Annotated in this window: 53 protein-coding genes and 1 tRNA gene (2 of these 54 running past the window's edge); 35 read left to right on the top strand and 19 right to left on the bottom strand. The window is 63.0% G+C overall.

Annotated elements, in window-relative coordinates; translation table 11 throughout:
* The 5 genes from trbF to V7P99_RS05875 form a co-directional block, all read left to right on the top strand.
* A protein-coding gene (gene trbF / locus V7P99_RS05895; protein ID WP_333793860.1) for a conjugal transfer protein TrbF crosses the window boundary here: on the top strand, window positions 1-436 show its 3' portion. It extends 254 nt beyond the left edge of the window; only the last 436 of its 690 coding nucleotides appear in the window; its start codon lies beyond the left edge, outside the window; the stop codon is at window positions 434-436.
* Window positions 433-1386: a P-type conjugative transfer protein TrbG gene (gene trbG / locus V7P99_RS05890; RefSeq protein WP_333793859.1), complete on the top strand. Its 954-nt coding sequence runs from the start codon at window positions 433-435 to the stop codon at window positions 1384-1386. Before trbF ends, trbG begins: the two co-directional genes overlap by 4 nt.
* Entirely contained in the window at window positions 1386-2549 is a 1164-nt protein-coding gene (locus V7P99_RS05885) for a TrbI/VirB10 family protein (RefSeq protein ID WP_333793858.1), read from the top strand. Before trbG ends, V7P99_RS05885 begins: the two co-directional genes overlap by 1 nt.
* A gap of 2 nt (window positions 2550-2551) precedes the next feature.
* Window positions 2552-2770, top strand: coding sequence for a DUF2274 domain-containing protein (locus tag V7P99_RS05880; RefSeq protein ID WP_333793857.1), 219 nt, complete (start codon window positions 2552-2554; stop codon window positions 2768-2770).
* A gap of 146 nt (window positions 2771-2916) precedes the next feature.
* Window positions 2917-3195 (top strand): helix-turn-helix transcriptional regulator, encoded by a 279-nt coding sequence (locus tag V7P99_RS05875; RefSeq protein ID WP_442909876.1) that lies wholly within the window; start codon window positions 2917-2919, stop codon window positions 3193-3195.
* On the opposite strand, the gene V7P99_RS05870 is transcribed toward V7P99_RS05875, so the two are convergent.
* Window positions 3185-4441 carry a tyrosine-type recombinase/integrase gene (locus V7P99_RS05870; protein WP_333793855.1) on the bottom strand — a complete coding sequence of 419 codons (1257 nt, stop codon included), beginning with the start codon at window positions 4439-4441 and terminating at the stop codon, window positions 3185-3187. The genes V7P99_RS05875 and V7P99_RS05870 overlap by 11 nt on opposite strands.
* 319 nt (window positions 4442-4760) lie before the next feature.
* Window positions 4761-6308, bottom strand: a complete 1548-nt coding sequence (guaA, locus tag V7P99_RS05865) for a glutamine-hydrolyzing GMP synthase (RefSeq protein WP_333793854.1) — start codon at window positions 6306-6308, stop codon at window positions 4761-4763.
* Between the two features lie 266 nt (window positions 6309-6574).
* Between guaA and V7P99_RS05860 the strand changes: the two genes are divergently transcribed.
* Window positions 6575-7582, top strand: a complete 1008-nt coding sequence (locus V7P99_RS05860; RefSeq protein WP_333793853.1) for a leucyl/phenylalanyl-tRNA--protein transferase — start codon at window positions 6575-6577, stop codon at window positions 7580-7582.
* A 12-nt stretch (window positions 7583-7594) separates the two neighbouring features.
* Here V7P99_RS05860 and V7P99_RS05855 read toward each other — a convergent pair whose 3' ends face one another.
* The 4 genes from V7P99_RS05855 to guaB form a co-directional block, all read right to left on the bottom strand.
* Window positions 7595-8053 (bottom strand): TspO/MBR family protein, encoded by a 459-nt coding sequence (locus tag V7P99_RS05855; protein WP_333793852.1) that lies wholly within the window; start codon window positions 8051-8053, stop codon window positions 7595-7597.
* A 108-nt stretch (window positions 8054-8161) separates the two neighbouring features.
* Complete coding sequence (locus tag V7P99_RS05850) at window positions 8162-9457, bottom strand: RsmB/NOP family class I SAM-dependent RNA methyltransferase (protein WP_333793851.1); 1296 nt, start codon at window positions 9455-9457, stop codon at window positions 8162-8164.
* A gap of 28 nt (window positions 9458-9485) precedes the next feature.
* On the bottom strand, window positions 9486-9920 hold the full coding sequence (locus V7P99_RS05845) for an MAPEG family protein (RefSeq protein ID WP_333793850.1): 435 nt from the start codon (window positions 9918-9920) through the stop codon (window positions 9486-9488).
* 31 nt (window positions 9921-9951) lie between these two features.
* A complete protein-coding gene (gene guaB / locus V7P99_RS05840) occupies window positions 9952-11451 on the bottom strand; it encodes an IMP dehydrogenase (RefSeq protein ID WP_333793849.1) in 1500 nt (499 codons plus the stop codon).
* A gap of 319 nt (window positions 11452-11770) precedes the next feature.
* Here guaB and pqqA point away from each other — a divergent pair, with 319 nt between their 5' ends.
* The gene (gene pqqA, locus V7P99_RS05835; RefSeq protein ID WP_072395130.1) at window positions 11771-11860 is read left to right on the top strand and encodes a pyrroloquinoline quinone precursor peptide PqqA; all 90 of its coding nucleotides are present in this window, start codon (window positions 11771-11773) and stop codon (window positions 11858-11860) included.
* A 151-nt stretch (window positions 11861-12011) separates the two neighbouring features.
* Here pqqA and V7P99_RS05830 read toward each other — a convergent pair whose 3' ends face one another.
* Window positions 12012-12749 carry an RlmE family RNA methyltransferase gene (locus tag V7P99_RS05830; RefSeq protein ID WP_333793867.1) on the bottom strand — a complete coding sequence of 246 codons (738 nt, stop codon included), beginning with the start codon at window positions 12747-12749 and terminating at the stop codon, window positions 12012-12014.
* A 12-nt stretch (window positions 12750-12761) separates the two neighbouring features.
* Complete coding sequence (locus V7P99_RS05825; RefSeq protein ID WP_333793848.1) at window positions 12762-13889, bottom strand: Ppx/GppA phosphatase family protein; 1128 nt, start codon at window positions 13887-13889, stop codon at window positions 12762-12764.
* A 546-nt stretch (window positions 13890-14435) separates the two neighbouring features.
* On the opposite strand from V7P99_RS05825, the gene V7P99_RS05820 reads away from it, so the two are divergent.
* The 5 genes from V7P99_RS05820 to V7P99_RS05800 all read left to right on the top strand — a co-directional run bounded on the left by V7P99_RS05820 (window position 14436) and on the right by V7P99_RS05800 (window position 19922).
* Window positions 14436-14509, top strand: a tRNA-Gln gene (locus tag V7P99_RS05820).
* A gap of 385 nt (window positions 14510-14894) precedes the next feature.
* Window positions 14895-16706: an ABC transporter ATP-binding protein gene (locus V7P99_RS05815; protein WP_333793847.1), complete on the top strand. Its 1812-nt coding sequence runs from the start codon at window positions 14895-14897 to the stop codon at window positions 16704-16706.
* A 236-nt stretch (window positions 16707-16942) separates the two neighbouring features.
* Window positions 16943-17743 (top strand): glycosyltransferase family 2 protein, encoded by an 801-nt coding sequence (locus V7P99_RS05810; protein ID WP_333793846.1) that lies wholly within the window; start codon window positions 16943-16945, stop codon window positions 17741-17743.
* A 318-nt stretch (window positions 17744-18061) separates the two neighbouring features.
* Window positions 18062-18724, top strand: coding sequence for a phosphotransferase (locus V7P99_RS05805; RefSeq protein ID WP_333793845.1), 663 nt, complete (start codon window positions 18062-18064; stop codon window positions 18722-18724).
* 67 nt (window positions 18725-18791) lie between these two features.
* Entirely contained in the window at window positions 18792-19922 is a 1131-nt protein-coding gene (locus V7P99_RS05800; protein ID WP_333793844.1) for a glycosyltransferase family 4 protein, read from the top strand.
* Window positions 19923-19969: 47 nt separating this feature from the next.
* On the opposite strand, the gene V7P99_RS05795 is transcribed toward V7P99_RS05800, so the two are convergent.
* Window positions 19970-21118, bottom strand: coding sequence for a glycosyltransferase (locus V7P99_RS05795; protein ID WP_333793843.1), 1149 nt, complete (start codon window positions 21116-21118; stop codon window positions 19970-19972).
* A gap of 472 nt (window positions 21119-21590) precedes the next feature.
* Between V7P99_RS05795 and cobD the strand changes: the two genes are divergently transcribed.
* The gene (gene cobD / locus V7P99_RS05790) at window positions 21591-22643 is read left to right on the top strand and encodes a threonine-phosphate decarboxylase CobD (protein ID WP_333793842.1); all 1053 of its coding nucleotides are present in this window, start codon (window positions 21591-21593) and stop codon (window positions 22641-22643) included.
* A 57-nt stretch (window positions 22644-22700) separates the two neighbouring features.
* On the opposite strand, the gene V7P99_RS05785 is transcribed toward cobD, so the two are convergent.
* From V7P99_RS05785 to V7P99_RS05770, 4 genes are all read right to left on the bottom strand, one after another.
* Window positions 22701-23621 (bottom strand): metal ABC transporter permease, encoded by a 921-nt coding sequence (locus V7P99_RS05785; RefSeq protein WP_333793841.1) that lies wholly within the window; start codon window positions 23619-23621, stop codon window positions 22701-22703.
* Window positions 23618-24826, bottom strand: coding sequence for a metal ABC transporter permease (locus V7P99_RS05780; protein ID WP_333793840.1), 1209 nt, complete (start codon window positions 24824-24826; stop codon window positions 23618-23620). The genes V7P99_RS05785 and V7P99_RS05780 overlap by 4 nt, the downstream gene beginning before the upstream one ends.
* A gap of 68 nt (window positions 24827-24894) precedes the next feature.
* A complete protein-coding gene (locus V7P99_RS05775; protein WP_333793839.1) occupies window positions 24895-25719 on the bottom strand; it encodes a metal ABC transporter ATP-binding protein in 825 nt (274 codons plus the stop codon).
* Window positions 25720-25736: 17 nt separating this feature from the next.
* Window positions 25737-26732, bottom strand: a complete 996-nt coding sequence (locus V7P99_RS05770; protein ID WP_333793838.1) for a metal ABC transporter solute-binding protein, Zn/Mn family — start codon at window positions 26730-26732, stop codon at window positions 25737-25739.
* A gap of 366 nt (window positions 26733-27098) precedes the next feature.
* Between V7P99_RS05770 and V7P99_RS05765 the strand changes: the two genes are divergently transcribed.
* The 3 genes from V7P99_RS05765 (at window position 27099) to V7P99_RS05755 (ending at window position 30638) form a co-directional block, all read left to right on the top strand.
* Complete coding sequence (locus V7P99_RS05765; protein ID WP_333793837.1) at window positions 27099-27467, top strand: hypothetical protein; 369 nt, start codon at window positions 27099-27101, stop codon at window positions 27465-27467.
* Window positions 27468-27556: 89 nt separating this feature from the next.
* On the top strand, window positions 27557-30085 hold the full coding sequence (secD, locus tag V7P99_RS05760; RefSeq protein ID WP_333793836.1) for a protein translocase subunit SecD: 2529 nt from the start codon (window positions 27557-27559) through the stop codon (window positions 30083-30085).
* Window positions 30086-30161: 76 nt separating this feature from the next.
* Window positions 30162-30638 carry a DUF2171 domain-containing protein gene (locus V7P99_RS05755; RefSeq protein WP_333793835.1) on the top strand — a complete coding sequence of 159 codons (477 nt, stop codon included), beginning with the start codon at window positions 30162-30164 and terminating at the stop codon, window positions 30636-30638.
* A gap of 103 nt (window positions 30639-30741) precedes the next feature.
* Here V7P99_RS05755 and V7P99_RS05750 read toward each other — a convergent pair whose 3' ends face one another.
* On the bottom strand, window positions 30742-31089 hold the full coding sequence (locus tag V7P99_RS05750; protein ID WP_333793834.1) for a hypothetical protein: 348 nt from the start codon (window positions 31087-31089) through the stop codon (window positions 30742-30744).
* A 159-nt stretch (window positions 31090-31248) separates the two neighbouring features.
* On the opposite strand from V7P99_RS05750, the gene V7P99_RS05745 reads away from it, so the two are divergent.
* Both V7P99_RS05745 and V7P99_RS05740 read left to right on the top strand, forming a co-directional pair.
* A complete protein-coding gene (locus V7P99_RS05745) occupies window positions 31249-32238 on the top strand; it encodes an SDR family oxidoreductase (protein WP_333793833.1) in 990 nt (329 codons plus the stop codon).
* A gap of 66 nt (window positions 32239-32304) precedes the next feature.
* The gene (locus tag V7P99_RS05740) at window positions 32305-32511 is read left to right on the top strand and encodes a hypothetical protein (protein WP_333793832.1); all 207 of its coding nucleotides are present in this window, start codon (window positions 32305-32307) and stop codon (window positions 32509-32511) included.
* Between the two features lie 51 nt (window positions 32512-32562).
* On the opposite strand, the gene V7P99_RS05735 is transcribed toward V7P99_RS05740, so the two are convergent.
* Complete coding sequence (locus V7P99_RS05735; protein WP_333793831.1) at window positions 32563-34416, bottom strand: CHASE3 domain-containing protein; 1854 nt, start codon at window positions 34414-34416, stop codon at window positions 32563-32565.
* Window positions 34417-34626: 210 nt separating this feature from the next.
* Here V7P99_RS05735 and V7P99_RS05730 point away from each other — a divergent pair, with 210 nt between their 5' ends.
* The 5 genes from V7P99_RS05730 to V7P99_RS05710 all read left to right on the top strand — a co-directional run bounded on the left by V7P99_RS05730 (window position 34627) and on the right by V7P99_RS05710 (window position 39669).
* Window positions 34627-35901, top strand: coding sequence for a YcjF family protein (locus V7P99_RS05730; protein WP_333793830.1), 1275 nt, complete (start codon window positions 34627-34629; stop codon window positions 35899-35901).
* Entirely contained in the window at window positions 35898-37517 is a 1620-nt protein-coding gene (locus V7P99_RS05725; protein ID WP_333793829.1) for a GTPase, read from the top strand. Before V7P99_RS05730 ends, V7P99_RS05725 begins: the two co-directional genes overlap by 4 nt.
* A 15-nt stretch (window positions 37518-37532) precedes the next feature.
* Window positions 37533-38657, top strand: coding sequence for an AI-2E family transporter (locus tag V7P99_RS05720; protein ID WP_333793828.1), 1125 nt, complete (start codon window positions 37533-37535; stop codon window positions 38655-38657).
* Between the two features lie 96 nt (window positions 38658-38753).
* On the top strand, window positions 38754-39038 hold the full coding sequence (locus tag V7P99_RS05715; RefSeq protein WP_333793827.1) for a DUF883 family protein: 285 nt from the start codon (window positions 38754-38756) through the stop codon (window positions 39036-39038).
* Window positions 39039-39093: 55 nt separating this feature from the next.
* A complete protein-coding gene (locus V7P99_RS05710; protein ID WP_333793826.1) occupies window positions 39094-39669 on the top strand; it encodes a hypothetical protein in 576 nt (191 codons plus the stop codon).
* Window positions 39670-39727: 58 nt separating this feature from the next.
* Here V7P99_RS05710 and V7P99_RS05705 read toward each other — a convergent pair whose 3' ends face one another.
* The gene (locus V7P99_RS05705; RefSeq protein ID WP_333793825.1) at window positions 39728-40306 is read right to left on the bottom strand and encodes a hypothetical protein; all 579 of its coding nucleotides are present in this window, start codon (window positions 40304-40306) and stop codon (window positions 39728-39730) included.
* 528 nt (window positions 40307-40834) lie between these two features.
* On the opposite strand from V7P99_RS05705, the gene V7P99_RS05700 reads away from it, so the two are divergent.
* The 10 genes from V7P99_RS05700 to V7P99_RS05655 all read left to right on the top strand — a co-directional run bounded on the left by V7P99_RS05700 (window position 40835) and on the right by V7P99_RS05655 (window position 51640).
* The gene (locus V7P99_RS05700) at window positions 40835-41512 is read left to right on the top strand and encodes a response regulator transcription factor (protein WP_333793824.1); all 678 of its coding nucleotides are present in this window, start codon (window positions 40835-40837) and stop codon (window positions 41510-41512) included.
* Window positions 41499-42878, top strand: coding sequence for a HAMP domain-containing sensor histidine kinase (locus V7P99_RS05695; RefSeq protein WP_333793823.1), 1380 nt, complete (start codon window positions 41499-41501; stop codon window positions 42876-42878). The genes V7P99_RS05700 and V7P99_RS05695 overlap by 14 nt, the downstream gene beginning before the upstream one ends.
* A gap of 277 nt (window positions 42879-43155) precedes the next feature.
* On the top strand, window positions 43156-43731 hold the full coding sequence (locus V7P99_RS05690) for a L,D-transpeptidase (RefSeq protein WP_333793822.1): 576 nt from the start codon (window positions 43156-43158) through the stop codon (window positions 43729-43731).
* 465 nt (window positions 43732-44196) lie between these two features.
* Window positions 44197-45240, top strand: coding sequence for a flagellar motor switch protein FliG (locus V7P99_RS05685; protein ID WP_333793821.1), 1044 nt, complete (start codon window positions 44197-44199; stop codon window positions 45238-45240).
* Complete coding sequence (locus V7P99_RS05680) at window positions 45240-46196, top strand: flagellar motor switch protein FliM (protein WP_333793820.1); 957 nt, start codon at window positions 45240-45242, stop codon at window positions 46194-46196. The genes V7P99_RS05685 and V7P99_RS05680 overlap by 1 nt, the downstream gene beginning before the upstream one ends.
* 302 nt (window positions 46197-46498) lie before the next feature.
* Window positions 46499-47023 carry a hypothetical protein gene (locus tag V7P99_RS05675; protein WP_333793819.1) on the top strand — a complete coding sequence of 175 codons (525 nt, stop codon included), beginning with the start codon at window positions 46499-46501 and terminating at the stop codon, window positions 47021-47023.
* Window positions 47024-47065: 42 nt separating this feature from the next.
* Window positions 47066-49702 carry a chemotaxis protein CheA gene (locus V7P99_RS05670; protein ID WP_333793818.1) on the top strand — a complete coding sequence of 879 codons (2637 nt, stop codon included), beginning with the start codon at window positions 47066-47068 and terminating at the stop codon, window positions 49700-49702.
* Window positions 49699-50178 (top strand): chemotaxis protein CheW, encoded by a 480-nt coding sequence (locus V7P99_RS05665; protein WP_333793817.1) that lies wholly within the window; start codon window positions 49699-49701, stop codon window positions 50176-50178. Before V7P99_RS05670 ends, V7P99_RS05665 begins: the two co-directional genes overlap by 4 nt.
* 83 nt (window positions 50179-50261) lie before the next feature.
* Entirely contained in the window at window positions 50262-50627 is a 366-nt protein-coding gene (locus tag V7P99_RS05660) for a response regulator (RefSeq protein ID WP_333793816.1), read from the top strand.
* An 80-nt stretch (window positions 50628-50707) separates the two neighbouring features.
* Complete coding sequence (locus V7P99_RS05655) at window positions 50708-51640, top strand: CheR family methyltransferase (protein WP_333793815.1); 933 nt, start codon at window positions 50708-50710, stop codon at window positions 51638-51640.
* A gap of 328 nt (window positions 51641-51968) precedes the next feature.
* Here the strand turns inward: V7P99_RS05655 and V7P99_RS05650 are convergent, their stop codons facing one another.
* Window positions 51969-52745 (bottom strand): lysozyme, encoded by a 777-nt coding sequence (locus tag V7P99_RS05650; RefSeq protein ID WP_333793814.1) that lies wholly within the window; start codon window positions 52743-52745, stop codon window positions 51969-51971.
* A 187-nt stretch (window positions 52746-52932) separates the two neighbouring features.
* Here V7P99_RS05650 and V7P99_RS05645 point away from each other — a divergent pair, with 187 nt between their 5' ends.
* Both V7P99_RS05645 and V7P99_RS05640 read left to right on the top strand, forming a co-directional pair.
* Complete coding sequence (locus tag V7P99_RS05645) at window positions 52933-53145, top strand: hypothetical protein (protein WP_333793813.1); 213 nt, start codon at window positions 52933-52935, stop codon at window positions 53143-53145.
* A 283-nt stretch (window positions 53146-53428) separates the two neighbouring features.
* Complete coding sequence (locus tag V7P99_RS05640) at window positions 53429-53653, top strand: hypothetical protein (protein WP_333793812.1); 225 nt, start codon at window positions 53429-53431, stop codon at window positions 53651-53653.
* A 387-nt stretch (window positions 53654-54040) separates the two neighbouring features.
* Here the strand turns inward: V7P99_RS05640 and V7P99_RS05635 are convergent, their stop codons facing one another.
* Together V7P99_RS05635 and V7P99_RS05630 are read right to left on the bottom strand one after the other, a co-directional pair.
* Window positions 54041-55486, bottom strand: a complete 1446-nt coding sequence (locus tag V7P99_RS05635; RefSeq protein ID WP_333793811.1) for a flagellar hook-length control protein FliK — start codon at window positions 55484-55486, stop codon at window positions 54041-54043.
* Window positions 55483-56182, bottom strand: the 3' portion of a protein-coding gene (locus tag V7P99_RS05630; protein ID WP_333793810.1) for a hypothetical protein. It continues 599 nt past the right edge of the window; 700 of the gene's 1299 nt are visible here — the last part of the coding sequence; its start codon lies off the right edge, out of view; its stop codon occupies window positions 55483-55485. Before V7P99_RS05630 ends, V7P99_RS05635 begins: the two co-directional genes overlap by 4 nt.

The raw sequence follows: 56182 nt of genomic DNA, 5'->3' as shown, positions 1-56182 counted from the left end.
CGCGCCGGCAACGGCCGACTATCGCCCGACTGACCCGCAAGTGGCGTGGCATCTTGCGCGGTTCATCGAGCAGGTCAGGAGCATCCCGTTCGATCCCATCATCGTGCGTCAGAACTGGCTTCGCGCTTATGAGTGGACGACGGATCGCGGCGCGGCGGCGCTCAACGACTATGCCCGCGCGAACGACCCGTTCACGAAAGTCGGCAAGCAACAGGTTTCTGTCGAGGTATCGAGCGTAATTCGAGCCTCGCCGGATAGCTTCCGCGTCGCCTGGACCGAGCAGCACTATGAAGACGGCAAACGCGCCAGGACCGAGCGATGGACCGCGATCCTGACCATCGTGATTCAGCCGCCGCGCGATGCCGACCGGCTCAAATCCAATCCGCTCGGAATCTACGTCAACGCAATTTCGTGGTCGCGGGAGATGAACCAATGAGAGCGTCCATCCACGCGCCCGCCGTTGCGGCCGTTCTGCTATCGGCGACCATGCTGGCTGGCTGCGCGACCTACAAGCCGCCGCAGATCAGTTATGATGCCAGCGTGCCGCCGTTGCCAGCGATCCCCGCCGCCGTCACCGACGACCGGCCGCGGCCGATCCATACTCCGCCCGCCTGGACCGTTGCGCGCGGCGGCCAGACCGCCAGCACGGCGACGGGCCGCGTCGAGAACGCCAACGCCGCCGCTCGCGTGCAGCCGCGCCGTGAAGGCTATTACAACGCCATCCAGATTTATCCCTGGAGCGAAGGCGCGCTCTATCAGGTCTATGCCGCACCCGGCCAGATCACCGACATTGCCTTGGAGCCGGGCGAGAGCCTGACCGGCGCGGGGCCGATTGCGGCCGGCGACACGGCCCGCTGGATCATCGGCGACACGGAATCCGGTTCGGGCATCACGCGCCGCGTCCATATCCTTGTGAAGCCGTCCCGGCCGGACATCACGACCAATCTTGTCGTGACCACCGACCGGCGCGTTTACATGTTGGAGCTGCGATCCGGCGAGAAGCCCTATATGCCTTCCGTCGCCTGGGCGTATCCGCAGCCGCCCACCAGCCAGCGCCAGGCCGTGCCCGCGACTCCGATCATTCCGGCCGTCGCGGCGCGCAACTACCGCTATGACCTGACCGGCGACAATCCGCCGTGGAAGCCTATCGCGGTCTATGACGACGGCAGGCGCGTCTATGTCGAGTTTCCGCGCGGTATCGTGCAGGGCGAAATGCCGCCAATCTTCGTCATCGGTGCGGACGGCGAGGCACAGATCGTCAATAGCCGTATCCATCAAAACATCCTGATCGTGGACCGCCTGTTCGGCGCGGCCGAGCTGCGCCTTGGCGGCGGCAGACAGCAACAGACTGTCAGGATTGTCCGCACAGATGGGAGGGCATCCTAATGACCGACACTGAAACCAATGTCGCCGCACCGATGCGGCTTCGCGCGGAGCCGCCGCGCGTCACGCGCCTATCGCGCAAGGTGCTCGCCAGCACGGCCGCCGTCGCGCTTGTCGGGATCGGAGGAATATTGATCTATGCGCTCCAGACGCGCACGGCCGGCGATGGCGGGAAGGAGCTTTATTCGACTTCCAACCGCCAGCCTGCCGATGGGCTTGCCGGCCTACCGCGCGACTATACCGGCCCGGTCCTGGGGCCGCCGCTGCCGGGCGACCTGGGCCGCCCGATCCTTGACGCGCAGAACCGGGGCCAGCCCGTCGTGCCGCCGACGATCGCGACGCCGACCGTCGATCGCGCCGAGGAACGCCGGCTTGCCGAGGAAGAAGCCGCGCGCACCAGCCGCGTCTTTTTCCAGACCGAGGCTCGCACGGGCAGTCCGGCTGCGACGCCGGGCGGATCGGCGACGGCGGGACTTTCGGGCCTCGACCTTGCCGGCCTGACAGGACAGCCCGGCCAGCAGAGCGCGCAGGACAGGCAGCTTGCTTTCCTTAATGCGCCCGTGGACCGCCGCACCACGTCGTCGGATCGCGTCATGGCTCCGGCATCGCCATTCGTGCTCCAGGCCGGGGCCGTGATCCCGGCCGCGCTCATCACCGGCATCCGTTCCGATCTTCCGGGCCAGATCACGGCGCAAGTGACGGAGCCGATCTATGACAGCCCGACCGGGCGCATTCTGCTCGTCCCGCAGGGCACGCGCATCATCGGCCAGTATGACAACGCCGTGCAATTCGGCCAGCGCCGCGTGCTGCTCGTCTGGAATCGCCTCATCCTGCCGAACGGCCGCTCGCTCGTTCTGGAGCGCCAGCCCGGCGCGGACAGCCAAGGCTACGCCGGCCTTGAGGATGGCGTCGATTATCATTGGTGGGATTTGGCGAAGGCCGCCGGCCTTTCGACGCTGCTTTCGGTCGGAGCCGAGCTTGCCGTTGATGACGACGACCGGCTGTTGCGCGCCATCCGCAACGGCGGCCAGGACACCATCAACGACGCCGGCCAGCAGATCATCCGCCGTCAGCTCAACGTCGCCCCGACGCTGACCATCCGGCCGGGTTTCCCCGTCCGCGTCATCGTCACCCGCGATTTAGTGCTCGAACCCTATAGAGGTTGACCATGACCAAACTGAAACTCGGCGCGCTCGCCGACGATAAGCCCGTAAAGGTGACGCGCGATTTGCCCGCGACACTCTTTCGGGACTTGCAACTCTATGGCCGCTTGCTGGCACAGCCAGGGCAGCCGCCGATAGAGCCAGATAAGCTGATTGTGCCGATGCTAGAACGCTTCCTCGCCACGGATCGAGAGTTTCAGAAAGCCCGGCGCTCGGCTGGCTAACGCACTGGCGGCACCCGATAGCAGGGGTGCCGTCAGCGCGGCAGCGCGAATGCGGCACGCTACAGGCCGCCGATCTCCCTTCATGGTTCGCCTAGTTTCGGGGGCCACCAATCGCCCGGAATCCCGGTTGGACATGAACAGAGGTTATGAAGATGAGCGATCCGACATCTGCACTGGGTAAACGGACCATTCGCAGGCACCAGCTTCGGGAACTCGTTCCCCTTGCCGACACCACTATCTATGACATGGAGCAGCGAGGCGAATTTCCCCAACGCTTCTATCTAACGGCTCGGTGCGTGGTTTGGGACTTGGCCGAAGTGGAGGCATGGCTAGACGAACGCCGCCAAGCCTCTAGGGAGAGGACCATTAAGCGCGCGCCCTCTCCCGACGTAACACTTAGAAAAACGCGGCCCGTCAGACGCTAGGTTCAGGCACCAGAAGGTCCATAGACGGCGGATACAGCGTCGGAACGTATTTCTGGCCGGCTACCCAGGCGTCCACAAGGTTCGCCCATTCCTGCATCATATGGCGGCGTTGGTGCTCGTATTCCGCCTTGTTGTAGATACCGCGCGACGAGCGCCCATCCTCATGCGCCAAGCACTTTTCGATCCAGTCGCTATTGAAGCCCAACTCATTCAAGAGCGTGGAGCCTGTCCTGCGCAGATCGTGAACCGTGAAAGGTTCGAGCGGCAAGCCTTCCTTCTTCGCCCGCACCACGACGGCGGCAGTGATGCGGTTGAAGGTCGCTCGCGACATAGGCGCATCCGCGTCGTAACGTGATGGCAGTAGATATTTGGAATTGCCGGCGCAGGTCTTGAGCGCAACCAGAATGTCTATTGCCTGCTGCGCAAGATAGACGTTGTGCGCCTTGGATCGCTTCATGCGCTCTTTGGGAATCGACCAGACCGCATTCTCGAAATCGACTTCATCCCAGGTCGCATCCTGTAGCTCGCTCTTTCTGACCATCGTGAGCAGGAACAGCTTCATTCCGAGCCGGATCGTCGGCAGCGTCGGAACATGCTCAAGCTGGCCTAGCATCACCCGGATTTCGGCAGGCGATAGCGAGCGGTCTTTCGGAACGAAGGTTGCAATAGAGGCAGGCCCGACCTCATCAGCCGGGTTCGTCACCTTTTCCCCGTGCAGGATCGCGAAGGCATAAACGAGCTTCACAATATCGCGGACGTGAACCGCCGTGGCCGGCGCTCCCCGCTCCTTCACTTTCTTGCACATAGCACGAAGATCATCAGGGCTGATTTCGGTCAGCAGCCGGTTCCGAAAGGTCGGCAGAATGTCCCGTTCAAAGATTGAACGGCGCATCGCGCGGGTGCTGTCCGCCATCCGCGCTTCCTGCAACCAGCGTTCGCCAAACTCGCCGAAGCTTTTTGCTTCCTTGATGCGGCGCTTCTCGCGCTGCTTCTCCTGGGCCGGCGACCGCCCTTCCAGTATGGCGCGCTTGGCGTCGATCAGCTTCTCACGCGCACGCGCCAGGGACAGGTCGGAAGCACCGTATCGGCCCAGCGTCAAAGTCTCCCGTCTCCCGTTGAGGCGGTAGTCATACCGGAAGACGACCGACCCCGATGGTTGCACCACGACATACATACCGTCACGGTCAGCAACCTTGTAGAATTTATCCTTTGGTTTCAGTGCCTTGATGCCTGCATCAGTTAGCATGACGGCTCTCCTAGATGCTCAAAAAACGCTGGAGAGCCGGCAATTATACCGTCAGGCCAAAATCGGCCTCTCTGAACGGAAAATTTCCTATTATTATCAATCTGATAACTTCGAAAAAAATACCGTCAGAAGCTCTCTTGCCCCTGACGGTATATCTGATCCAGCAATGATACAAGAGTCGCCATACCGTCAACTATACCGTCTATCGCGAGGCTTTCCCTCCGATAGACGACGATAGACGGCGGTAAGTTTGTTGTGTTATTTCAATTAGTTAAGTAGGGCTATAGAGGGTTATCGACGGCGTTCGGATAGGCCCGAATTATTCCCACTCGATCGTGCCGGGTGGCTTCGAGGTGACGTCGTACACCACGCGGTTGATGCCGCGCACCTCGTTGATGATGCGTGTCGCAGCGCGCCCAAGGAAGCCCATGTCGAACGGATAGAAGTCCGCCGTCATGCCATCCACCGAGGTGACGGCGCGCAGCGCGAGCACGTGGTCGTACGTCCGCCCGTCCCCCATGACGCCAACCGTACGCACCGGAAGCAGAACCGCGAACGCCTGCCAGATCGCGTCGTAAAGGCCTGCATTGCGGATCTCATCGAGATAGATCGCATCCGCCTTGCGCAGGATGTCGAGTTTCTCGGTCGTGATCTCACCCGGAATGCGGATCGCAAGGCCCGGCCCCGGGAACGGATGCCGCCCGACGAACGCCTCCGGCAGTCCGAGCTCGCGGCCCAGTGCGCGCACCTCGTCCTTGAAGAGCTCCCTCAGCGGCTCGACGAGCTTCATGTTCATGCGCTCAGGCAGGCCGCCGACATTGTGATGCGACTTGATGGTAACCGAGGGTCCGCCGCTGAACGACACGCTCTCGATGACGTCCGGATAGAGTGTGCCCTGCCCCAGGAACTCGGCGCCGCCAATCTTCTCCGCCTCAGCTTCGAACACTTCGATGAAGTGGCGGCCGATGGCCTTGCGCTTGGCCTCGGGGTCGGTGACGCCCTGGAGCGCATCGAGGAACCGCTTCGAAGCGTCCACATGCACGAGCGGAATGTTGTAGTGATCGCGGAACAGCCCGACGACCTGCTCCGCCTCGCCGAGGCGCATGAGCCCGTGATCGACGAACACGCATGTGAGCTGATCGCCGATCGCCTCATGAATCAGGACCGCCGCCACCGCACTATCGACACCGCCCGAGAGCCCGCAGATCACGCGTCCCTTGCCCACCTGGCGGCGAATGCGCTCCACCATCTCGCGCCGGTAGGCGGCCATGGTCCAGTCCGGCGCGAGGCCTGCGATGCGGTGCACGAAGTTGGCGATCAGCTTGCCGCCATCCGGCGTATGCACGACCTCGGGATGGAACTGCACGGCATAGTAGCGCCGCGCCTCGTCGGCCACCGCAGCGAACGGCGCATTCTCGCTCGTCGCGATGACGCGGAAGCCAGCCGGCAGCTCCGTCACGCGGTCGCCATGGCTCATCCACACCTGATGGCGCTCGCCCTCCGCCCAGACGCCGTCGAACAGCGGGCTGGCATGCGCGATCGACAGCAGCGCGCGGCCGAACTCGCGATGATGGCCGCCCTCGACATTACCGCCGAGTTGCGCCGCCATCGTCTGCTGACCATAGCAGATGCCGAGCACCGGGATCCCGGCCGTGAACACCTCCTGCGGCGCGCGCGGGCTTCCCGCTTCCGACACCGACGACGGCCCGCCGGAGAGAATGACCGCGCCTGGCTTCAGCTTAGCGAATGCGGCCTCAGCATTCTGGAATGGATGGATCTCGCAATAGACGCCCGCCTCTCGCACCCGCCGGGCGATGAGCTGCGTGACCTGGCTGCCGAAATCGATGATGAGGACGGTGGCGGACATGGAGATGGCATAGCTCCCGAAGGCGCGGGGTTCGCCCCGGCCGGCAAAAGGCGGGTAGACCATTCCGCGGCGCGAGCGTCAAGCGCGCCGCCAACGGCCTTCGCCAACCGCGACGATGGGCGCGCTTGAGAGCCATTTACCTGCAATTAAGCGCAATCTTCAGCCGGACCGGCAAAGTCTATCCCCTGTTAACGGCTGAGGCCTAGAGCATGTCGGGATGACAGGCGCGCTTCATCTCACACGTGGCGCTTTGCAGAGGGTTTTCGATGATACCGGCACTTTGGACGATAGGCGCACTTACCTTGGCCATGGGCGTAGGCTTAGCGGCGATGCTCGCGCGCGCGAGACGGCGCGATGGCATGTTCGCCGAGGGCCCCGCCTTCACGCTCCAGCGCTGGTTCCTGGGCACGCTCTACGCGCTCCGTCCCGGACGCATCGGTGACTTGCCCTATCTGCTTTGGCATTCCGCGGCTGATATGATGCGCGGCGGCACCCGCGTGCCGGAGCAAGCCCGCACGAAGCCGCGGCCCGACACCTTCGGCGGCGTCTGCCGCGCCATCTCGCCCGACACCGTTCGTGCGGCTGCACACCGGGGCTTCTACCCATGGTGCCACGTGGGCCCGCTGAAATGGTGGACGCGAAGCGCGCGCATGGTGCTCATCACGCCGGATTTCCGCATGACCAAGAACCTTCGCCGCATCATGCGCAAGGCGCCTCACCGCGTAACCTTTGACCAAGCCTTCGACGACGTCATCCGCGCATGCGCAGGGCGGCGCAAGAACCGGCTCTATGGGCTGACCTGGATCACCCCCACGATCATGCGTCTTTATTCAGAGCTGCATCGCCAGGGCCATGCCCATTCCTTCGAGGTGTGGAACAAGGACGGCGTTCTCGTAGGCGGCGGTTATGGCCTTTCGGTCGGCCGCGTGTTCTTCACCGAGTCTCAGTTCAGCCACGAGTCCAACGCGTCGAAGATGGGCTTTGCGGCGCTCATGTACCATCTGGCGCAATGGGGCTACGTCGCCAACGACGGCAAGGATCCCACGCCGACGCTCGAGGAAGCCGGCTTCAAGCTGATCTCACGAGCCGCTTTTGAAACCATACTTGCCGAGCACGGCTCAACGCCGGCCCACACAGGCCCATGGACGGTCTCGGCGGCGCTCGGCGACATCGCAGAATGGGACGCGAGCGGTGCCTCTCCGAAGGCCTCCGCCCAGAAGCCGGCCGGCCCCGTGAAGTCCAAGAGGCCGCCGAAGATCAAGTCCGCGGCGTGATGCGGCTGCCGCTCACACCTGCGCGTTGAGCTGCCAAATGGCAAAGTTCAGCGCCGCCGCATAGCTGACCCAGGCCAGATAGGGCACGAACAAGAGGCTCGCGATCCTGTTCGTGTCCCACGTCAGCGATATGAAGGCGAAGATGGAAATCCAGAGCGCCGATATGTTCACGGCCGCCATGCCGATCTCATGCTCCTTGAACATGATGACGGACCAGGCCGCGTTGAGCTGCAACGAGATCGCCCAGATGATCAGCGACTGGCGCAAGCCCTCTTTCTCGAACACCCGCCAGCCAGCGACGGCGATCATCACGTAGATCACAGTCCATACGGGCGGAAACACCCAGTTCGGCGCCGTCCACTCCGGCTTGGCCAGCGCTTCGTACCAAGCGCCGGGAAGATAGGTCATGCCGGTCAGCGCCGCCGCGGCGACGAGCGCGACAAAGACGAGTAGCGAAAAAAGAGATTTCATGGCCCCTGCGACGCGCGCCCCCATGCTGCCTTGCCGGCAGTGCACATCCACGCCGCCGCAACGCGCGGCAACTTAGTCGAACCCTGCCGGCGCCGCAATTGCTCTACGCTATGAGGTCCGCTTGAGGCTCGCGATGAAAAAGCCATCCGTGCCGTGCGAGGCCGGCGTGAGCAGCAGTGCGGTCTCCGATCCATCCGCCGAGGCGGGAGGCGGACCGCCAATCGCATCCTCCCAGGCCTCTGCGACGGGAATGGGCGCGAACCCGGGAAACGCCTCGCAGAACCATGCCACCTGATCGCTATTCTCCGCCGGAAGCACGGAGCAGGTGACATACGTCAGACGCCCGCCCGGCTTGACCAGGCCAGCCGCCGTCGAGAGCGCGTTCCGCTGCTCCGCCTGACGGGCCGCAAGCGCTTCGGGCTTGAGCCGCCACTTCGCGTCGGGCTTGCGCCGCCAGGTGCCGGAGCCCGTGCACGGCGCATCGACAAGCACCGTATCGAAGCGCGCACCCAGGGCTTCAAGCGCCGCCTGGTCGCCGGCATCCAGCACCTGGACGTTGCGCGCGCCTGCCCGTTGCAAGCGCTCGAAGATCGGTCTCAGCTGTGTCTTGTCGCTGTCATAAGCGTAGATCTGGCCGCTGTTCTGCATGAGAGCGGAAAGCGCCAGCGTCTTGCCCCCGGCCCCCGCACACAAGTCGAGCACCTGCTGGCGGGGCTTCGCGCCGGATAGCAAAGCCGCAATCTGGCTGCCCTCGTCTTGCACCTCGAACCAGCCCTTGCCGTGCGCCGCCTCAGCCTCGACGTGCGGGCTTTTCGCCGGCCCTTCGGGAGCCGGAATGCGGAGACCCGAAGGCGAAAGCCATGTCGGCGCCGCATCGTATCTCGCAAGAGCGGACAGCACCTTCTCGCGCGTTCCCTTGAGCGTATTCACACGCAGGTCGATCGGTGCCCGCTCGGCCATGGCTTGGCCCTCGGCAGCTGCCCGATCACCGAACGCGCGCGCAAAAGCCTCCATCAGCCATTCGGGAATGTCCGCGGCCACATGCGGCGGTGCATCCGAAAGCGTGTCGCTCGCAAGACGTGTCCGCTCGTCCTCGTCGAGCGGCGCCGGCGCATGGGCGCTGCCATCGCATACGGTAATGACGTCCGCGACCGTGAGCCCGAGCGCCCGCGGCGCCGCCGCAATGGCAAGCGCACGCGGCGCGCCGCTTCCCATCCGCCATGCGAAGGAGCTGCGCCGCCTTAACGCGTCATAGACGATCGTTCCGATCGCCGCCCGATCGCCCGAGCCTGCGAAGCGATGGCGCCGGCCCCAATCCTGCAGCGCGTTGGCCGCAGGCTGATGGCGCGAGAGAACATCCTCGAGCACCTCGGCCGCGGCTTGGATGCGCCCACCCGGTTTCACGTTTCAGGTCCTTGCTGGATGCGGCGCCTCAGACTCCAGCAGCCGTAAAGAAAAGGATGCGGATGGCGAACAGAAGCCACATGATCAGGAGCGTGATCGAGCCCGCGATAAAAATGTTGGAGCGATAGGGTTGCCGGTTGATCGTCAGGTGGACGTACGCATGAGCCAGCCGGGCCGCGACGTACACCCACGCCAGGACCACGAAAACGAGATTGACTTGCCCCGTGATCATGAGAAACGCCACCAGCGCATAGAAGAGCGGCGGCGTCTCGAGCTGGTTGTGGAACGCGTTGGCGATCTTCTGCACCTCGGGCGGCCAGTTCGACTGCCGCAGCGCGATATCCGCAAACGCAACCTCTCCGCGCTTAATGGCCCCGCGCCGCGCCTGGCGCATCCAGCCCTGCAGGAAGAACGTCAGCGCCACCTGAACGAACACCGGATAGAGGATGGCGGTCTGGTTCATGGATAGCTCTCCCGCTCGGCCGCGTTACGCCTCAGGAAATGCCTGGATAGTTCGGGCTTTCGCGGGTGATCAGCACGCCGTGGGCATGGCTCTCGCGCATGCTCGCAGGGGAGATGCGGAGGAACTTGGCCCTCTGGCGCAGCTCCGCGAGCGTCTTGGCGCCGGTGTAGCCCATTCCGGCGCGTAGACCGCCCACGAGCTGATTGAGCACCGCGTCCACGGGCCCTTTGTAGGGCACCTGCCCCTCGATGCCCTCTGGTACGAGCTTCAGCATATCCTTGACTTCTTGCTGGAAGTACCGGTCGGCCGAACCGCGCGCCATGGCCCCCACGGAGCCCATGCCGCGATAAGCCTTGTAGGTGCGTCCCTGATAGAGATACGTCTCGCCCGGTGCTTCATCGGTGCCGGCGAGCAACGATCCGATCATCACGCAGTCGGCACCCGCCGCCAGCGCCTTGACGATGTCTCCCGAGAACCGGATACCGCCGTCTGCGATGACCGGCACGTCGTGCTTATGGGCCTCCTCGGCGCAATCCATGACCGCGGTGAGCTGCGGCACGCCCACGCCGGCGACAATGCGCGTCGTGCAGATCGACCCCGGCCCGATCCCGACCTTGATGGAATCGGCACCGGCTTCGATCAAAGCGCGCGTGGCATCCGCCGTGGCCACGTTGCCGGCCACCACCTGCGCCGAGTTCGACAGCTTCTTGATGCGCGTCACGGCCTCGAGCACGCTCCTCGAATGGCCATGCGCCGTATCGACGACGATCAGATCGCAACCCGCTTCGAGCAGCTTTTCCGTGCGTGTCCAGCCGTCGGTTCCGACGGTGGTCGCCGCCGCCACGCGGAGCCGTCCCTCAGGGTCCTTGCAGGCGTTCGGATGCTTGAGAGACTTCTCGATGTCCTTGACGGTGATGAGCCCGACCAGATGATATTCGTCGTCGACAACGAGCAGCTTCTCGATGCGATTCTGGTGGAGAAGGCGCTTCGCCTCATCACGGGTGACATCGCGCTTCACCGTGATCAACCGCTCTTTCGTCATCAGCTCGGCGACGGGCGTGTTTTGGTTGGTCGCAAACCGGACGTCGCGGTTGGTGAGGATGCCGACGAGCCTGCCCCGGCTCTCCCCCGGCTCCGGCGCTTCGACCACCGGGATGCCCGAGATCGAATGCGACGCCATGAGGCCCAGGGCTTCGCTCAGGGTTGCCGTCGGCTCGATGGTAACCGGATTGAGCACGATGCCGGATTCGTACTTCTTCACCGTAGCGGCATGGCGCGCCTGCTCCTCGGGAGCGAGGTTACGGTGCAGCACTCCGATGCCGCCTTCCTGTGCCACCGCGATGGCGAGCCGCCCTTCCGTCACCGTATCCATGGCCGAGGAGAGGATCGGAATGTTGAGCGAGATCGACCGCGTGACGCGGCTCGCCACATTCACCTGGCTCGGCAGGACTTCAGAAGCGGCCGGCACCAGGAGCACATCGTCGAATGTCAATGCCAGACCCAAATCGCTATCGATTGGGCGGTAAGCCATGGTTCTCTCCTTGGGCGCGGATGTGACAAAGGTGGCCCGAGGCATGCAGCCCGGCCCGAATGTCGGATGGGCTATAGCATCGCGCGGGAACGAGGGGAAGAGACTGGCCCTGCGGCGAGCCGCCCGCGTCAAGCGCGAGCCAGAGGCCGCTGGCCGGAACCTCCAGGCCCGGCTCCCGCTGTTTGCACCATCGATCAGCGCGCATCAGAGGGGCTGATGATGTGCACTGAAAATTCAATTAGACCTCTAGCCCTTATCGCGTTAGGAAGGCACGTTTGAAAATGCCCTGTTCTAGGGGTATCGAAGGAGGAAACGGATCATGAAGATTTGGGTAAAGCCCGCCGTGCGCGAGCAGGAAGTCGGCCTCGAGGTGACGAGCTACCTGCCGGCAGAAATCGACATCATCTAACGGATGATGAAGAAGGCTCGTGCACTGACGAGCCGATAAGGCACGGCGGTCGGGCAAGCGGCCGCCGTTGCTGTTTTTAGGGCCACTCCATCACAGTCCCGAGTTCACAATTCTCGAACTCGCAACACTCGGCCAGCCCGCCGTGAGGGGCTCACCTGCCGCCTTTGAAGCCGGTGGCCAGCACGTAGAGCTCGGCGCTATCGGCGCGGCTCGCCGGCGGCTTCACGTGGCGCACGATCGAGAAGCGCTGTCTCAGGAAGTCGAGAAGATCGCGCTCGGTGCCTCCCTGGAACACCTTGCAGAGGAACGCGCCGCCCGGCGCCAGCACGTCGGCGGCGAAGTGCGCGGCAGCTTCCGCCAGGTTCATGATCCGGAGATGATCCGTCTTAGCATGCCCGACCGTCGGAGCTGCCATATCCGACAGAACGACGTCGGCCGCTCCACCCTCGAGCTTTGATTTCAGCCAGTCCTCGGCGCCGTCGTCCATGAAGTCGAGCTGCGCCAGCTCGACGCCCGCCACCGGCTCCATCTCGAGTATGTCGATCGCGACCACCTGGCCGCGCCCCGCCACGGCCTGCACACGCTCGGCGGCGATCTGGCTCCAGCCGCCTGGCGCCGCACCGAGATCGACCACACGGCCGCCAGGCTTGAGGAGCCGGTACTTGTCGTCGATCTCGATCAGCTTGTAGGCGGCCCGCGACCGGTATCCCGCGCGCTTGGCGGCGGCGACATAGGGATCGTTGAGTTGTCGCTCGAGCCAGCGCTGCGAGGAAGCCGTACGTTTGCGCGCCGTTTTGAGGCGGACGTTGAGATCACGCTGGCCGCCCGATGGTCCGATAGCGCTGCTCGAGCCCTTCGCCCGGGGGCCGCGTCCCGATTTTCCCTTCATACGCATGACGGTCTATCCTGGCCGCTGCCAGCGGCGGCGCCGCCCGACTCGATAAACGCCATCCTCGCTCATGAGCGTGGTGAGAATGCCTTCCCGCAAGCCCCTGTCCGCGACCCGCAGCCGCTCGGCCGGCCAGATCCTGAGGATGGCCTCGAGAATGGCGCAGCCAGCCAGCACGAGATCCGCTCTCTCCTGCCCGATGCAGGGCTGCGCCACCCGCTCGCCATACGAGCAGGCAAGCAGATCCTCGGTGACGCCCCGGATTTCCTCGATCGAAAGCCAGCACCCATCGACGCGCGAGCGGTCGTAGCGCCTTAGTCCAAGATGAATGCCGGCCATCGTGGTCACGGTGCCCGATGTCCCCAGCAGATGCATGTTGCCACCGTGGGCACGGCCGCGAAAACCGTGCTCCGCCTCGAACGGCATGAGCAGGCTGGAGACATGAGCGATCATGGCTTCGAAGCTGTCGTCCGTAACGTCATGCCCGCCAAAGCGCTCGGCCAGCGTGACCACGCCGACCGGCAGTGACGTCCAGGCTCGGATCTTTGGCCTGACGCGCAGCGCGCCGTTGCCGTTAGCGTTGGAGCGGTCGCGGCCTCCTCCCTCGGAAAGGTCGAGCCAGATCAACTCCGAAGATCCCCCTCCGATATCGAAGACCAGCACGTAATCAGCATGATAGTCGATCAGCGATGCACAGCCCGAGACGGCGAGGCTTGCCTCCGTCTCCTGGTCGAGCACCTCGAGCTTGAGGCCAACTTCCCTCTCGACGCGATGCAGGAAGTCACGTCCGTTAGCCGCAACCCGGCAAGCGGCCGTCGCCACGCAGCGCGCGCGCACCACCTCGTTCCGGGCCATTTTCGTGGCGCAGACCCTAAGCGCGTCTATGGTTCGGCGCATGGCTTCATCCGAGAGGCACCCGGATTGCGAGACGCCTTCTCCGAGCCGGATGATGCGCGAAAAGGCGTCGACCACCCGAAACCCTCGCCGCGAGGGGCGCGCGAGCAGAAGCCGGCAATTGTTCGTGCCCAGATCCAGCGCCCCATAGACCTGGCTGCGGCCGTTACTCTCGGAATGCTCTCTGATGTCGCCCGCGAAGACATGCGGCCCGCCGGACTGGGGCCGCGCCGGCGGCTGGCTCATATTGCCCCGAGCGCGAATGCCCTGTTCGCTCGGAACACGGGCTGCCTGTCGCGGATCGTTTACAGGAGCGCGGGCACGCTCATCGTCCGTCAGTTCCGACACGTTTCTTCCCCAGCACCTGGGTCCGGGGAGGCGGCGAAACGGACCGGCTCACCCTCTCTTCAGGCAAAGTCTGGCTTCATCTGGATGCACTCTAGCAGGTGGCCGCGCCCCGTAAAGAAAAAGCACGGACATCGGTTAGCCATCGTCTACCTGCCGCGGCCGAGGGCTTGGACCGGTCTCTGCTTGCCTCCGCATTCGCTTTTCCTACTCGGCCGAAGCGCGCCCGTCCTTGCGACACGCGGACATTGGAGGCTCAAATCGAAAGCCTACCGTCACCCTAAGCCCTTGCGCCGCTGCGACAACATCCTTTCCCGCGGCCGCAAGCCATCGAAAGGCCGGTCCTGACGGAAAGTGTCCGACTGTTCTTGCGCGGCTTAAGCCGAGCTGTTATAGGGCCCGTTCGGCAGCGCCGGGGCCTCCTCGACGCGCGCCGCGATCCGGCTTTGGGGGATCGTCTAATGGTAGGACTGCAGACTCTGACTCTGCCTGTCTAGGTTCGAATCCTAGTCCCCCAGCCACTTTCCGCAAAACTGCCTCTGAATACTCAACGAGTTGGCCCATCCGGGCCGAACGCCGGATTGCTACACGGTCCGCCATGGCGTCGTCTCGATGGCCTGAGTCCTGAGAGCGGCAGGCTCCCAGCGATCAGCGCGGCCCTCGCTTGCCTCATGGTCGGCCCCCCACACACCTCTGTCCGCTCTCGGCAATGTTCGCTCCTTGCCGCCCCGGCAACGGCCGTACGTCGGTGCCCAGCGTCTGCGGATCCGTTCGAACACGCCTGCATCGCATTTTCCAGGGATGCTCCTCGTGGCTGCGCACTCCTGCCACGCCACAGGTGAATAAGAACGAACTGCGCTATCTTCCGCATCGCTCGATCGAGCCCAACCTGATAATGCCCGGACCATGATCCAAATCTTTCGTAAGATTCATGGGATTCTCGATGCCAGGGAGCGCCGCAACGCGCTTATGCTGCTTGGCCTGATGCTCGTGGCTGCGTTCGTCGAAGTCGTCGGCGTCGCATCGGTCATGCCATTCGTCGCGATTTTAGCCGACCCCTCCATCGTAAGTGCCAATCGTCATCTCAGCTGGGCCTTTACGACCATGGGTTTCACCGATCCCGGGTCGTTCATGGTGCTCTTGGGACTTGCGACCGTCCTCATTTTTCTAGGCGCACTAACGATCAAGGCGGTAACGACCTACTCTATTCTGCGCTTCTCAAACATGAGAGCGCACAGCATCGCTACGCGCTTACTCACCGGCTATCTGAGCCAGCCGTATGTCTTTTACTTGGGCCGCAACACCGCCGAGTTGAGTAAGACCTTGTTTTCCGAGGTCAGCGAAGTCACCAACGGCGCTCTCATTCCGGCGCTCAAGCTGATCTCCAATGCAATTGTCGCCTTGTGCATCACCATACTGTTGCTCTTGGTCGACCCCTCGCTCACGGTCGTCATCGGCGCCCTGCTGGGCGGAAGCTTCTCCCTCATCTACTTTCTGGTCCGCAAGGTCCTAAATCGCTTTGGCGAGCAGCGCGCAGTAGATAACGCCGCGCGCTTCATCCTCGCAAACGAAGCTATGAACGGCATCAAGGATCTGCGTCTTTTAGGTCGAGAGCGGTACTACATCGATCGCTTCAAAAAAGTTTCCCATCGCTTCTGCCGTCAGGTGGCGATCACCAAGACCATCGGCGACGTTCCGCATCTTGCTGTCCAAGGCGTTGCGTTTGGCGGCGTGCTTCTCCTGGTGCTTTATCTCACCACGCGCCACAACGGGTTGAGCGGGGCGATGCCTATCATCGTTCTTTATGCCTTTGCGGGCTATCGCATGCTTCCGGCGTTTCAAGAAATCTTCAAGAACGCTACCCAGATGCGCTATTTCAATCCCGCGCTTGACCGCTTGCACGCCGACCTCGCGCTTACAGACGCGGGCGCACTGGAGCATTCACAAAACATCACTGAGCATCTGGAAGGCGATATCGAGATCAAAGACGTTCGTTTCTCTTATCCCGCCACAAACCAGCCCACGATCGACAGTGTCAGCCTCACCATTCCCAAGGGCAGCAGCGTCGCGTTCATCGGTAAAACAGGCTCAGGTAAAAGCACAATCATCGATCTCATTACAGGTTTACTTGAGCCTCAGAACGGCTCCATCACCATCGGTGGCGTGCCCCTCTCCCGCGAGAACTTATGTAGCTGGCAGCGCACGATAGGCTATGTTCCGCAGACGATCTTCCTCACCGACGCGTCGATAGCGGAAAACATCGCCTTCGGCATTCCGCCGCACGACATCGATATCGAGGCGGTTCAAAGGGCCGCCAAGTCGGCCCATATTCACGACTTCATCGTTTCGGGATTGCCAGATGGATATCAGACGCTCGTCGGCGAGCGGGGCATTCGCCTTTCCGGAGGCCAGCGCCAACGTATCGGCATCGCGCGCGCGCTCTATCACAACCCCCGCGTCGTAGTATTCGATGAGGCCACAAGCGCCCTCGACAACTCTACGGAACGATCCGTGATCGAGGCGATCAACGATCTTGTTGGGGAGAAAACCGTTATTTTGATTGCGCACCGCCTTACGACCATACAGCGGTGTGATACTATTTATCTAATGGCCGAGGGGCGCATCCGAGCTGCCGGCACCTATGAATATCTTTTAGATAACGAAGATATCGAGGGCTTGTTGCCATGGGGAGAAACCAACCTCAGCACTCACACTTGAAAACGAAATAGAAATCGATACTGGTTAACCCCATGGCATAAGGCCATGGATATACGGATATTAGAGCGAGAAACGGCACGAACAATACAATTAATGCCTGGCCGCGGGGTTAAAGCGTAGAACTTTTAAAAAAAATCAAACGAAAACGGATTAAAACTCCTTGGCGCCAAGCAGCCAAGAACTACAAAACCAGCTACGATTTACACTCGGTCACGCCTTTCTGGAGCAGCCGCAATATGGACTTCTCCGTTATAATACCGACCTGCGATCGTCCTGAGCTGCTTCGACACGCCGTCGAAAGCGTTCTTTCTCAATCCCTTTCCCCTAGAGAGATCATTATCGTCGACAACGGATTAACTCCTGTCAAGTCTGCGGTCTTACCAGCTTGTCCCCTTATCAAGATCATTCGCGCACTTCCACGCTTTGGAGTGTCACAAGCAAGAAACCTCGGCGCCATCCTATCGACGGGAGAATACCTGGCATTCTTGGATGACGACGACGCTTGGGATGTGAACTATCTCCAGAGCATTCGCGGCTGCCTAGATGGGGATCGCGTTTCAATCGTGCTTGGCCGTCGCCGATATATGGTTAGCAAGGTCCCCAGGCCGGGCAAACAAGTAGAATTCAGCACGCCACGAGAGTTGATAGATATGATAATGGTCCGAAATCCTGGCGTATCAGGGAGCAACACCGTCGTACTACGCTCCGCTTTCTCACGCTCGCGCGGCTATGATCCTTATCTCACAACCGGCCAGGATAAAGCATTGGTTCTTGATCTTCTTCTAAGGGGAGAATCTGTCGCCAGAGCGGAATCCGCATGGGTCGACTATCGCGACGATCGCTCTATTCCGCGGCAAACTGATTTAGCCAATCTGCTCGAAGGCAAGAGTCGCTTCGCCGAGAAGTATTGGAAACACATGACAACTCGGCAGAAGATCCAGAACATTAATCAGCTGTATAGAATGCGAGCTCTGCTACTTGCAAAACGGTTCAAACACAGCTCCATGGGCAACAGATCAACACCTGCCCGCACGTAAGGACAGCTTGAGGAGGAACAGCGCACGTGTTCAGGGGTGACCTCAGCTGAGTAAACTTCAACTTACTGCTTCCGCCGGCTAAGAAGACTACGGGTTTGGCTAAGAATGCTCCTCAGAATCGCACGCAAAATTGCTGCGAAAGCATCGGCCGCGGAGCGTCGCCTCGCTTTCCCAACCGACTTCGGCACGATATCGATCGGCAATCATAGGATTTCACATCTCGCGCCACTCGGCCGCGCGCGCCATCCCGGTATCACGAAGGCGGGCCGGTTATCGTTTTCGGGCCAATGCGACGGCAGCAAAGTCAAGGTATTTAGCGTGTTCTCGCCGCAGCAGGCAGCGCTCCGTGTCGCCTTGCAGCGTAAAACCTTCGCGGGGTGCGCGTTTCCCGATATCGTCGCAGCCGATGATGCTTTGATCGCGGAGGCCTGGGTTCCCGGCACGACCGTTTCTGAGCTCGCCCCCACTGAGCGGCAGAACGCGTATGTGGCAGTGGCAGCCTTCCTTGAGGATCTTCGCACACGGTGTGATCTGGCCGATACGGCGCGCACATTTCCCACGGCATTCGACTATATCGGCCATTATTTGGTGCCGCGCCTCGAACCGTGGACCGCGCTCGATGACATCAGAGATGCCCTGTCGGACTGGCGTGAGGTTTACGCTCGGATCGCAGACGCTGTGCCCTCGCACGTGAGCCATCCCGACCTTTCGGCCAACAACATCATTCGGGAGGACGAAACAGGTCGCTTCGTCATCATTGACAACGAATTGCTCGGAGTGGGACACGGCTGGATCCTCGACCAACGCAATTCCTGCCTTAGCACTGAGAGCGGGTTTGAAGAGACATGGCCTGACGTAACGCTGCTTGCCGAAAAAGCTTGGCAGTTGCGCTGCATCGGGAGCGCGCTCGACGCAGGCGATCTCTCAGGCGCGCTTGCGATCGCGAGGAGAGAGACTTTCCGGAAAGCTTCGAGCATTTGACAGCTTGCATATTGGAAGGGTGAGCGCCTTCATCTGCGTCATCCACCATCGAGTCCCGCTTCCGCCCATGAAGATCGTCTACATCTCCAATTCGATCATCCCGTCGCGATCGGCGAACAGCATTCATGTCATGAAGGTCTGCCAGGCATTTGCAGACAATGGGCATGAGGTCGATCTGTTCGCGCCAGACTTCGGCAGCCTCCAGGATCGCAAGCCCGATCCCTTTCCGTTTTATGGCGTCAAGCAGAACTTCAGGGTCATCTCGCTGCCCGCCACAACGGGGCGCATCGGCACACACCTTTACGAAATCCACGCTGCACGTGAGGCGAGGCGGATCTCACCGAATCTCATCTATAGTCGCAGCGCGTTGGCTTCTCTGTTCACTGACCGTCGCGTTCCGACCATTTTCGAATGCCATGCGCCGATAAATCGAAATTGGATCACATCCCGCCTCGTGGCCACACTGATCCGGCGCAAAAATCTCGTCCGGTTCGTCGTCATCACGCAGACTTTGCGGGATCATTACCTTGCGAGCTACCCCCAGCTCGAATCCAAAATTCTGGTTGCACCGGATGCGGCTGACCCGCCGCAGGAGAATTGCACGCCAGCCATGCTGGACTCTCGGTCTTCCAGCCTCAACGTCGGCTATGTCGGCCACCTGTATCCCGGTAAAGGCATGGAAGTCGTCGTGCCGCTGGCAGAGCGCTATCCCCGCGCCACGTTCCACGTCGTGGGGGGTACGGAAGGCGATCTCGCCGCTTGGCGCAAAACAGCGGCGCACCTCGGAAACATCGTCTTTTACGGCCATCAGCCGCCCGCCGTGGCCGCCAGCTATATCGCCGCGTGCGACGTGGCGTTGCTCCCGAACCAACACACCGTTCGAGCCTTCGGCGTGACAGGAAGGACATCCGGCCTCGACATCGGACAGTGGACATCACCGCTGAAAATGTTCGAGTACATGGCGCACGGCAAAGCCATTATCGCGTCCGATCTGCCGGTTCTAAAAGAAATTCTGGCGCATGAAGACAACGCCCTTCTGGCTCGCCCAGATGATATCGACGCTTGGCTCGTCAATCTGAAGCGTCTCGACGATGACCCGCAGCTTCGCACAACTTTGGGCGAGAACGCCAAGCGAGACTTTTTAAACAATCATACTTGGCGGAAACGAAGCGCGCTCACCATCGCCGGGCTTCCTTGATCGACACGTCACCCACGGCAGCCGGAAATTGCTGCCGAGAGTGCTCGTTACTTTGGGCGCGGCGATATCAAACCATGGCTCTCGCATCGCTCACCGCCCGACATCCAAAGCGCTTCATACTCTCTGAAACTCGCGTCGATGGAAAAACGGGCGACGACCGATGCTCGGTTCTTCTCTCTGTCCCCTTTGCCGTCCCTCGCCGATGAGCTCAGCGTTTCGTTGATAGCTTCCGCTAATGCGGCCGGATCGCGCGCCCGAATCACGCGGCCGCGATCGCCCACGATAAGGGCCGCATCACCGACGTCCGTGACAACGCACGATGTTCCGCAGGCAAGCGCCTCAGCCACCACGTTGGGAAAAGCTTCTCCATGCGATGAAGAGAGGACAAACAAATCCAGGCCGTTCAGAATGCGCGGGATGTCGGATCTTTCTCCGAGACAGCTTAATGGCATACGCACGCCGCTCGCGCCGATCATCGATCGGAGCTCGCTGTTTTCCAGCGTGCAGCCGGTGCCGGCCAGAACGCCGTGCATCGAAACTCCTGCTTCCTGCTCAACCTGACGGAGCGCGTCCAGGAGCGTCGCACGGTCCTTTTGCGGCGCCCATCGTCCAACGGATCCGATGACAAGCGTCGCATCATTCACGCCGAGCTCAGATCGGAAACTCGCACGAGCCTCGGCATCGATGGCATAGAATTCGAAATCGTAGCCGTTCGGTATGATTACGAACTTCTCGGGTTTGTATCCCGCCGCAACATGAACCTCTTTTGCGCTTTGCGCACAGCAAACGATACGGTCCGGCACACTGGACGAAAGCCACGCACAAGCCTTCGTGATCACGCGCGTCATCAGCTTGGTGGTTTTCCTGTCGTGATCCGTATGGCGGATGTTCCAAAGAACATGCGGCACACCGATTGCCTTGGCCGCCAGCCCTCCCAGCAGATCGGCATGGTACATCCACGTCTGCACGACATCCGGCCTCATGCGCTTCAGTGTGCGATAGAGCCGTGGAAGTCCGGCCAGTGCGGAGGGGCCTTTACTCATTCCGAGCGTTACGACGTCGATCCCGGCAGCTTGTAAAGGCGCCAAGTGCGGGCCTCCGTCCATGAAGGCGATGACGCTTTGACGAACACGGTCGGATTGTATTTCGCAAAGGCGCCTCATCATCGCCTGAGCGCCGCCTTGCTCCAGGCTCACGATGATATGGCAGATCGTTAGCGGCCGCGGGGTCATTCGCTCGCCAAAACGCAGTATCCGCCGAGGCGATCCAAGCCGGGCGGCAGCATGTCAACCAGACGTCGATGATCGATCAGACGCTGGCCAGGAAAAGGCATGGATCGATCAAATTTCGAGGCGTTCAAATAATCTCTCCGAGCTTTTCGTCGTACATCCCGCAAGATCCAACGGTTCGCAATCGCCGACCAGTATGGCATCCGGCCAAGCACAAGGCACTCCATCTCGTGTCTTCCGCCCATCGCTGTGGAATATTTGGGCGCCGCCGCACGAACACGAGCGTGGCGCCGTCTCATTGAGCTTTTTCGATCGGAAGCTTATGAGCTAGGCTGCGCACCGCTGAGGCGGCATGCATTCGCTTATCTCCCGCCCCGCACCGCAGACGGACCGTCCCGCGGATCCTTGCGAATATTTTCGACGATTAGGCAGAACGGCGATGATCTCGGTGGACCAGGAGCCGATCGGCCACGGCGGCGATCTCGACGCCGCGCGAGCACGGTTTCCCGCGGCGCCGGAACCCTGGATTGATCTCTCGACCGGCATCAATCCGCACCCTTATCCGCTGCCCGCGCTCGATACCGATACCTGGGCGAGACTGCCGCAGATGGGCGAGGAGGAGCATCTGCGGACCGTAGCAGCCCGCCGCTATGGGGCCGCGCACCCGGAAATGGTCGTAAGCGCCCCCGGCACGCAAGCCCTTATTCAAATCCTGCCACGCCTCGCTCCGCCGCAATCCCGCGTCGCTATCGTCAGCCCCACCTATGCCGAGCACGCTGTCGCATGGCACAGCGGCGGCCACGACGTGGTGGAGGTTCCCGATATCGCCTCGGTGGGAGCCGCGAACGTTGTCGTCATCGTCAATCCGAACAATCCCACGGGGCACATAACGTCCGAGGCTCGGCTCCGAGAGCTGGCGCGCACCCTGGAAGCCGGCCAACGCGAAGGCCTCCTCGTCGTCGATGAAGCCTTCGCCGATGCCTTGCCTGCTGGTACGAGCGTCGTTCCGAGCCTCCCCCCGGCAACCGTCGTCCTGCGCTCGTTCGGAAAGATGTACGGCCTTGCCGGCGTCCGCCTGGGCTTCGCAATCACACACGCGAGATTGGCCGCGAACCTTCGTAAAGCTTTGGGACCGTGGGCCGTGGCCGGCCCTGCTCTAGCGATCGGAGCCGCTGCGCTCGCCGATGAGCACTGGCTCACCGATATGCTGCAGCGGCTCGCGGCAGACAGCCGACGGCTCGATTCGCTTCTCATCCGGACCGGCTGCGACCTCGTCGGCGGCACGCCCCTGTTCCGGCTCGCGGCTCACCCCGCCGCACCGGCGATGGCCGACACGCTTGGCCGAAATGGCATCCTTGTGCGGCGATTTTCGTACGCGCCCACATGGCTGCGCTTCGGCCTTCCTGGCCCAGAGGAGGCTTGGCAACGTCTCGATCGCGCCCTTTGCGAGTGGACCGCCATGGATGCTGCCGAAGCCCGCATCGCCCGCTGATGTGCACACGATGGAGCGGTGCGAGCCGTCCGCCGGCAATCCGCCGCCGCGGGTCCGTCAGCCCGCCCTCTTGGCGCCCACCCGCTTGGGTCCGAACGCGCATGCAAGAAGCAGAAGCACTCCCGCAACCGTTGCGATCATGCCGGCCGCGCTGACACTCGATCGTGCGCCGAGCCAAAGCGGCCCGTAGCCGGCGAGCACATAGCCCCCCACGGCGGCGACGGCCGCGAACAGCACGCTCCAGGCGATCTGCGCCCCCATGCGGTCCGTCATCAGGCGTGCCGCCGCGGGCGGACAGATGAACATCGCGATGACGATGATCGATCCAACCGCGTCGAAAGCCGCAACGGCTGCCACTGCCACCATGGCGACGAGCGCGAAGCTGACGAGTGTCGGCCGCGCGCCGATGGCCGCTGCGAACTCTGGATCGAACGTCCCGATCACGAGCTCCTTCCAGAACGCCGCGATGAGGAGCGCGACGACGACGAGTACGAGCACAAGGCGCGGCAGCTGCACCGGAAGCTCGGCCAGCGCCGCAGGGTCCAGCAACGAGCTCCAGCCGTCTCCCGCTAACCAGATCAGGCTCTCGAGGTTGCCGTAGAGCGCATGCTCGACATCAAGATGCACGTTGCTGGTATCCGTGCGCTCGAGGACCAGCACGCCCGCCGCGAACATGGCCGTGAAGACAACGCCCATGGCCGCGCCCGGCTCGACGTTTCCGATCTTGCGCACGAGTTCGATCAGGAGCACTGCGACGATTGCCGCCAGCCCCGCGCCAATGAGCATGGGGCCCGCTTCGATGGTGCCCGTTACGAGAAATGCGCCCACGATACCCGGCAGCGCCACATGCGCTACGGCGTCACCGATCAGACTCTGCCGCCGCAGCACGAGAAAGTTTCCGACGAGCGCGCACGTCACGGAAGAAAGTATTCCGATAAGCATCGGCACAAGCGAAAGCTGCACGAATTCATTGCTCACACCGGCTCTCCCCTCAGGCTGAGGCGTCGGTCCAGATCCGCAACCACATCAGGCGACAGCACGCTTGCAACCGAGGTTACGCCATGGTGCGGCATGCTCGCCGCGTCCTCAGGGTTGAGCTTGCGATAGAGGTCCCAGCGCGCTTCATCCCGCACCGCGTCCGCAGCCGCTCCCCGCCCTGCGAGAGTGGCCACGCTGTCGCTCCGCACAAAACCCTTCCGCCTGAGCACGCGCAACGTCAGTGAATCGTAGATTGGTTCGCCGCGTGCCAGCGCAAGCAAGCCTTGCCGCTCGTGAACATGGACTTGGAATCTCCGCTGCTCCAGAGCGCGGGCGAGGAGCCCCCGCCGTGGCGATAGCAGCATCGAGATCACGAACAGCGCAAAGGCGACGAGGACGATCAGCGCCCCAGTCGGCAACCCGCGATCCAACGACGAGATGACAGCACCGAGATAGGCGGATAGCGCACCCAATCCAGCCGCAGCGAGAACCATGGGCCCCGGCCGATCTGTCCAGAAGCGCGCCGCAACTGGCGGGATGATCGTAAGCGCGACGATGAGAACCAGCCCCGCCACCTTGAGCCCGATCACCGTGACGGCGAGCAGGAGTGTCATCATCGCCAGATCCGTCGCACGCACGTTGATGCCGCGGACGGCGGCATAGGCTTCGTCGAAGCAGACGAGCGTAAACGGGCGGCGCAGAAAAAAGATCGCTGCGCCCGAAAGGAGTGCCCCTATGGCAATCGTCTCCGCCTCGCTCCGCAGCATCCCCGCCGTCGAGCCGACGAGATAGCTGGCGATCCCCGCTTGGCCGCCCGTCTCGAGCGTCTGGATGACGGTCAGCAGCACGATCCCCAGTCCGAAGAAGACGGAGAGGACCGCGCCGATCGCCGCATCCTCGGGCAAGCGTGTGCGCCGGCTGATCCATTCAACGATGAGGAGGCCGAGCGCCGCACTGCCGGCGGCGCCAATCATGAGCCCCCCAATCCAGCGTCCGTCGCCAGTGAAGAGGGCCAGCACGATGAAGGCGAGGCATAGCCCGGGAAGCGTCGCGTGGCTGATCGCATCGCTGACGAGGGAGCGCTTGCGCAAGAGGACGAAGGCGCCGATCGCTCCTGCGCTGGCCCCGAGGATGGCCGCACCCACGGTGACGAGTGCCGTGTTGTATCCGGCTTGGAGGAGCAGAGCCGAAAGAAGCGCGTGCATGCGATCAGCTCCTCACGGACCGCCGCCGGCTGTCATCCTGCCGGCGCCGCAATGCGCTCACCCTCGCTTCAGCTCGCATCTGCCGCGCCGCCGCTTCCGGAAATGGATTCGATCTGGGCCGCTGCGAGCTTGCCTCCGTAAGTCGCTTGCAGGTTTTCCGCGGTGAACGCGGAGGCCACGGGGCCGCTCGCGATCTTGCGTACGTTGAGGAGCAGCACGTGGTCGAAGTAGTCCGCCACAGTCGCCAGGTCGTGATGAACGCACAAGATCGTCTTGCCGGCGGCGTTGAGTTCCTTCAGGACGGCCACGATGGCCCGCTCGGTTGCGGCATCAACGCCCGCGAACGGTTCGTCCATGACGTAAAGATCCGCCTCCTGCGCCAACGCCCGCGCCAGGAACACGCGCTGGCGCTGTCCGCCAGAAAGCTGACCGATCTGCCGGTCTGCAAATCCCGACATGCCGACACGCTCGAGGCACGTGAGCGCCTTCAGGCGGTGGTCCCGTCCGGCAAAGCGGAAGAGCCCGATCTCCCGATAGAGCCCCATCATGACCACATCGAGCACCGTCGCCGGAAAGTCCCAGTCGACGCTGGCTCGCTGGGGCACATACGCGATGCGATCGCGAACCCGGACATACGGCCTACCGTACCACGTCACATCGCCGCTGATGCGACCCACGATGCCGAGCGCGGCCTTGATGAGCGTGGACTTGCCGGCTCCGTTCGGACCCACGATCGCCACCATGGCGCCGGGCGGCACCACGAAATCGATCGAGAAAAGCACCGGCTTCTCGCCATAGGAGACGGTGAGTCCCGCGATCGCCAGCGGACTGTCGGGATGGGCGCTGCCCAATACACGGCCATTCTTGCTGACGAGCGTTACCGCAGGATCCATGGCGGCCTATTCTTTCCTCAGAGCTTGGAGCGCGATTGCAGCGAGGCGAGCTTGTCGTTGAGCCCCTTTTCGGGCGCGTCGCCGCCAAGTGCCCGCGCGATGGCGGTGACGTTATGATCGATCATGCCGATATAGGTGCCCTCGTAAGTGCCCGGTGCCCCCATGGCGTCGGAGTAGAGCTCGCCTCCGATGATCACGGTGTGCCCCTTTGCTGCCGCACCCTCGATCAGCGCCTTGACGTTCCGGTCCGAGACGGAGGTTTCGACGAAGATGGCACCAATCTTCCTCTCGACGATTGTCCGGACGAGACTTTCAATGCGGCTGAGCCCAGCTTCGCTTTCGGTCGAGATCCCCTGGATACCGAGCACCTCGTAGCCGAACGCGCGACCGAAGTAGTTGAACGCATCGTGAGCCGTCAGCAGCACCCGCACACCCTCTGGAACGCTCTTCAAGGTAGCGTCGGCATAAGTGGCAAGCGTGTCGATATCCGCCAGATGCCGCTCAGCGCCCGCTTTGAACGTCTCCGCTCCGGCGGGATCGAGCGCCGTCAGCGCATCACGGGCCGCGAGGACCACGCTCTTCCATAAGCGCGGGTCCATCCACACGTGGGGATCATAGCGGCCTTTGTATTCCGGGTGCGACAGGAGCTGATCCTTCGGTATGTGCTCGGCCAGCGCGACGACCGTCTTCCGCTTCGACAGATCTTTGAGAAAATCCTCGAGCTGCGCCTCAAGATAGAGGCCGTGCCAGAATACCGCCTTGGCTTTTGTCATGGCCGCAATGTCGGATCGCGTCTGGCGATAGGTGTGCGGATCCACACCGGGACCCATGAGCGCGGTGACGGATACACGGTCGCCGCCAACCTGCTTGAGGGCATCTGCGATCATGCCGGTGGTCGCGACGATATCGAATCGCTGTTCCTTCCCATCGGCGGCGGCCGAGCTCAGGACGCTTCCGTGGAGCACCAAGGCGGTCAGTGCCGCCGCCAAGAGAGACCTCAGCGGGTTCGCCATTCTTATCCCGTGCACGCGATCCCTCCGTCGCCAAGCTGCACCCCTGCTGCGCAAAGTAATGCAATTGCAAACCATTTGCAATATCGAGAAGATGCCTGTTGCTGGCGCGGCAGCATCATGAGCCATTTTGCTGGGGCGCTGAAGCACCAAGACGGCAGCGCAGCGTGGGAGAACCCACATGCGATGCCCTCATTTTCTCGTCTCAGTCCTTTTATTTCAAAGGTTTGCTGACCGGGGCGACAGGCGGTGTTCTTCCCCGGCAGCGTTGCGGTTCCATCCTCAAAGCATCCAGCGCGGACGCCGATAAGCTCTGGCTATTTTCGAGGCGCTCCCTATTTTGTGGGGACTCGAAGCGAGGCCATCGCCGTGACATATCGCCAGCGCCGCCACATTGGAGGCCGAGACTCCTGGTCCGCCCTGCTGGCCGTTCTCTTGAGCGCGCTTGCGAGTGCCGCCGCGCTTGGGCCGGACGCCGGGTTCGCGCGCAGCCTGTCGATTGCCGGCCACGGCGCCGACGCGCACCCCGCCGATCGGGCCATCCTTCTCCGCATCGACGTTTCCGAACCCTCCTTAAGGCTCGGCGGCAATGCCGGCGGCGATGCCCTGCTCCCCAAGGGAAGCGGCGACCTCCATTGGCCCGACGTTTCCTCTATCGCCTCGGCGGCCGATTTCGGCCTTGTCACAGATGTGGCGCGTACGCGCGATGGTCTGACGCGCGCGCCGCCCGGCGCCTGATTCCCCCGGTCTGCATTCCATCACTCGGCATCCTGTCGAGCCGCCCGCCGGAAGGTCCGGGGCGGCCTTGACCCCATGGGAATTTGATCATGCTTCATTTCTCGCGCTTCAAGACCGCGCTGATCCTCGGTATTTGCCTTATCGGATCGCTGCTCTCGCTCCCGAACTTCTTCGCGCCCGGCACGCTGCCGCAGTGGCTGCCCCAGCCCCGCGTTAATCTCGGCCTCGACCTGCAAGGCGGCTCCTATCTCCTCCTCGAAGTCGATATGTCCTCCGTCATCCGGGAGCGGATCGCGAGCACCCGCGCGGCAATGGCGGAGGCGCTTCGCAAGGCTCACGTACCCTTCACATCCATCACCGCCGGAAAAGAAAGCGTGGCCGTGAGCTTCGCCGACGCCGGCCAGATGGACGCCGGCCGGCAGGCTCTGAGCGAAATCTTGAATGAGCGTCTGGACAGCCAGAGCCGGGCGTTGGTCTACGCTCCCTCCGCCGCCGGCAGCGTCCTCACCGTGACGCTCAATCCGCAAGCCGTGACGGACCTTTCGACAAAGGCGGTCGAGCAATCGATTTCCATCGTCCGCCGCCGCATCGACGAGACCGGGGTCAACGAGCCTTACGTCGCCCGCCAGGGCCAGGCGCGCGCTCTCGTGGAGCTGCCCGGCGTCTCCGATCCAGATCGCATCAAGCGTCTTCTCGGCTCTACGGCGAAGATGACGTTCCGCCTTGTCGCGCCGGAGGGATCGACGACCAGTCCGGATATCGAGCTGCTGCCCATGGCCGATCGCAGCGAAGGCCAGGACAAGATCCCAGTCTATCGCCATGTCGAGATCGACGGGATGAACCTCACACGCGCGACCGCAGCGATGGACCAACGAGCCGGCGGCTGGGTGGTCGACTTCGCCCTCGATTCCATCGGCACCCGGCGCTTTGCCAACGTCAGCACCAAAAACGTCGGCAAGCCCTTCGCCATCGTGCTCGATAACAAGGTGATCAGTGCCCCGGTGATCCGCGAGCCCATTCTCGGCGGACAGGGCCAGATCAGCGGCCACTTCACGGTCGAGGAGGCGAACGACCTCGCCGTGCTGCTACGCGCCGGCGCCCTTCCCGCGCCATTGACCGTCGTCGAGGAGCGCAGCATCGGCCCGAGCCTCGGCGCGGACGCGATCCAGGCCGGTCTCTACTCGATCGTGGCCGGCTTCATCCTCGTCGTCGCCTTCATGCTGGTGACGTACGGCCGCTTCGGCCTCTTCGCGACCGCCGCTTTGCTCATCAACCTGGCCTTGACCATCTCCTGCCTCTCCATGCTCGGCGCCTCGCTCACCTTGCCGGGCATGGCGGGCATCCTGCTCGCGCTCGGCATGGCGGTGGACGCGAACATCCTCATCAACGAGCGAACGCGCGAGGAGCTCGCGAAACGCACGGGCGTCGTTACATCCATCGAGACCGGGTTCCGCCGCGCCTATACGACCATCATGGACGCGAATCTCACGACTCTGATCAAGATGCTGATCCTGTTCGTCGTCGGTGTCGGCGCCATCCGTGGGTTCGCCGTCACCATCAGTCTCGGCATCGTCATCTCGATCTTCACCGCCATCCTGCTGGTCCGCCTGCTCACCGCCTTGTGGTTCAGATGGCAGCGGCCGAAGACGCTCACCATCGGCACGCGCTTTCACTTCTTCCCCGAACATACGTCCATCCCATTCATGCGCGCGCGCTATTCGGGCCTCGTCGTCTCTGCCATCATCAGCCTGGCTTCGATCGGCCTCGCCATCCATCCCGGTCTCCGCATGGGCGTCGACTTCGACGGCGGCGTCGTGATCGAGGCGAAGACGCCCTACGCCGCCGATGCGCCCGCCCTGCAAAATGCGCTGAAGGATGCGGGCCTCGGGCCCGTACAGATCCAGCGCTTCGGCGGAGCCGACGATGTCCTGCTGCGCTTCGAGCACCCGCACGGCACGCCCGAAGAGCAGCAGGTCGCGCTGCGCACCGCTCGCGAAGCCGTCGAGAAGAGCATTCCCGGCACGGAGATCCGTCGCGTCGAGGTCGTGGGACCATCGGTTGGCGCGGAGCTCTTGAACGACGGCTTATGGGCGCTCGGCCTCGCCGCCGTCGCCATGTTCGCCTACATCACGTTCCGCTTCGAATGGCCCTTCGCCGTCGGTGCCATCACGACGATGTTCCTCGATCTCACGAAGACAGTCGGCTTCCTCGCGCTCACGGGATTCGAGTTCAACATGACCTCGATCGCGGCCGTTCTCACCATCATGGGCTTCTCGATCAACGATAAGATCGTGGTCTATGACCGCGTGCGCGAGAACCTGGTGCGCTTCAAGAAGACGCCGTTGCGCGACGTCATCGACCTCAGCATCAACGAGACGCTCTCGCGCACCATCGGGACATCGATTGCATTGTTCCTTGCCATCGCACCCCTTGCCTTATTCGGCGGTCCGGCGCTCCGGGAATTCGCACTGACGCTGCTTTTCGGTCTCGTTCTCGGAACGAGCTCGTCGATATTCATCGCAGCACCAATCCTGCTCAATATCGGCGAGCATTACCTGCGGCGCGGCAAGCGGGCCCCCGAAGCCGTCCCGGCAAAGGAGGGAGCGCTGAAAGCCTGAGCCACCGGAAATACGGAACTCCCGGAAAGAGGCGCGCGTTGGATCCCTGCCGCCACGCAGCACGGGAGATCGTGCCATGAGCACAGCCAAGACAGGCAGCAACAAAGGAAAGGCGCGCGAGAGCGCGCACGAGGCCGGCGACATGCCGGAAAGCGCAACGGCTCTTGAGAAGTCGTCTGATCAGGATGAAGCGGTGAAAAGCGCCGTGACGGCTGACACCGGGGAGAAATCAGTTCTCCCCGGTCCTCCGATCCCTCCGGAGGTTCAAGACGAGATCAAGGAGCAAAAGCGTGTCAGCGCGCGAGAAAAGACAAAAGGAGTTTCGAAAATGATAGATCCATCCCAAATTCGGGAACATATGGAAGTCGTCGGCTCGGATGGCGAGCACGTCGGCACGGTTGACCGTTGTGAGGGCGACAACCTCAAGCTCACCAAGAACGATCCGGCAGCCGGTGGCGAGCACCACTACATCCCCCTCGCCTGGGTCAATAAAGTGGACCAGCGTGTCCGCCTTTCCCATCCGGGCGGTTCAGCGCGCGCCAACTGGCATTGAGGCTGAGCGGCCCCTCCATGAAGCAAAGCTGCGGCGCGAATTATACGCCGCAGCTTTTTTTTTTATCGCTCAAGCCTGAGCATTTGAGACTGGAAAGCGGTATTTATTTCGGCTGGACGTTGGGATCCCCGCCGTGCTCGCCCGGTGGCGGGATGACGGGTGTCTTGCCTTCGAAGTCTTTGGGCGGCTCCTTCTCGATCTGCGGATCGATGCCGCGCGGAGGCTCAAGCACGCCTTCCCCTTCATTGAGTTGGCGGGTCAGCGGCTCCTTGGGGCGGTCCCCTCCGGTGCTGGGATCAGCGGGAGGCGCCGGATTTTCGCTTGGCGGCTCCATCACCTCCGGAGGCGCCGACGGCAACGGCTTCGGAGGCGTCTGCGCCAGCGCCGCCGCCGGCATCAAGAGCAACGTCATCAGTGCGCCGCGCGCGCTCCAACGTCGAGGATAGTGCATAGGATGCACCTCCTTTTCTGCGTCTATTCTCGTCTTCTCATGGAGAGAACGGCGAGAGCCCGTCTCCGTTCCTCACCTCGCCCATGCGCTGCAACAACCGGGAGGCTATCGCGTTTCAATATCTCCGCACGAGCAAGAGACTGGACAAGGAGAAATCGCATGACCGCCCACGAGCCATCGCAAAGCGCCAAGCAGGCCGCCGAGGAAGGGCGGCGCATCCAAGCCCGCGTCGACAAGACGGACGCGAAAAAAGGAACAACCTCCAAGAAGCAGAAAAAAAGCCCCGTTCAGGTCGGCCAGCGCGAATATCCGGAAACCCTCGACGACGTGCACCTTGAGAAGCCGGGCCTCGAGAAAGATCTGGAAACCGCCCCGATGTTCGAGGCGCCCGCGTACAAGGGATCCGAGAAGCTCAAGGATAAGGTGGCCCTCATCTCAGGAGGAGACTCCGGCATCGGGCGGGCCGTCGCGGTCCTGTTCGCTCGCGAAGGCGCGGACGTTGCGATCTCATATCTGGAAGAAGAGGAGGACGCACGCGAGACAAAGCGGGCGGTGGAAGCAGAAGGACGCCGTTGCATTCTCCTTCCCGGAGACGTGGCCGATCCCGCTTATTGCGAGCGCGCGGTGCAAGAAACCATCGATAAGCTTGGCGGGCTCGACATCCTGGTCAACAACGCCGCGTTCCAGGAACATGCAAACGATATTCTGGATATCACCAACGAGCACTTCGACCGCACTCTGAAGACGAATCTCTACGGCTATTTCTATCTCGCGCGCGCCGCGGTTCCACATATGAAATCAGGAAGCTCGATCATCATGACCGGCTCGGTCACCGGCTTCCAGGGCAGCAGCAGGCTTCTCGACTATTCGATGACGAAGGGCGGCATTCACGCCTTTGCGCGCTCGCTCGCGGCCAGCCTCCTGCCACGGGGAATACGAGTCAACGCAGTAGCTCCCGGCCCGGTTTGGACACCACTCAATCCTGCAGATCAGCCGGCCGACAAACTTCCCTCGTTCGGATCATCGACACCGATGAAGCGCGCAGCACAGCCAGAGGAAATTGCCCCCGCGTATGTCTTTCTGGCGGCACCCACCTGCTCGAGCTACATCACCGGCGAATTGCTCCCCATCATCGGCGGGTATCCCTAAGGCCGGAACCAACGGCACGACGCAGCGTTGGTTGGGTCGGGATCAACGCTTACGGCAGGAGGCACCGTGTACGAGCTCATTCTCACCGTATGTTCGGTGGTCATCGGGGCCTCATGCCACGAGGAGAATCCGATCCAGCTTCAGGAACATGTCGGGCTTACCGGCTGCCTGATCGCCTCGCAGGTCGAAGGAGCGAAGTGGAGCGAAGCGCATCCGAACTTCTACGTCTCGCGCTACACGTGCCAACCCGCCAGGACCTTTGCCAAGACCTGACGTTTGCCAAGACCTAAAAGCCAATTGCACAAAGCTTTCCGCATTTACCGATCAGGAACCAGCCGCGCGCGGCCTTGCGCGAATGACTTCGCGCACCTTGATCGAAAGCTCTTCGAGCGAGAAAGGCTTGGCGATGAAATGCACGCCAGGATCGAGCACCCCGTTGTGAACGACGGCGTTCCGCGTAAAGCCGGTCATAAAGAGCACCTTCAGGTCTGGCCTGAGTTCGCAAGCCGCGTCCGCGAGTTGCCGTCCGTTCATCTCCGGCATCACGATATCCGTAAGCAGCAAGTCGACGCTCTCATCTTTCGCGAGCACCTCGAGCGCCTCCTTCCCGCTTCGGGCCTCCAGCACGGTGTAGCCGAGCTCACGTAGGCTGGCCGCAGTGAGATCCAGCACCCGCACCTCGTCTTCGACCAGGAGCACCGTCCCAGTCCCAGGGGCCTCGTGCGGTATCTGCTCAGGCTCCAGACGATCGGCATCCGTTGCATAATGGCGGGGCAGATAGATCTTGGCCGTGGTTCCCTCGCCCAGCTCCGAATAGACCTTCACATGCCCGCCGCTCTGCTTGACGAACCCGTACACCTGTGAAAGGCCAAGGCCCGTTCCCTTGCTCGGATCCTTTGTGGTGTAGAAGGGATCGAACGCCTTCGCCAGAACCTCCTCCGTCATGCCGGTTCCCGTATCGCTAACGGCAAGCAGCACGTAATGGCCCGCCGGCACATCCGGATGCAGGCGCGAATAGCGATCATCGAGATGGCAGTTTGCGGTTTCGATGGTGAGCCGGCCCCCCTCAGGCATGGCGTCCCGTGCGTTGACGCACAGATTGAGGATGGAGTTCTCGAGCTGAACCGGATCGGCATGGGTCAGCCACAGCCCGCCCCCGAGGATCGTCTCGACGCTGATCGACTCCCCGATGGTACGCGAGATGAGCTCCGAGATGCTAGCAACGAACCGGTTGGCATCGATCGGCTTCGGCGCCAACGGCTGCTGGCGCGAAAACGCCAGAAGCCTCTTTACGAGCGTCGCGGCGCGGCTCGCCCCATCGAGGGCGTCGCGCAGCAGCTCCTCCGCTCCCTGCGCGCCATTCGCGAGGCGCTTTTGAGCAAGGCCGATCCCGCTCATGATCACAGCCAGCATGTTGTTGAAGTCGTGTGCGATGCCTCCCGTGAGCTGGCCGATGGCTTCGATCTTCTGCATTTGGCGGATCTGCTGCTCGGCGGCATCCCGTTCCGCCAGCGAAGTCTTGAGCAGCTGGTGCGCTTCGGAGAGCTCGGCCGTCGCCCGGCGCGCGTTCACGATCCAGGCAGCCAGCGCCGCGAGGATCACGACCAGGGCAAGACCGGCAGCGACGGCCATTGCCGAGATGGCCTGCAGAGCGGCCGCTTGCCTCGCAACCAGAACCATCGCCTCGCCCGCCCGCATTTCACGGAAGCGCGCATGAATATCTTCCATCAGTCGGCGGCCTTCGCCTTCCAGCACTTTCTCCCTGGCCGCCTCAAAGCTCTCCGTTTGCCGCAGCGAGATGGTCTCAGCCGCAATGGCAAGGCGCCGATCGATGATGCCGCGCACGGCCTCGACCTGTTCGAGCCTCTCCCGATTGTCCGAAACCAGCGCCTGCAATGTGTTTATTGCGTCCGGCAGCGCCTGCCGCGCGTCGAGATACGGCTTCAGGAAGCTTTTCTCGCCCGTCAGGACGAAGCTGCGCTGGCCAATTTCTGCGTCCTGTAACAGCGACCAGGTATCCGACATCGCAGTCTCGACCTGGAGCGCATGGCGGATCCAGCTCGCCTGATCGAGATATCGCAGTCCGATCCAGCCTGTAATGGCGATAAGGACGAGGAGAGCTACGCCGGAAACCTCTGGTACGCGGCTTCCGGCCGCCTTGGACAGCATGTTGAGCATCGATCGAAATTCCAGGTGGGCATCTTGCGGCGCGGATCATACACGAGCGCCATCTCCACGCCATGCGGAGCAGAAATACCGAAGCCTGGAAATGAGGTAGACTGAAGCTCACGGGGAACCGTTGGCACGCGCCGGGGGTTTTCCATGAGCCGGATGCGGTGGGGAGGAAGCCGAGTCTCTTCGGATTCCGTGACCAGTGAGAGGCTTTACATGGCGAGATGGGCTGCGGCGCTGAAGAGCGTGCTGCCTGGCCGGTCGGGTGGCAAAGGGACGCGGGCCCGCTCCGATAGCGACCGAAACGATACGCGCACGGCATCCGGCACATCCGATGAAGACGTGAGCCATAGCTACGCTCCCGTGGTGTGGCTCCTCGGAAAGGTGCAGAGCGGCAAAACCTCCATCATCCGCACCATCACCGCGAGCACGGACGCGGAGATCGGTGACGGCTTCCGGCCCTGCACCCGCACGGCACGGCTCTACGCTTTCCCATCCGAGATGCCGGTGCTGCGCTTCCTCGATACCCGCGGACTTGGCGAGACCGGCTACGACCCCGCCGAGGATCTCGCCTTCGCCGAGGGCTCGTCTCACCTGATCGTGGCCACGATGCGCGCCATGGATCCCGATCAGGACGCCGTGCTCGACGCCCTTCATCAGGTACGCCGCCGCCATCTCGAATGGCCGATCGTCGTCGCCCAGACGAGCCTCCACGAGGGATACCCGCCAGGGCACGGGCACACGCGGCCTTATCCGTTCGAGCCCCACGCTCCGCCGGACGCCATCGCTCGCATTCCGATCGATCTCATGCGCGCCCTGGCTCATCAGCGTAGCGTTCTCGACAAGCTGCCGGGACGCGGCGCGCTCCTCTTCGTCCCCGTGGACCTCACGAGACCCGACGATGGCCTGCCGCCGGCCGATTACGGGCTCGACGCACTGGCCGAAGCTCTTGCAACGGTCGCCCCCGCACGCATGCTGGCCGCGCTCGCGTCGCTGCCCGGGTTCACGTCCGATCCCCTGTCGCGCTCCGCCGATCCGATCGTCATGGGCCATGCCATGGCGGCGGCCGGCGGCGATCTCGTGCCGTTGCCTGTAGCCGGAGCGATCGCGGCTTCGACCATCCAGGCCCGCATGCTGAGCCGGCTCGGACGCCTCTACGGCGTTACATGGGACAAGCGTGCCTATGCGGAGCTCACGGCCGCGCTCGGCGCCGGAACCGTAGCGAAGGTCGCTGCCGGCGTCGGCATTCGCCAGCTTGCAAAGTTTCTGCCTGTCTACGGCCAGACCGCCGGCGCAGCCGCGTCTGCCGCCGCGAGCTTCGCTGTCACCTACGCGCTCGGCAAGGCCGCGGTCTATTATCTCCATGGCCGCCGCCTCGGCACCGCAGATCGCGGTGGCATCGCCCAGGTCTACGAGCAGGCGCTGCGGGACGCGTTCCGCATGGCGCGAGAGCGCACGGCGGGCGAAGAAAGGAAAACGACGCAGCCATGACTGAAGGTGCAAGCCCCCCGCCGCGGGCGCGACGCGCAGCCTCTCTCATCCTCCTCGCCTTCGGCCTGCTCGTTCCGACGCTCTCTCTCCTTCCGCTCGGAAGCCTGTGGCTGTGGCAGAACGGTTATCTCCTGCATTGGACCGGCTTCGCGCTCGCTGCCGTAGCCGCCGTATACGCCGTGCAGCGCCGTCTTCTTCCCGTGTCAGCTTTGGCCCCGGAAGCGGCGCCAGAGAAGCCGGAAAGCGTCGCGGCCAACGGCGACAACGCCTTGCGTCTCGGCTGGTCGCCGGCGGAAGAGCAGGCGTGGCAAGACGTGCAAGCCTTCGCCGAGAACACGGATCCCGAACGCATCACCAATGGCCAGAAGCTGCTCGAACTCGCGCAGGAGACAATCGAGGTCGTGGCCCGCAGGCTGCATGGCGGCCGGACCGATCCGCTATGGCAGTTCACCGCTCCCGAGGCGCTTGCCATCATCGAGCGGGTGAGCCGCCGGCTGCGCGTGTTCGTGATCGAGAACGTACCCTTCGGCGAGCGCCTGACGGTCGCGCAAGGGCTTGCCCTGTACCGCTGGCGCGGCGCCATCGACTGGGCCGAGCGCGCCTACGATGTCTGGCGCGTCGTCCGCCTCGCCAATCCGGCGACGGCCGCGGCCAGCGAGGCGCGAGAGCAGCTTTCGAAAGCCATGATGCAATGGGGCCGCGACGCCATCTCGCGCAAGCTCACCGACGCATACGTGCTCGAGGTCGGCCGCGCGGCCATCGATCTCTACGGCGGCCGGCTGCGCGTCTCCTCGGGAACGCTCTCCGGCCACGTCTCGGGAGAAACCGCTGCCGATCACGAGGCCCTCGGCAAAGCCCGCACCGAGCCGCTGCGTCTCCTCGTTGCCGGCCAGACCGGAGCCGGCAAGTCCGCGCTCGTCAATGCGCTCGCCAACGAAGCACGCGCGGCGACAGATACACTTCCAGCCACCGCCGCCTATACGCCCTATCGGCTCGAGCGGGAGGGCCTCCCGGCGACGCTCGTCATCGACAGCCCCGGCCTTTCCGCCGATCCCGATCAGCTCGCACAGCTCGTTGCGAAGGCGGCGGATAGCGACCTCATCCTCTGGGTGTCTGCCGTCCACCGCGCCGATCGCGCTCTCGACCGCAAAGCCCTCGATGCGCTGCGGCAGCATTTCGGCGCGCGCCTGGATCGCCGCCGTCCGCCCATCATCCTCGTCGCCACGCATATCGACCGTCTGCGGCCCTTCGGCGAATGGGCGCCCCCCTACGATCTCGCCTCCGACACGCGCCCGAAGGCGGAGACCATCCGCGCCGCCATCGCCGCCGCATCCGCGGACCTCGGTTTCGCGGCGGGCGAAGCCGTTCCCGTGAGCCTCGCAGAGACGAGCGAGCCCTATAACGTCGAGCACCTTTGGCAGCGCATTGCAGAGGCCCTGCCTGAAGCCAAGCGCGCCCAGCTCCTCCGCCTGCTGCACGACCTCAAGGGAGGCTGGAACTGGAAGCTGCTGCTGTCGCAAGCGGCCGGCGCGAGCCGCACCATCGCCCGTACACTGAAAACACGAGACGGGGAAACGCGGCCAGGGAAACGCGAGCGGGACAAGAAGCCCATGTAACTGGAGTAACGGCCCATGACGATAGCCGCGGAAGCAGCGTCTGAAGCACACCGGCGAACGCCGGAAGCGGAAGCGCCTGACGATGTAAAAACGGAATCCTCCTCCGCGGAGACCTGGCGGATCGTTGCCGATGTGTCCGTCACTGGGCTGTTTGCGCTTGCCGTTCTTGCCGCGCTCTACCTCATGAAGGAGGTAGCCGTCCCGATCATCCTGGCTTGGGTGGTGGCGAACATCCTGCTCCCCGTCGTGTTATGGATGGAGGAGCGCGGAGTGCCTCGCGTGCCGGCCGTCGCCGCGGTCACTCTGGCCATGATCGCGGTGCTGCTGACCGTGGTGGCGCTGCTCTCGCTTCCTCTCACCTATTGGCTGGGACGGGCAACCGAACTCGGCGTCATGGTCCGCGAGAAGCTGCAATCCATTTCCGGGCCTCTCGATGTCTTGAAGGAGCTTGGCGGCGTCATCGGCCAGGTCACCGGATCTCCCGGCACAGGGCTGCATGTCGAGGAAGGCACCAACATCGTGAGCGGCATCATCGCCGTCCTGACGCCGGCGGTGACGCAGGGCATTCTGTTTCTCGGCGCCCTGATTTTCTACATGATCTACCATAAGCAGATCAAAAGCCGCTCGGTGCTCGTTCTGCCGAGCCGCGAAGCGCGCCTCACGGCGATGCACATCTATGCCGACATCGAGCACAACACCACCGTCTATTTCGGGACGTTCACGATCGTCAATCTCGGTTTGGGCGTGCTCACGACCGTTCTCGCCTACGTCATAGGCCTACCCAATCCCATGCTCTGGGGTGTTCTGGCGGCGGTGCTGAACTACATTCCCTATATCGGGCCCGTGATCACCACGTCTGTCCTGTTTTTCGTCGGCCTCTTTACCTTCCCCACCGTTTCCGCGGCCCTTGTCGCGCCGCTCATCTACATCGCCATGACCACCGTCGAGGGCCAGTTCATCACGCCGGCTCTGATGGGCCGTCGCATGACCCTGAACCCGTTTGCCGTGTTTCTGGCCATCGGCTTCTGGACGTGGATGTGGGGTCCCATCGGCGCCTTCGTGGCGGTTCCGATCCTCATGTCGGCCATGGTCATTTTCCGCCATCTCTTTCCGGACGATACGCCCGAGCTGCCGGGATGAATGGCCGCTGTTCATGAAACCAAGAGGCGCGGACGGCGTTTAGCTCCCTGACGGCGGTCCCGCCGTTTCATCGACAGAATATAGGAGCTCCGTTCCATGGCACAGTCACCTTCGAGCACGAGTACGCGCGCCCCCGGCGGCCGGACGACGGGCGACGATCTTGCAGACAAGGCCGCCAGCCTCGCCGAGCGGACTGGCGAGCAGATCGACCGGACAGTGCAAAACGTCACCGAGCAGGGCCGGCAGGCAAGCGAGCACGTCCAGGCTGTCGCCGACAATCTAAAGACAGCCGTCGACAAATCGGTGAAGGATCAGCCGCTCACCACGCTCGCGGTGGCCGCTGGCATCGGCTTCATCATCGGCGCGCTCTGGAGGTCTTAAGCGGAAGAGCCTTGTGTAACTTGGCGGCTCGCGGCCTCCGGAGGGAGATTGTTCTATGTTCCAAGGTCTCTTGAAACGTGCCGAGCGCTCGATCGATCATGTCATCGCGAGGTTTCTCTCTCGCGCGCTCGTAGCCGTGCCGCTCATCGTCGCCGCCGGCTTTGCAACAGCGGCCATGGCCGTGAAGCTCGTCGAGCTGTACGGACCGTTTGCTGCGTACGTCTGCATGGCGGTGCTCTTTGCCGTGATCGGTCTCGTGACGATGGCCGTCGTCAGCTCCGGTTCGCATACCGACACTGAGCCGGAAACCAGCGAGGCGGTATCGGCGGCATCCGAGAGTGGCGAGGGAGACGATGAAGGCTCCGGTGGCGCCGCCGACTTCCTCACCCCGGAGATAAGATCGCTTCTCACCTCCATTGGCCCGGCCGCCCTGCCCCCCGTCGCGCGCGGTGTGGGCCGCAATCTTCCGCTGATCCTTTTCCTTGCCGTTGTCGCCTACATCATCTCGCGCTTTGCGAGCACCGCCGGGCACCCGGCTTCGCAAGCGGAGCAGGAGGAGAGCGAAGCCGGCGACGAGGGCGGCGGCCCAGCCGCTGCGGCACCCGAAGCGCCGCCCGCGGCCGCCGCCTGACCCGCGGCTTATCGCAGTTTCGATCCTTCCCACGCCATTCCGTCACGCCGCCCGGAGGCTATTTCTCCTTGCATGGAGTGGCCACGCCCACGCATTGGAACTTGCCGCTGATCTTGCGGCAGTCACTATCAGCGCCGGTGGCGTTGTCCCACATCGCCCATGAGGCATCGAACTTCTTTCTCACATCGATGCGCCATGCCCACTTGGCCTGTTCGAGCGCCTCCGCCTCGGTCTTCTCCCGTCGTCCGTAAGCCGAGACAGGCTCGCTTTGACAGGCGAACTTCTCGAGCTTCTCGCCTTTAAGCACTGTCGACAGCGTGTCCTTGCACGGGAGGGCCGATCGCTTACACACCCAGCGCGTGCCCTTCTCCGTGCCGATCTGCTTGCAATCCACGGAGCGCGCATCGGCATAGCGCCACGAATTGAATTCGGGGCCGAGCTTCTCCGCCACGACGCGCCGCCAAGCGAACAGTGAGCTTTGATAGGCTCCGAGATCGCGCGACATCGCCGGCTGGCCCTCGGCGACGATCGGCTCCGTCCGGCATTCTCGCGCCTGCCCGAGCGTGGACAACGACACAGCCGCCAGCAATGCGAGCGCCGTGCGTCCCATAGCCCGCACCATCATTTGAGAGATCATTGTTTGCTCCCGTTTTGAAATTTCATTTTCAATCATGGAAAAAAGAATTTTCAGATGGCCGGCGCCGGCATATCCCGCCGCCTGCGCGCGCAGCCTAAATCCAGATCATCCGTGAGGCGAGCGGTCCCCCCCGCAAGGAAATGTGGACGAACGCACGGGCATCGCCGGATCGCCAAAAGCGCACGCACAGCACGCCGTCATCGTGGATCTCGAAATTGGCATTCGATCCCGAAGCTTACGATAAATGTAAGCTGACGGACATCACGTGGTAAGCTTGCATGCCTAATGTTGGCTTTGGCAGCTCATGAGAGTGAGCGTCCCCTGCGGCGCCCACAGCCAGCTCCTGAACAATTGGTCCCCCTCGGATGCTGCCGTTCGATACCTGGTCCTTGCAGGGTATCTGGAGCCCGAATGCACTCAGCGTTCGGGCTCTTTTCATCTCCGACGACACCTCCTCGCTTGGACAGCCCACGAGAGGTGGTATAGAGCCGGGGGACGAGGAAGGACGTGGCCAGATGGGAGCCGACCATGCGCCTGCTTCTGGTGGAGGACGATAGGGAGACGGCGCGATACGTGGCCAAGGGCCTCGTCCAAGCGGGTCACACCATCGATGTGGTCTCCGACGGCAAGGATGGCCTCGCCCTCGCCATTCGTGAGAACTACGATATCGTCATTCTCGACCGCATGCTGCCGGGCCTCGATGGCCTGTCGCTCGCGCGCACGCTGAGAACGGCTGGCAGCCGCGTTTCAATCCTGTTTCTGACCTCGCTCGGCGGCGTCAATGATCGGGTGCAAGGCCTCGATGTCGGCGGCGACGACTACCTCGTAAAGCCATTCGCCTTCGCCGAGCTGCTCGCCCGCCTCAACGCCCTCGGCCGGCGGGCTCCGATGCGCACCGAAAGCGACATCCTCCGCGCCGGAGATCTCGAGCTCGACGTCACCAGCCGCAAAGTCATGCGCGGGCACGAGCGCATCGAGCTGCAGCCCAAGGAGTTCGTGCTCCTCGAGACATTGATGCGCAACAAGGGGCGCGTGGTGACGCGCACCATGCTGCTCGAGCGCGTATGGGGCTTTCATTTCGATCCGCGCACGAGCGTCGTTGAAACGCATATCTCCCGCCTGCGCGCCAAGATTGACCGCCCATTCGCAACTCCGCTGATCCATACGATCCGCGGCAGCGGCTATTCCATCAATGACAGTCCGTGACCTGTTCCGGCGCACGCAGGTTCGCTCTGCCGTCGCGTTCACCCTCATCATTACGCTATCCGTTTCCGCGCTCTTTACGGTCATGATCGCGTATCTGGCGGACGGCATCGAGGACAGCGTGCGCGCCCGCATCATCCACACGCGCGACGCGCTGCTCGCCATCGACCGCCGCTACGGTTTCGACGAGCTGGTCAGCGTCGTGACCGACGAAGCCGAATCCGTTCGCGACGCCGACAGCATCTTCGCCCTCGAGAATGCCAACGGCGAGATCGTCGCCGGCAACATCCGGACCGAGCACCCCTTTAAAGGCTGGCGCAAGCTCGCCCGTTCGCGTCTGCCCGAAGTGGCGGGCGATGGCACTGGCCACGATGACGGATTTTTCGCCATCTGGACGCCCGTTTCCAAGGGCATGCTCCTCATCGGCCGCTCGGATCGAGAGGTGCATCAGGCGCGCCTTATCCTCATGCGCAGTCTCGGCTGGGGCATCCTTGCGACGGCCATTCTCGGCGTCGGCTCCGGCATCTACCTGGCGCGCGGCGCGCAACGGCGCATCGATGACATTGCAGACACCCTTTCCGCTGTGACGGCGGGCGAGCTGCACCGGCGCGTGCCTGCCCGCCCAACGCGCCACGACCTGGACGAGGTGAGCGAGCGCATCAACGCCATGCTGACCCAGCTCGAGCGGCTGGTCCAGAACGCCAACCAATCCTCGACCGACATCGCCCACGATCTCAAGCGGCCCATGACCCGCCTGCGCCAGCAGCTGGAAGGCGCAAGCGAGGCCGCCGATCGCGATCCAGGGATCAAGCAGGTTTTCGATGACGCCATCGCCGAGGTGGACAGCATCGTTGCGACCTTCGAAGCGCTCCTCAACATCGGCCAGCTCGAGGCCGGCGACCGGCGCGCCCGCTTCGTCGACATCGGCTTGGAGAGCGTTCTTGACGATGCCATCGAAGCTTACGCGCCGGTGATCGAGGATGCCGGCTTCACGCTCGTTTGGAACGGTGCGCGCGGGGTCGTACCCCAGATCCGCGGCGACCATGAGCTGCTTTTGCAGCTCTTCGCTAATCTCATCGAGAACGTACTGCAGCATTGCCCTGTCGGCACTGCAATCGAGATCACGCTCTTCGCCTCATTGCGAGGGCCGGTCGTAACGGTGGCGGACGACGGGCCTGGAATCCCGCCAGCCGAATACGAGAACGTCTTCCGCCGGTTTTACCGTCTCGAACGCGAGCGATCGAACCCAGGGCATGGCCTTGGGCTCAGCCTCGTGCGTGCCATTGCCGATTTGCACGGCGCCACCGTGACGCTGGTAGGCAACGACCCCGGCCTCAAGATCGCGATCGGATTCCCGTCCCGCACCTGACGACGGGCAAAACGGGAGATGCCATCCGTCTGCATCATGGAGAGCGCCGGAAATCGCCTTCGCGGATGCGTAATTGCCACACCTCGAGGCAAGCAAGTCCAATCACGGGCGCGCGCGAACTTGCGTTCGTCTCCCAACGCGTGCAACTTGATCGAACTAAAATTCAGAGCCGTTCCTCGATTCCACGTCAACCGGAGCGGCTCTCCCGAAGCGCTGCGCCCTGAGCGAGCCCAGATGATTTGGCCGGCGCAGGCTGGAATATCAGGGGGGCTCTCGCATGACCATCGAGCGTTATTTTGCCGGGCGTTTCACTCTGGCGGCTCTGCTGCTGACGGCGTTTTGCAGCTTGGTCCCGCCAAAAGCCTCGGCACAGGATCTCTTCTCCTTCCTGTGGAGCGGCGGTTCGCGCTCCGTCGTTCCCTTCAGTTCGAAATACGCGCCCGGGCAGATCATCGTCTCGTTTGGCGATAGGCAGCTCTATTGGATTCACCGGAAGGGCGAGGCGATCAGCTATCCGATCGCCGTGCCGCGCGAGCAGAGCCGCTGGCAGGGCGTCACCAACGTATCGAACAAGCGGGTGAACCCATCCTGGTCGCCGACGCCGTCGATGCTGCGCGAAAATCCGCGCCTGCCCCGCTGGGTGCCGGGCGGCCATCCCATGAATCCGCTGGGCGTGCGCGCGCTCTATCTCGGCAGCTCCGCCTATCGCATCCACGGCACCGACGCGCCATGGACGATCGGCACGGCCGCCTCGAAGGGTTGCATCCGCATGTACAATGAGGATGTTCTGGACCTCTACCCTCGCGTGCCCATCGGCACCAAGGTCACCGTGACTTGGCAGCGCTTTAGCTGATCGCTTTGCGGGACTTAGGGCCGTTCTCCGCTTCGCCTAAAAACGGAATGCCGCTGGCGCACGGCATAGAGTTGTAGCGCACGGCCAATCTCAAGCTTCGCTCAAGGCAAATCGGAGAAGCCTAAGGGACCTCCGAAAAAGCGGGGCCCGGATTTCTGAGAAGAAGCACGAAGAAACAAAAGCTTAGAGCCGCTCTCGAATCCGCTTAAGCTGGCACGGCTCTAGACCATGATCGCTTCGGAGCCTATCCGTCCGAAACGTGATCATCGGTCTCATCAAAGAGCGGGAGCGTCTGGTGCGATGCAATCGGATCGGAAGGCGCTCCAGAGCTTGGTTTCCCGCGCATGAATATGCGCTGCCCGAGTGTAGCGAAGCGTGGCGTATCACGGTGGCGGCGATGTGAGCCCGCCTTCTCGCAAGGGAGCACGGCAATGATGCCTCCCACGATGGCACCTTGAGAGACCGATGACCCAGGCGCAGGCCGAGAGACGATTGACCCGGGGCGACGACTCTTCGGAAACGGAGCTGACTGGTCCGAAAAAGGTCGCCGCGCTCCTCCTGTCCATGGACAGGAAGGTGGCTTCGCGCATCCTCAAGCACTTCGATGAAGATGACATCAAGCTGATCGCCCAGACCGCAACGGATCTGGGCGCCGTCTCAAAAGAGACCCTTGACGCGCTCATCGAGGAATTTGGCCAACACCTGCGCACCGGCGGCGACCTGATCGCGACGGCACACGAGGTGGAAGCGCTGCTTGCGGGCGTCGTATCGCCTGAGCAGATCGCCGAGATCATGACGCAGGTGCGCTCGAAGTCCCTGCAGTCGATCTGGATCAAGCTTGGCGAGGTGCCGGAGCTGTCGACCGCGCAGTACCTAGCCAAGGAGCACCCGCAGGTCTCGGCACTCGTGCTCTCGCGCACACCGCCGAACTATGCCGCCGCCGCTCTCAAGATGCTGCCGGGCCCCGTACGTAACGAGATCATGCGGCGCATGCTGGCGCTCAAGATCGTTCTCGAGAAGCCCATCCAGATCCTCGAAGGCGCGGTCAAGGAGGAGCTTCTTTATAAGAGTTCGAAGAACACCGGCCCGACGATCCATGCGCGCTTGGCCGACATCATCAACAAGCTCGAGCGCAAGCAGATGGACGAGATCCTTACCGATCTCGAGCAGCACCGCCCGAAAGAGGCCGAGCTCGTACGCAGTCTCCTCTTCACCTTCGACGATCTCATGCGCCTGTCGCAGCCGGCGCTGATCACTCTGTTCGACGGTGTCCCGGCTGACCGTACGATCGCGGCCCTGTTCGGCGCCGAGCCGCGCATGATCGAGCTGATCCTCGAGGCCACGCCCGGGCGTGCGCGGCGCATGATCGAGCAGGAGCTGGCCACGGGCAAGAAGCCGTCTGCGCGGGAGATTCAGAAAGCCCGCCGCGCCATTGCCGATGCAGCCATGGAGATGATCGAGAAGGGCATCATCGAAGTTGGCAATCCCGACGACGAGGATGATGAGTGATGCGAGAGGACTACGCAGACATTCGCGACTCCGGCGCCCAGCCCGGAACCGACAAGCTCCTCGAGCCGCCCAAGCTCGAAGTGGAGCGCCTACACGTTCTGAAGGGCGTGCTCGAGCGTCTCGTGACGACGCTCGCCGAGCGCTTCCGCGATTATTGCAACGTCCCCTCGTCGTTCTTCGTCAACCAGGTGGAGAACGGCAACTCATGGGACGTTCTCGAGTCCTATGAGGACAGCATCGCCGGCATTTACTATTGCCGCCAATGGGACGCGAAGATCGTCATCGGGCTCGACCGCCGCTTCATCTTTTCTCTGATCGACGCCGCGTTCGGCGGCGACGGCAGCATGCCGCCGTTCGAATCCGACCGTCCCTTCACCTCGCTGGAGGCGCGTCTCGCCCGCAGCGTGTTCCACATCGTCGTTTCTGAACTCGAGGCTCTCCTCAATCCCATCACGCCGGTGGACCTGGATCTGGAGAAAGTCGAGACTAAGCTCGATTTCCAGATTCTCGGCCAGACCGACATCCCCGTCATTGCGGTCCAGATCCTGTTCCAGATTCTGGATAACGGCGGGCGGATGTTCATGATCATTCCGCAAGCGGCCCTGCATCCCATCCGCAAGCTGCTCGAGCGGACGCGCGCGCTCGACGGCACCACGGTCGACCCTGAGTGGCAGAAGAAGATGCAGGACGGTCTCGCGTCCTCGGATATGCTCCTCAAGGGCATTCTCGAAGGGCCCGAGATGACCCTCGATCAGATTGCGGCGCTCGAGCCGGGGCATATTTTGCGGCTCAACGTGGACACCAAGAGCCTGATCCCGCTCGAATGCCAGGACGAGCGCATCTTCTTGTGCCGCTTGGCCCAATCGAAAGGCCAGTTCGCTCTCGTAATCGAGCAGCCGGTCGATCGGGAGAAAGAACTGGTCGCCGACCTGATCTCGGGCTCGCAGACCCGTTAACCGAGTGTTTCCAAGGATGGGCCCCCCTGACGGAGCCGAGCGGCACGGCGGAGACTCCGGCGAGCGGTGAAACAGTCTTTAATAAGATTGAAACGTTGCGTGTCTTCTCGAGCCAGCCAAAATTGTATCGGCATCCGAGCGCACTTGCCCCTCCAAAGGCGACCGGCGCGGCGCCTCCAGGAGTAAGGCGGGGCGCGAACTTTCAGGCATCGTCCTTTTCGCAGAAATCGTAACAGATTTTTAGCTAGCGGTAGTGAGTATCGTCGAATTATCGACGAAACTTGAACCCGGACGGCAAAAAAATGGGAACGGTTGAGAGCGTAGCATCCGAAAGCGCGACCTCCTTGGAAGAGCGCGCCGCGAACCTCGTGAACCCTGCGTCGGGCATCGCCAACGATTACCTGAACCACTTCAACGAGGTTCTTCTCCTGATCGAGAACCTGCCGACGCTCCTCCCCGAGATGCTGGACGAGCTTTTGGAGTGGCGCCCCGTGACCTATCGCGAGTATTTCGCGAAGTCTCTTCTTCCCGGCAGCGAACGCGCGCTCGAGATCTACGACACCCTGGACGAAGGCTTCCGCCGCGATTTCGAAAGCATCATCGACGGCGTCAACGCCATGGCGACGGCCTCCATCGATGTCATCCGCGCCCACCGCGGCCCCGATGGCGAGGTCGATCCCTCGCGTGTCTCCGACTTTTGCGAGAACGCCTCGTGCGCCATCCGGAGCGCGCTCAACCGCGCGTCGGATCTGGTCAACAACGGAAGAGAACAGCCCTCCGAAACGCCGCAAGGCATGGCGGACCGGCTCATTCCCTGTGTGGCGTGAGCGAGCAACCGAAGATCTCTGGAGACCGAGGGGGGTCACGCCATGGATGAATTGCTAAGGGATTTTCTGACCGAGACGACGGAGCACATCGAGGGCGCGGAGACGCAGCTCGTGCATTTCGAGCGCAATCCGAGCGACGCTTCGTTGATCACGAGCATCTTCCGCCTCGTGCACACGATCAAAGGCACGTCGAGCTTCCTCGGCCTCGATCGTCTCGAGCGCGTCGGCCACGCCGCCGAATCGGTGATGGGCATGCTCCGCGACGGCGCGCCTCCCACACCCCATTCCGTCAGCATCATTCTTGCCGCCATCGACCGGATCAAGACGATCATCGAGGAAATCGGCCAGCACGGCTGTGAGCCGCCCGGCGACGACAGCGAGATCATCAACGCGCTCGAAGCCTACTATGCGGATGGCACCGCCGCGGCAGAAGCTAAGCCTGCCGAGCCCACGGATAACGAAACCGAGGCAAGCGCCCAGGAGAGCGCAACCGCGGGCGAGCCTGAGATAGCAGCGCCGGCCGCCACCGATCCCGCCGCTCTTCAGCCGGCCGCACCCGAGGCCATGGCGAGTCCTGAGCCCGCGCCGGCAAAGGCGCAGGAGCCGGCCGCCTCCTCACAGGGCAAGGTCCAGGCCAGTCCGACCACCAATCAGGAAACGATCCGCGTCTCCGTCGACACCATCGAGCGCATGATGCAGCTTGTCTCCGAGCTGGTGCTGTCGCGCAACCAGCTCCTGGAGCTCGCGCGCCACCGCGAAGACGACGCCATCAAGACCCCGCTCCAGCATCTCTCCACGCTGACGAGCGACCTGCAAGACGCCGTGATGCGGGCCCGCATGCAGCCCGTGGGCCGTCTCTATGCCAACCTGCCGCGCCTCGTGCGCGAGCTCTCGACGAGCCTCGGCAAGGGCATCGATCTCGTCACCGACGGCGCCGACACTGAGCTCGACCGCCAGCTCATCGAGGTGATTCGCGATCCGCTGACGCACCTCATCCGCAACTGCGCCGACCACGGCATCGAAAAGCCAGACGAGCGCCTGGCCAAGGGCAAGCCCGAGCGCGGCGAGATCCGCGTCTCCGCCGCCCATGAGGCAGGCCAGATCACCATCGACATCGCCGACGACGGCAAAGGCCTCGACATCGAGCGGATCAAGGCGAAGATCCTGGGCCAGGGGCTCGCCACCGAGCAGCAGCTCCGCACCATGAGCAACGAGGAGATCTACCGCTACATCTTCGAGCCTGGCTTCTCGACCGCGCAGGTCGTCTCCAACGTCTCGGGCCGCGGCGTCGGCATGGACGTCGTGCGCTCCAACATCGAAAGCATCGGCGGATCGATCTCGCTGTCCTCTGTGGAAGGCAAGGGCAGCCGCTTCTCGCTGCGCATTCCGCTGACGCTCGCCATCGCGCCGGCGCTGATCATCGAGGTCGCCGGCCAGCGCTTTGCTCTGCCGCAGACCTCCGTCGTGGAGGCGGTGAGCCTCGGCAAGAACTACGCGGACCTCATTCAGAATGTGCAGAACGCGCTCGTTCTCAAGCTGCGCGAGGAAGTGATCCCCGCGGTCGAGCTGCGCGATGTGGTGGGTCTTTCCGGCTCGACCGATCCTGAAGAAGGCGAAAAGCTCGCTGTGGTCATGCGGGTCGGAACGGATTCGTTCTGCATCATCGTGGACGGCGTCGCCGACATCCAGGAGATCGTCGTCAAGCCGCTCAGCGCCTCTCTCGCGCACCTCAAAGTTTTCAGCGGCCACACCATTCTCGGCGACGGTTCCGTCGTTCTCATTCTCGACCCAGCCGGCATTGCAGCCAACCTCGGCATCGAAAAATCGACCGACAAGAAGCGTGTCGAGGCCCGCGATCAGGGCGCGCTCGAGCGTCGCCGTCTCATCATGTTCAAGGCTGGCTCCGGCGCCCCCAAGGTCCTGCCGCTGTCGCTCGTCTCGCGTATCGAGATGGTCGAGACGGACCGTATCGAAAGCTCCGACGGCCGCCCCATGGTCCTTCTCCAGGGCCGCCTGATGCCGATCGTACCGATCTCTCACGAGATCGACATGTCGAAGCCGTCCTACCCCGTACTCGTGGTCTCGACTGAGCAACGCGCCATCGGGCTCATGGCCGACGAGATCGTCGACATCATCGAAGAGAAGCTCGAGATCCAGCTTGCCAGCGCCAACTCCGAGCTGGTCGGCTCCGCGGAGATCCGTGGCGAGGCCGTCGAGCTGATCGACGTCTCGCATTTCATGCGCTTGGCCGACTCGGCCGGCAGCGCCGCGGCGACCGCTCAACGCGTTCTGTTCGCATCCGACGATCTTATCGTCCGCGACATGCTTTGCCCCGCGCTTTCGGCCGCCGGCTATGCCCTTCACGCGGCTGCAATGCCCTTGAGCGCCGGCGAGCTGATCAACCACGCATCGGCTTATGACGCGGTGATAATCGATACCGACGCCGCCGCATCGACGCCCGGTTTCCTGCGCGCCTGGAAGGAGCATCCCGACGCGGCCCGCATCCCGGCCATCGGCGTCAGCAAGAACCCGACGCCGCGCGCAATGCGCCTCGCCGCCGACACAGGGCTGGTCTCCCTCGTCAGCAAGCATGATCGCCATGCGCTGCTCGATATCCTGGCCCATGCCCTTGACGCTGCAGCCGAGGCCAAGGCCGCGAACATGGAGCTTGCCGCATGAGCACGATGAGCGCTGCCGCCGCCGTCCCGTCGGTCTCCGACGTCCCGACCGCGGGAGAGGAAAGCTACTTCACCGTCGTCGCCGGTGGTGAGGCTTTCGGCCTCTCCGTCCTGCACACGCAGACCATCTTCCGCATCTCGAGCGTGACGCCGATCCCCCTCGGCCCGGCGGATATCGTCGGTCTCGTAAATCTGCGCGGCAAGATCGTGACCGCTGTGAGCTTACGGCGCCGCCTCGGCATCCCGGTCGATGAGCTGCATAATTCCCTGGCCATCGGCATCGAGCACAAGGGCGAGAACTTTGCGCTCATCGTCGACGAGGTCGGCGACGTGCTCACGCTCGATTCATCGATGAAGGTGCCGATCCCGGCCCACTTCGATCCGGTCCGGTCCCGGTTCATGGCCGGCCTCTACAAAGTCGGGAGCCTTCTCGTTCCCGCCCTCAGCATTGAGGCACTGTTCGATTTCTCGAGTTAGGGCAGCAGCCGCTTGGGGCGGGCTCCAGGCGGCTGTGCAATTTCTGTCCGGATCAAGCCTGTGTAAGCGTAAAGGTGAGTATCATGAAAACAGCGCTCGTCGTGGATGACTCCTCCTTCATCCGCAAGATCGCAAGGCAGATCCTCGAGAACATGGATTTCGAGGTTTCGGAAGCCAAGGATGGAGCCCAGGCGCTCGACGAATGCGAGGCATCCCTGCCCGATCTCGTCCTCCTGGATTGGAACATGCCGGTGATGAGCGGCCTCGAGTTCCTCGGCAAGCTGCGCAAGATGCCGGGTGGAGAGGCGCCGCAGGTCGTATTCTGCACCACCGAGAATACCCGCGACAAAATTCTGACCGCACTCGAGGCGGGTGCCACTGAATACATCATGAAGCCGTTCGACCAGGAGATCATCCGCTCGAAGCTCGAGCAGATCGGAATGGTCTAACGCGCGCTCCTGCGCGGCGAGGTTCGCGGGCGCGCCAGCTCCGCAATCGGCCCAACCATTAAAATAGCGATGTCCGTACCATGCCCCAAGCGTTCGACGCCCTTTGCGAATATCTGCGCCGCCACTCCGGTCTGGTGATGGACCAGAGCAAGAAGTATCTGGTTGAGAGCCGTGTCATGCCGATCATCCGCCGCGAGCGGCTGTCCGGTCTCGACGAACTCGTGGCGCTGCTGAACAAGCCGCAGTCGGCCAAGATCGCCAAGGACGTCATCGAAGCGATGACGATCAACGAAACCTATTTCTTCCGGGACAAGGCCCCCTTCGATCAGTTCCGCAACGTGACGTTGCCGGCCCTCATGGCCGCGCGCCAGGGCGAGAAGCGCTTGCGCATCTGGTCCGCCGCCGCTTCGACCGGCCAGGAAGCCTATTCGCTCGCGATGATCCTCGACGAATTCTCGCCGCGTCTTGCCGGCTGGAAGATCGAGATCGTCGCCACCGATCTCTCCGATCAGGTGCTCGAGAAGGCGAGAAAGGGCATCTACTCGCAGTTCGAGGTGCAGCGCGGCCTTCCGGCCCCCATGCTGCTGCGCCACTTCAACCAGATCGGCGAGAGCTGGCAGATTTCGGACCACATCCGTTCGAAGGTCACCTTCCGCCAGTTGAACCTGCTCTCCGATTTCACGTCCCTCGGCCGCTTCGACATCATCTTCTGCCGCAACGTGCTCATCTATTTCGATGCGGCCCGCAAGGCCGACATCCTGGCCCGCATGACACGCGTTCTCGCGCCCGATGGCTTCGTGACGCTCGGCGCATCCGAAAGCCTCATCGGCCTCAAGACGGATCTGGTTTCGCATCCGGAGCAAAGGGGTCTGTTCATGCGTGGAAGCGCTGCCGATGTCCAGACACCGCGTTTCGCACCGCCGCGCTTCGAGCAGCAAGCCTCACCCGCGCTCCCGGCGGGCTTCGGCGCCGCCGCTTTGGCGGCCTCAAGCCGGGCCCGCACCTTCGGCTAGAGTGCTTTCGGAAAAGTGGGAGCCGGTTTTCCGAAAAGAAGCACGACCGAACAAAAGCTTAGAGCCGTTCCTCGATTCCACGTAAAGCGGAACGGCTCTAGAGCAGATTCCATTCGGGCGGATCGCCCGAATGGGTGAAGATGCTCGCTCAAATAACGAGGGTGCTTCCGGAAAAGTGGGAACCGGTCACGGCGAAGCCATGCAAGTTAAAGTGTCCGGTAAGAAGCACGAAGAAACAAAAGCTTAGAGCCGCTGCCCGGCTTTCATTTAAACGGGGAGCGGATCTCGTCAGCGGCAGGCAGCTTCACATCAAGCCTGATGGTGCAGCCTATACGCGCCGCGTCTCGCCATTTTGCCGATCGCCATCGGCACGCGCGAGCGCGCTTCCCCGTCCGAGCTGCGCCAGCCGGGCGATGTCGGCGGCACGCTCAGGAAGAACGCCTTCAATGCCGACCAAGGCGGCAAGCGCCTGTCGCGCTGTCCCGTCCAGCGTGCCCCGAACTGGCGGCCGCGCGATGTCCTCTTCTCTCCCCGCCGGCATTTCCGAAGCATGGTTCTCGCGAGAGCGTCCGCGGATGATCTCGGCCACCTGCCGCGCGCTGCGGTCACCATCCGCCACCGCCGGTGCGGATGCACCTGCGGCTGAACGCAGCCCATCGCTCCCGGCAGACGGCATGTGATCCGGTGCTTGCGCATCCGGGTTACCGATCCACAGAGCTTCTTGCGCCCGCCGGCTGACGAGACCGGGCAGCACCTCGCCGCCGGCCTTGTTGTACTTGACGAAAATTTCGCGCACGGCTTCGAGATCGCCGCGCCGCACCGCGTCGCCGAGCCCGCTCCCAATCCACGCCGTTCCCGCGTTGTAGGTAAGAGAGGTGAGGGCGGCCTTGGTGCCCTCGTCCATATGCCCGGCCGTTTTTTCGACGATCGTGCGGGCCGCTGAAACCTCGGACTGAAATCGCCGCTCCGCCTCGGCCCGGTCGATCACCTCGCCAGCGAATCGCGCCCGCGTCCCGAAGCCGTTCGAGAACTGAGCATAATCCCAGCTCGCCTGCGGGGTGTATCCCTCGAAGTTGCGAATGGCATCCAGATAAAAGCTGTGCATGGCAGGGACCGATAGCCTCCAGTCTGGCTTGTTAACGCCCGGCCCTTGCGCAAAGCTTGCCGCCATCCGGCCGCGTTTCTTGGCACGACAGTTGCGTAGATGGATCTGTCTTCAGTTTGGTGCAGCCATGCAGCTTTCGGTAACGCTTCGCGCAAGAATTTCCGCTCTCGGAGAGCTCTCCCGCCCGTTGGGTGAGACGAGGGCGGCAACGCTCGCGCGCGGCCTCGCCAACGCCGTTGCCAAGGATGTGGCTCTGGGCCGTGATCCCGAGCGCACCATCGATAGCTGGATCCGCCAGATCGCCATCGAGATCGTCGAGAAATCGCCTCCTGATCAAGCGACCGCCTCGGCCGCCCCCCGTATGCGCCGCGTGGCAGACGTCCTGCCCGAGATCTACTAGAGCGCTCCCCGAATTGGGAACCAGCACGGTCAAACAAAGAACCTAGAGCCGCTCCCCCCTTCCACTTAAACGCGCCATCAAGCGTTAACGTGCTCTTAACGGGGCGTCTCATTCCGGCACATGTGCTTCCCTACCGTCCCCGTCCGGCACGGAAAAGATCCATAAAATTTGAGCCAACTTTTAGGTCGCGATCTAATCCGCCTGCAATGCGCCCGGAGTTACAACGGACGACGGCTGCTGCACGAGGCAGCCGGAATTAAGAAGTGGTCGGGGTCGGTCGAACATGACAGAGACATCGAAAGCGGCATTGCTGCGCCAGCGCCGTGACAACATCCGTGAATGGCTTGAAGAGGAAGCACCGTACACCGAGGTAGATCAGCGTCATCTTGATGCCCATACGCCGGAGCGAGCCTATTGGCATCACGGCTATCAGGCCGCGCTGACCGACATCATGGCGATGCTCGCCCTTGAAGACGAAAAAAACGGCACCTCGGGCATTCCCAATTAGTGCCCGCCGGCCGGTCGGGATGGATCCGGTTCCCCGGCGGCTGGAAAGCATGAAACAGCTCGCATTCCGCGTGGAACGCCTCTTCGCCGGTCGGCGTGACTCTGAACTTGAACAGGTTGCCGGACCCGATGAGCTGGAGAAGCTTATCCCGGATATCCTCGTCGGCCCGCCCCACGTAGCCGACGTAGAAGCGCCCGTCCGGTCCCTTGTGTCCGAGCACGAAGGCACCTGGAGCCGGCTTCTGGATCGCGCCCGTGATCTCGTCGTAAGCAAGCCGGAAGGGCCCGAGAAGTCCTGTGCTAGTCATCACTCTCGCCGTTCGTCTAACAGTCGATAGATAAATCACGCTCATACCGGACCCGCACGTTCGTCGAGGCCCCCCAGATCTTAAACATAGATGCCACCGCCCTGCGTGCGAAGACCTGGGCTGTCGGCTTCCTTACCGTCCGACACGCGGGAATGAGCCGCATTTCCGGATCCTGACCCGCCGGAACGCTCCTGCCCGCTCGATGAGCCGCCAAGGCCATGGCCTTGGCCCGGTTGCCCTGGCTGCTCGCGATGGACGCCCGAGGAATTGGCCGGCTCTCCGTGGTTCGCAAAGGTCGCGGCCGTCCTCGACGTGTCGCTGAGCGGCGCGGCCGTGACCGCTTCGACCGAATACCCGGCCGATGCCAGGGCACCAGCCAGCGCCTCGCGTTCCCGCTCGATGGCCGCCAGCGTTTCGGGCCGCTGGGCCTCGATGTGGATCGTGATCGCATTATCCTTGAGTGCGAGCCGCACCGTGACGCTGCCGAGGTTCGCCGGCTTGAGCTCGAGGTTGAGCACCTTCACCACGTCGTCCGACGATGCGCCATCCGGACCGGTAGCCCCGAGGACGTCGCGTACGCGGGCCGCGATCTGATCCTGCACCGGATCGTAGCCGAACTCCGCACCGGCATCGCCAACCGCCGCGTCCGCTCGTTGTGCCATGGCGCCCGTCGCCGCAAAGACGCCGCCCCCTTGGTGCGGCGTGCCGGAACCGGACGCCCCCTGACCATCCGGATTCCGTCCGCCCTGCCCAGCACCACCCTGTTCCGCCATGTCAGACGCACCCCAGCGCTCCGCAATGGCTTCGGCGCGTGCCCCCACGGCATGCCCTTCGCCTGGCGTCCGCCCTGGCCGCGCCGCGTCTTCGATGCCTTGCGAGGGGAGAGCCCCACGCTGGGCCGCTGCCACGTCCTCTGCAGCAACATTCGCCAAGGCATCCGGAGCGCGCAGGCCGAGAGCGAGGTGCGTCTCCTGCCTCGAAACCTTGGCTTTGAGGGTGATCGCATCCGGCTCGGCGGACCCTCCCCGGTTTGAAAGACCGGCATCGAGAAGCTCGCGCATCTTCTCCCCGTCGAGCTCCAGATCGACCTCGTTGGTCTGGCCAGGGAGCCAAGGCCCATCTTCCTGCGCCGCACGGCCCGGAGCGCCATGTGCCGCTGCCCGGTCACCCGCCGCGCTAGGCTCCGCCGTACCGCTCTCGCTAGCGTCCGCTCCGCCAAGCCTCGCCAGCACGAACGAAAGCTCAGCCGCGCCAGCCGCCGCCTCTTTCTGCGATGCGGCGTCATTCGAACATGCACCGCTTTCCTCTCTCGCGTCGGCCCTTGTCCCGCCGTCGGACCCCTTGCGCCCGCGTGCACCTTCCGGCGTCGACCGTTGCAAGCCAGCGTCGTCACGCGAGCGCGATGCCATATCGAGCGTATCGCGAAACGACGCGTCACCGCGCTCGGCCGAAGCGCCTCCCGACGGCGAGCGCGTGGGATTGGCCGGCGGCGGCATGCCCGATGATAACGCCTGTGCTGCGCTCACTGCATCCCCTCCATGAGAAGCGAATCGACCTTGTCCAGCAATGCTTGCGCCCTCGCCACGGACGGCGGATCGGCCTCCTCGAGCGCTGCCGGCTCCGCGGGCCAGCGTCCCACGGCCCCCGCCACCGAGAGCGCGGCATCCCTTATCTCCATGTCGGATGCATTGACTTTCTCGGGATCGATGTCCCGGAGCAGCTCGACGCCCTGCTCGAAATCGCTCGTTGCCGCCAGCGCCGCTCCTTCGAACAGCTTCGCACGGTGCAGCGACCGGCTATCCGCGTGCGCAAGCTCGCGCGCTTTACCGGCGGCGAAACGCGCGATGTCGATGTTGCCGCCTTTCGTCGCCTCCTCAGCGATGGCGAGATAGAGGCCGATGCGTTCTGACACCGGCACCTTCATGAGTTCGGTTTCCGTACGCGAAATCCACTCGGAGCCACGCCTGAAGTTCTGCCGTGCGACACCCGCGAAAAACTGCCGCCGGAAGCTGCGCGCAAAAAGCGAGCGCGGAAAGCGGCGGGAATATTGCTCGGCGAGATGATCGAAGCGATCGAGATCGCCCTCACGCGCAAGAAGCAGGATCTGTTGGCGCAGTGCCGCTTCCTCGACAAGCGTCCCTGGCGACAAAAGACGCGCCTCGTCGAAGAACTGAATGGCTCTTTTCGGTTCCTTCTTCGTGATCAGCGTGCCTTGAATGAGC

This window comes from Hyphomicrobium sp., assembly GCF_036780825.1.
GTDB lineage: Bacteria > Pseudomonadota > Alphaproteobacteria > Rhizobiales > Hyphomicrobiaceae > Hyphomicrobium_C.
This window is presented reverse-complemented; position numbering and strand designations above follow the sequence as displayed.

What these genes read in the sequence shown, in the direction of transcription:
- trbG (WP_333793859.1), top strand. Translation starts at nt 433, where the DNA reads ATGAGAGCGTCCATCCACGCGCCCGCCGTTGCGGCCGTTCTGCTATCG.
- V7P99_RS05885 (WP_333793858.1), top strand. Translation starts at nt 1,386, where the DNA reads ATGACCGACACTGAAACCAATGTCGCCGCACCGATGCGGCTTCGCGCG.
- V7P99_RS05880 (WP_333793857.1), top strand. Translation starts at nt 2,552, where the DNA reads ATGACCAAACTGAAACTCGGCGCGCTCGCCGACGATAAGCCCGTAAAG.
- V7P99_RS05875 (WP_442909876.1), top strand. Translation starts at nt 2,917, where the DNA reads ATGAAGATGAGCGATCCGACATCTGCACTGGGTAAACGGACCATTCGC.
- V7P99_RS05870 (WP_333793855.1), bottom strand. Translation starts at nt 4,441, where the DNA reads ATGCTAACTGATGCAGGCATCAAGGCACTGAAACCAAAGGATAAATTC.
- guaA (WP_333793854.1), bottom strand. Translation starts at nt 6,308, where the DNA reads ATGTCCGCCACCGTCCTCATCATCGATTTCGGCAGCCAGGTCACGCAG.
- V7P99_RS05860 (WP_333793853.1), top strand. Translation starts at nt 6,575, where the DNA reads ATGATACCGGCACTTTGGACGATAGGCGCACTTACCTTGGCCATGGGC.
- V7P99_RS05855 (WP_333793852.1), bottom strand. Translation starts at nt 8,053, where the DNA reads ATGAAATCTCTTTTTTCGCTACTCGTCTTTGTCGCGCTCGTCGCCGCG.
- V7P99_RS05845 (WP_333793850.1), bottom strand. Translation starts at nt 9,920, where the DNA reads ATGAACCAGACCGCCATCCTCTATCCGGTGTTCGTTCAGGTGGCGCTG.
- guaB (WP_333793849.1), bottom strand. Translation starts at nt 11,451, where the DNA reads ATGGCTTACCGCCCAATCGATAGCGATTTGGGTCTGGCATTGACATTC.
- pqqA (WP_072395130.1), top strand. Translation starts at nt 11,771, where the DNA reads ATGAAGATTTGGGTAAAGCCCGCCGTGCGCGAGCAGGAAGTCGGCCTC.
- V7P99_RS05830 (WP_333793867.1), bottom strand. Translation starts at nt 12,749, where the DNA reads ATGAAGGGAAAATCGGGACGCGGCCCCCGGGCGAAGGGCTCGAGCAGC.
- V7P99_RS05825 (WP_333793848.1), bottom strand. Translation starts at nt 13,889, where the DNA reads ATGAGCCAGCCGCCGGCGCGGCCCCAGTCCGGCGGGCCGCATGTCTTC.
- V7P99_RS05815 (WP_333793847.1), top strand. Translation starts at nt 14,895, where the DNA reads ATGATCCAAATCTTTCGTAAGATTCATGGGATTCTCGATGCCAGGGAG.
- V7P99_RS05810 (WP_333793846.1), top strand. Translation starts at nt 16,943, where the DNA reads ATGGACTTCTCCGTTATAATACCGACCTGCGATCGTCCTGAGCTGCTT.
- V7P99_RS05800 (WP_333793844.1), top strand. Translation starts at nt 18,792, where the DNA reads ATGAAGATCGTCTACATCTCCAATTCGATCATCCCGTCGCGATCGGCG.
- cobD (WP_333793842.1), top strand. Translation starts at nt 21,591, where the DNA reads ATGATCTCGGTGGACCAGGAGCCGATCGGCCACGGCGGCGATCTCGAC.
- V7P99_RS05780 (WP_333793840.1), bottom strand. Translation starts at nt 24,826, where the DNA reads ATGCACGCGCTTCTTTCGGCTCTGCTCCTCCAAGCCGGATACAACACG.
- V7P99_RS05775 (WP_333793839.1), bottom strand. Translation starts at nt 25,719, where the DNA reads ATGGATCCTGCGGTAACGCTCGTCAGCAAGAATGGCCGTGTATTGGGC.
- V7P99_RS05770 (WP_333793838.1), bottom strand. Translation starts at nt 26,732, where the DNA reads ATGGCGAACCCGCTGAGGTCTCTCTTGGCGGCGGCACTGACCGCCTTG.
- secD (WP_333793836.1), top strand. Translation starts at nt 27,557, where the DNA reads ATGCTTCATTTCTCGCGCTTCAAGACCGCGCTGATCCTCGGTATTTGC.
- V7P99_RS05755 (WP_333793835.1), top strand. Translation starts at nt 30,162, where the DNA reads ATGAGCACAGCCAAGACAGGCAGCAACAAAGGAAAGGCGCGCGAGAGC.
- V7P99_RS05750 (WP_333793834.1), bottom strand. Translation starts at nt 31,089, where the DNA reads ATGCACTATCCTCGACGTTGGAGCGCGCGCGGCGCACTGATGACGTTG.
- V7P99_RS05745 (WP_333793833.1), top strand. Translation starts at nt 31,249, where the DNA reads ATGACCGCCCACGAGCCATCGCAAAGCGCCAAGCAGGCCGCCGAGGAA.
- V7P99_RS05735 (WP_333793831.1), bottom strand. Translation starts at nt 34,416, where the DNA reads ATGCTCAACATGCTGTCCAAGGCGGCCGGAAGCCGCGTACCAGAGGTT.
- V7P99_RS05730 (WP_333793830.1), top strand. Translation starts at nt 34,627, where the DNA reads ATGGCGAGATGGGCTGCGGCGCTGAAGAGCGTGCTGCCTGGCCGGTCG.
- V7P99_RS05725 (WP_333793829.1), top strand. Translation starts at nt 35,898, where the DNA reads ATGACTGAAGGTGCAAGCCCCCCGCCGCGGGCGCGACGCGCAGCCTCT.
- V7P99_RS05720 (WP_333793828.1), top strand. Translation starts at nt 37,533, where the DNA reads ATGACGATAGCCGCGGAAGCAGCGTCTGAAGCACACCGGCGAACGCCG.
- V7P99_RS05715 (WP_333793827.1), top strand. Translation starts at nt 38,754, where the DNA reads ATGGCACAGTCACCTTCGAGCACGAGTACGCGCGCCCCCGGCGGCCGG.
- V7P99_RS05710 (WP_333793826.1), top strand. Translation starts at nt 39,094, where the DNA reads ATGTTCCAAGGTCTCTTGAAACGTGCCGAGCGCTCGATCGATCATGTC.
- V7P99_RS05705 (WP_333793825.1), bottom strand. Translation starts at nt 40,306, where the DNA reads ATGATCTCTCAAATGATGGTGCGGGCTATGGGACGCACGGCGCTCGCA.
- V7P99_RS05700 (WP_333793824.1), top strand. Translation starts at nt 40,835, where the DNA reads ATGCGCCTGCTTCTGGTGGAGGACGATAGGGAGACGGCGCGATACGTG.
- V7P99_RS05695 (WP_333793823.1), top strand. Translation starts at nt 41,499, where the DNA reads ATGACAGTCCGTGACCTGTTCCGGCGCACGCAGGTTCGCTCTGCCGTC.
- V7P99_RS05690 (WP_333793822.1), top strand. Translation starts at nt 43,156, where the DNA reads ATGACCATCGAGCGTTATTTTGCCGGGCGTTTCACTCTGGCGGCTCTG.
- V7P99_RS05685 (WP_333793821.1), top strand. Translation starts at nt 44,197, where the DNA reads ATGACCCAGGCGCAGGCCGAGAGACGATTGACCCGGGGCGACGACTCT.
- V7P99_RS05680 (WP_333793820.1), top strand. Translation starts at nt 45,240, where the DNA reads ATGCGAGAGGACTACGCAGACATTCGCGACTCCGGCGCCCAGCCCGGA.
- V7P99_RS05675 (WP_333793819.1), top strand. Translation starts at nt 46,499, where the DNA reads ATGGGAACGGTTGAGAGCGTAGCATCCGAAAGCGCGACCTCCTTGGAA.
- V7P99_RS05670 (WP_333793818.1), top strand. Translation starts at nt 47,066, where the DNA reads ATGGATGAATTGCTAAGGGATTTTCTGACCGAGACGACGGAGCACATC.
- V7P99_RS05665 (WP_333793817.1), top strand. Translation starts at nt 49,699, where the DNA reads ATGAGCACGATGAGCGCTGCCGCCGCCGTCCCGTCGGTCTCCGACGTC.
- V7P99_RS05660 (WP_333793816.1), top strand. Translation starts at nt 50,262, where the DNA reads ATGAAAACAGCGCTCGTCGTGGATGACTCCTCCTTCATCCGCAAGATC.
- V7P99_RS05655 (WP_333793815.1), top strand. Translation starts at nt 50,708, where the DNA reads ATGCCCCAAGCGTTCGACGCCCTTTGCGAATATCTGCGCCGCCACTCC.
- V7P99_RS05650 (WP_333793814.1), bottom strand. Translation starts at nt 52,745, where the DNA reads ATGCACAGCTTTTATCTGGATGCCATTCGCAACTTCGAGGGATACACC.
- V7P99_RS05640 (WP_333793812.1), top strand. Translation starts at nt 53,429, where the DNA reads ATGACAGAGACATCGAAAGCGGCATTGCTGCGCCAGCGCCGTGACAAC.